The sequence below is a fragment of the Pseudomonas sp. MOIL14HWK12:I2 genome (genome assembly GCF_000510745.1).
Lineage (GTDB): Bacteria > Pseudomonadota > Gammaproteobacteria > Pseudomonadales > Pseudomonadaceae > Chryseomonas > Chryseomonas oryzihabitans.
On record NZ_AZOA01000019.1, the window covers coordinates 1 to 48,249 of the forward strand.

41 protein-coding genes, 1 tRNA gene and 1 pseudogene are annotated in these 48,249 nt (G+C 67.9%); 32 read left to right on the forward strand and 11 right to left on the reverse strand.

The features are described 5' to 3' along the window. Positions 1-442 precede the first annotated feature (442 nt). From mksF to mksB, 3 genes are read right to left on the reverse strand one after another with little or no spacing between them, the layout of a single operon-like run. Positions 443-3,244, reverse strand: a complete 2,802-nt coding sequence (mksF, locus tag PSK12I2_RS0115765) for an Mks condensin complex protein MksF (RefSeq protein WP_027599128.1) — start codon at positions 3,242-3,244, stop codon at positions 443-445. Next, positions 3,241-3,918, reverse strand: a complete 678-nt coding sequence (gene mksE / locus PSK12I2_RS0115770) for an Mks condensin complex protein MksE (protein WP_007161498.1) — start codon at positions 3,916-3,918, stop codon at positions 3,241-3,243. Before mksE ends, mksF begins: the two co-directional genes overlap by 4 nt. Beyond that, positions 3,908-5,170 carry an Mks condensin complex protein MksB gene (mksB, locus tag PSK12I2_RS0115775; RefSeq protein ID WP_027599129.1) on the reverse strand — a complete coding sequence of 421 codons (1,263 nt, stop codon included), beginning with the start codon at positions 5,168-5,170 and terminating at the stop codon, positions 3,908-3,910. Before mksB ends, mksE begins: the two co-directional genes overlap by 11 nt. A 161-nt stretch (positions 5,171-5,331) precedes the next feature. On the opposite strand from mksB, the gene PSK12I2_RS0115780 reads away from it, so the two are divergent. Further along, positions 5,332-6,162, forward strand: a complete 831-nt coding sequence (locus PSK12I2_RS0115780) for a hypothetical protein (protein WP_037007779.1) — start codon at positions 5,332-5,334, stop codon at positions 6,160-6,162. After that, the gene (rimI, locus tag PSK12I2_RS0115785) at positions 6,159-6,611 is read left to right on the forward strand and encodes a ribosomal protein S18-alanine N-acetyltransferase (protein ID WP_007161501.1); all 453 of its coding nucleotides are present in this window, start codon (positions 6,159-6,161) and stop codon (positions 6,609-6,611) included. Before PSK12I2_RS0115780 ends, rimI begins: the two co-directional genes overlap by 4 nt. A gap of 13 nt (positions 6,612-6,624) precedes the next feature. Here the strand turns inward: rimI and PSK12I2_RS0115790 are convergent, their stop codons facing one another. Further along, positions 6,625-7,158, reverse strand: a complete 534-nt coding sequence (locus PSK12I2_RS0115790) for a hypothetical protein (RefSeq protein WP_027599131.1) — start codon at positions 7,156-7,158, stop codon at positions 6,625-6,627. Between the two features lie 127 nt (positions 7,159-7,285). On the opposite strand from PSK12I2_RS0115790, the gene otsB reads away from it, so the two are divergent. Further along, positions 7,286-8,044 (forward strand): trehalose-phosphatase, encoded by a 759-nt coding sequence (gene otsB / locus PSK12I2_RS0115795; RefSeq protein WP_027599132.1) that lies wholly within the window; start codon positions 7,286-7,288, stop codon positions 8,042-8,044. 1 nt (position 8,045) lies between these two features. After that, entirely contained in the window at positions 8,046-9,497 is a 1,452-nt protein-coding gene (gene otsA / locus PSK12I2_RS0115800; protein WP_027599133.1) for an alpha,alpha-trehalose-phosphate synthase (UDP-forming), read from the forward strand. A 309-nt stretch (positions 9,498-9,806) separates the two neighbouring features. On the opposite strand, the gene PSK12I2_RS0115805 is transcribed toward otsA, so the two are convergent. Both PSK12I2_RS0115805 and PSK12I2_RS0115810 read right to left on the reverse strand, forming a co-directional pair. Next, positions 9,807-9,883 (reverse strand) — tRNA-Met (locus PSK12I2_RS0115805). Positions 9,884-10,015: 132 nt separating this feature from the next. Beyond that, positions 10,016-10,930, reverse strand: coding sequence for a MurR/RpiR family transcriptional regulator (locus tag PSK12I2_RS0115810; RefSeq protein WP_027599134.1), 915 nt, complete (start codon positions 10,928-10,930; stop codon positions 10,016-10,018). A gap of 230 nt (positions 10,931-11,160) precedes the next feature. Here PSK12I2_RS0115810 and iolC point away from each other — a divergent pair, with 230 nt between their 5' ends. The 19 genes and pseudogenes from iolC to PSK12I2_RS25580 form a co-directional block, all read left to right on the forward strand. Next, complete coding sequence (gene iolC, locus PSK12I2_RS0115815) at positions 11,161-13,098, forward strand: 5-dehydro-2-deoxygluconokinase (protein ID WP_027599135.1); 1,938 nt, start codon at positions 11,161-11,163, stop codon at positions 13,096-13,098. Positions 13,099-13,123: 25 nt separating this feature from the next. Continuing rightward, entirely contained in the window at positions 13,124-14,023 is a 900-nt protein-coding gene (gene iolE / locus PSK12I2_RS0115820; RefSeq protein ID WP_027599136.1) for a myo-inosose-2 dehydratase, read from the forward strand. 11 nt (positions 14,024-14,034) lie between these two features. Further along, a complete protein-coding gene (gene iolB, locus PSK12I2_RS0115825; protein ID WP_027599137.1) occupies positions 14,035-14,850 on the forward strand; it encodes a 5-deoxy-glucuronate isomerase in 816 nt (271 codons plus the stop codon). 52 nt (positions 14,851-14,902) lie between these two features. After that, entirely contained in the window at positions 14,903-16,402 is a 1,500-nt protein-coding gene (locus PSK12I2_RS0115830; RefSeq protein ID WP_027599138.1) for a CoA-acylating methylmalonate-semialdehyde dehydrogenase, read from the forward strand. 13 nt (positions 16,403-16,415) lie between these two features. Next, entirely contained in the window at positions 16,416-18,353 is a 1,938-nt protein-coding gene (gene iolD / locus PSK12I2_RS0115835) for a 3D-(3,5/4)-trihydroxycyclohexane-1,2-dione acylhydrolase (decyclizing) (protein WP_027599139.1), read from the forward strand. A 43-nt stretch (positions 18,354-18,396) separates the two neighbouring features. Further along, on the forward strand, positions 18,397-19,407 hold the full coding sequence (locus PSK12I2_RS0115840; protein WP_027599140.1) for a Gfo/Idh/MocA family protein: 1,011 nt from the start codon (positions 18,397-18,399) through the stop codon (positions 19,405-19,407). A gap of 42 nt (positions 19,408-19,449) precedes the next feature. Then, positions 19,450-20,544, forward strand: a complete 1,095-nt coding sequence (locus PSK12I2_RS23985; RefSeq protein WP_051398735.1) for a Gfo/Idh/MocA family protein — start codon at positions 19,450-19,452, stop codon at positions 20,542-20,544. A gap of 111 nt (positions 20,545-20,655) precedes the next feature. Next, positions 20,656-20,826 carry a hypothetical protein gene (locus tag PSK12I2_RS24890; RefSeq protein WP_156930152.1) on the forward strand — a complete coding sequence of 57 codons (171 nt, stop codon included), beginning with the start codon at positions 20,656-20,658 and terminating at the stop codon, positions 20,824-20,826. 128 nt (positions 20,827-20,954) lie between these two features. Continuing rightward, positions 20,955-21,881, forward strand: a complete 927-nt coding sequence (locus tag PSK12I2_RS0115855; protein ID WP_027599141.1) for a sugar ABC transporter substrate-binding protein — start codon at positions 20,955-20,957, stop codon at positions 21,879-21,881. 442 nt (positions 21,882-22,323) lie between these two features. Continuing rightward, entirely contained in the window at positions 22,324-23,877 is a 1,554-nt protein-coding gene (locus PSK12I2_RS0115860) for a sugar ABC transporter ATP-binding protein (RefSeq protein ID WP_027599142.1), read from the forward strand. A 61-nt stretch (positions 23,878-23,938) separates the two neighbouring features. Continuing rightward, a complete protein-coding gene (locus PSK12I2_RS0115865) occupies positions 23,939-24,964 on the forward strand; it encodes an ABC transporter permease (RefSeq protein ID WP_007161522.1) in 1,026 nt (341 codons plus the stop codon). Positions 24,965-25,199: 235 nt separating this feature from the next. Beyond that, complete coding sequence (locus tag PSK12I2_RS0115870; RefSeq protein WP_027599143.1) at positions 25,200-26,309, forward strand: Gfo/Idh/MocA family protein; 1,110 nt, start codon at positions 25,200-25,202, stop codon at positions 26,307-26,309. A gap of 49 nt (positions 26,310-26,358) precedes the next feature. Next, the gene (locus PSK12I2_RS0115875; RefSeq protein ID WP_027599144.1) at positions 26,359-27,627 is read left to right on the forward strand and encodes a DUF445 domain-containing protein; all 1,269 of its coding nucleotides are present in this window, start codon (positions 26,359-26,361) and stop codon (positions 27,625-27,627) included. 421 nt (positions 27,628-28,048) lie between these two features. Further along, positions 28,049-29,125 (forward strand): UV DNA damage repair endonuclease UvsE, encoded by a 1,077-nt coding sequence (gene uvsE, locus PSK12I2_RS0115880; RefSeq protein WP_027599145.1) that lies wholly within the window; start codon positions 28,049-28,051, stop codon positions 29,123-29,125. Positions 29,126-29,412: 287 nt separating this feature from the next. Then, positions 29,413-30,330 (forward strand): aldo/keto reductase, encoded by a 918-nt coding sequence (locus PSK12I2_RS0115885; RefSeq protein WP_027599146.1) that lies wholly within the window; start codon positions 29,413-29,415, stop codon positions 30,328-30,330. After that, positions 30,331-31,617, forward strand: coding sequence for an NTP/NDP exchange transporter (locus tag PSK12I2_RS0115890; protein WP_027599147.1), 1,287 nt, complete (start codon positions 30,331-30,333; stop codon positions 31,615-31,617). A gap of 104 nt (positions 31,618-31,721) precedes the next feature. Next, on the forward strand, positions 31,722-32,840 hold the full coding sequence (locus PSK12I2_RS0115895; protein WP_027599148.1) for a metallophosphoesterase: 1,119 nt from the start codon (positions 31,722-31,724) through the stop codon (positions 32,838-32,840). A gap of 198 nt (positions 32,841-33,038) precedes the next feature. Further along, positions 33,039-33,992 carry a GlxA family transcriptional regulator gene (locus tag PSK12I2_RS0115900; RefSeq protein WP_177324651.1) on the forward strand — a complete coding sequence of 318 codons (954 nt, stop codon included), beginning with the start codon at positions 33,039-33,041 and terminating at the stop codon, positions 33,990-33,992. Positions 33,993-34,173: 181 nt separating this feature from the next. Then, positions 34,174-34,863, forward strand: a pseudogene (locus PSK12I2_RS25580) (transcriptional regulator); the annotation flags it as partial. A gap of 621 nt (positions 34,864-35,484) precedes the next feature. Here PSK12I2_RS25580 and PSK12I2_RS24635 read toward each other — a convergent pair. From PSK12I2_RS24635 to PSK12I2_RS0115925, 4 genes are all read right to left on the reverse strand, one after another. Continuing rightward, positions 35,485-35,925 (reverse strand): helix-turn-helix domain-containing protein, encoded by a 441-nt coding sequence (locus PSK12I2_RS24635; protein ID WP_044342902.1) that lies wholly within the window; start codon positions 35,923-35,925, stop codon positions 35,485-35,487. A 115-nt stretch (positions 35,926-36,040) separates the two neighbouring features. Further along, positions 36,041-36,628 carry a DedA family protein gene (locus PSK12I2_RS0115915; RefSeq protein ID WP_007161531.1) on the reverse strand — a complete coding sequence of 196 codons (588 nt, stop codon included), beginning with the start codon at positions 36,626-36,628 and terminating at the stop codon, positions 36,041-36,043. Between the two features lie 77 nt (positions 36,629-36,705). Then, a complete protein-coding gene (locus tag PSK12I2_RS0115920; RefSeq protein ID WP_027599152.1) occupies positions 36,706-37,428 on the reverse strand; it encodes a pirin family protein in 723 nt (240 codons plus the stop codon). A 159-nt stretch (positions 37,429-37,587) separates the two neighbouring features. Then, on the reverse strand, positions 37,588-38,814 hold the full coding sequence (locus PSK12I2_RS0115925) for an MFS transporter (RefSeq protein WP_027599153.1): 1,227 nt from the start codon (positions 38,812-38,814) through the stop codon (positions 37,588-37,590). A 97-nt stretch (positions 38,815-38,911) separates the two neighbouring features. Here PSK12I2_RS0115925 and PSK12I2_RS0115930 point away from each other — a divergent pair, with 97 nt between their 5' ends. After that, on the forward strand, positions 38,912-39,832 hold the full coding sequence (locus PSK12I2_RS0115930; protein ID WP_027599154.1) for a LysR family transcriptional regulator: 921 nt from the start codon (positions 38,912-38,914) through the stop codon (positions 39,830-39,832). Between the two features lie 37 nt (positions 39,833-39,869). Here PSK12I2_RS0115930 and PSK12I2_RS0115935 read toward each other — a convergent pair whose 3' ends face one another. Then, entirely contained in the window at positions 39,870-40,280 is a 411-nt protein-coding gene (locus PSK12I2_RS0115935) for a DoxX family protein (RefSeq protein WP_027599155.1), read from the reverse strand. A 295-nt stretch (positions 40,281-40,575) separates the two neighbouring features. On the opposite strand from PSK12I2_RS0115935, the gene PSK12I2_RS0115940 reads away from it, so the two are divergent. The 8 genes from PSK12I2_RS0115940 to PSK12I2_RS0115975 all read left to right on the forward strand — a co-directional run bounded on the left by PSK12I2_RS0115940 (position 40,576) and on the right by PSK12I2_RS0115975 (position 48,047). Further along, positions 40,576-41,001, forward strand: coding sequence for a DoxX family protein (locus PSK12I2_RS0115940; protein ID WP_027599156.1), 426 nt, complete (start codon positions 40,576-40,578; stop codon positions 40,999-41,001). After that, positions 40,998-41,627 (forward strand): antibiotic biosynthesis monooxygenase, encoded by a 630-nt coding sequence (locus PSK12I2_RS0115945; RefSeq protein WP_027599157.1) that lies wholly within the window; start codon positions 40,998-41,000, stop codon positions 41,625-41,627. The genes PSK12I2_RS0115940 and PSK12I2_RS0115945 overlap by 4 nt, the downstream gene beginning before the upstream one ends. Then, positions 41,624-42,442 (forward strand): alpha/beta fold hydrolase, encoded by an 819-nt coding sequence (locus PSK12I2_RS0115950; RefSeq protein ID WP_027599158.1) that lies wholly within the window; start codon positions 41,624-41,626, stop codon positions 42,440-42,442. The genes PSK12I2_RS0115945 and PSK12I2_RS0115950 overlap by 4 nt, the downstream gene beginning before the upstream one ends. 52 nt (positions 42,443-42,494) lie before the next feature. Then, a complete protein-coding gene (locus tag PSK12I2_RS0115955) occupies positions 42,495-44,336 on the forward strand; it encodes an amidohydrolase (RefSeq protein WP_027599159.1) in 1,842 nt (613 codons plus the stop codon). An 11-nt stretch (positions 44,337-44,347) separates the two neighbouring features. Next, positions 44,348-45,943, forward strand: coding sequence for an MFS transporter (locus PSK12I2_RS0115960; RefSeq protein WP_037007782.1), 1,596 nt, complete (start codon positions 44,348-44,350; stop codon positions 45,941-45,943). A gap of 44 nt (positions 45,944-45,987) precedes the next feature. Then, positions 45,988-46,611, forward strand: a complete 624-nt coding sequence (gene ycaC, locus PSK12I2_RS0115965) for an isochorismate family cysteine hydrolase YcaC (protein WP_007161541.1) — start codon at positions 45,988-45,990, stop codon at positions 46,609-46,611. A gap of 54 nt (positions 46,612-46,665) precedes the next feature. Beyond that, positions 46,666-47,574 (forward strand): LysR family transcriptional regulator, encoded by a 909-nt coding sequence (locus tag PSK12I2_RS0115970; protein WP_027599161.1) that lies wholly within the window; start codon positions 46,666-46,668, stop codon positions 47,572-47,574. Positions 47,575-47,678: 104 nt separating this feature from the next. Beyond that, the gene (locus PSK12I2_RS0115975; protein ID WP_027599162.1) at positions 47,679-48,047 is read left to right on the forward strand and encodes a hypothetical protein; all 369 of its coding nucleotides are present in this window, start codon (positions 47,679-47,681) and stop codon (positions 48,045-48,047) included. Positions 48,048-48,249: the final 202 nt, after the last annotated feature.

The following is a 48,249-nucleotide window of genomic DNA, read 5'->3' on the forward strand; positions in this document are numbered from 1 at the left end:
CTCAGTTCATTCTGGCGGGGGTGTTGTCTTTGGGGCGGGAAAAGTTTGGCTGGGCCTCGGGGCGCCTAGGCGCTGGGGGCAGAAAATTGGCCAGCGAAGGCCTGGGGCTGCGGAGTTGAGGTTGCCCTCACCCTAGCCCTCTCCCGGGGGGAGAGGGGACCAGGAGCGGAGTGGTAAAGAGTTTGGAGTAGGGCTGCCAGATGTGTGCTGCTGGCATTCCGCAAAGAGCAAAGGAGCTACAACAGCCCGGCTGCGCCGGGCTGTTGTGGCCATGGTGGTCCGCCGATGCCGCCGCTCCTACAAGGAGGCATGCCGTAGGAGCGGCCCATGGCCGCGATCAGCTGGATGTTGGGCTTCGTTAGGCTCAACCCAACCTATCGCAGCGTTACAAAAGCAAGAAAAAGCCCGGCAGATGCCGGGCTTTTTGCGTTCTGGCAGGGGCTCACGCAGGTTCGGGCAGGGCCAGGTCGCGTTTGGCGATGTATTTCCAGTCGGCTTCGTCGATGTAGATGCCGCCGGGGCCGCTGCCGCCTTCGAGGTCGATGGCGACCTGGGCGCTGACCTGGGGTTTGACGCTGGCCAGGATGGGCACGAAGCCCAGTTGCTGGCTGGTCTCGATCAGCGCCTGCTGGTTGCGTTCGTCGATGTCGGCGGCTTCGTCCAGGTAGTAGGGCAGGCGAATCTTGGCGGCCTGCTCCCGGTCCATCAGGTGCAGCAACAGGTACATGTTGGTGAGCGCCTTGATGGTCATGGTGGTGCCGTTGGAGGCGGCGCCGTCGATGTCGGTGTGCAGGATCGGCTGGCCCCCCTGCTTGGTGATCTCGAAGGCCAGTTCGAAGAGGTCCTTGAGGCCGAGCTGGTTGCCGTTGGCGGCCACCAGGCGTGCCAGGTATTCCTTGGCATCCTCGTTCTTCTGGTCCTGGCTGCTGTCTTGGGTGAGATCGAAGACCGACAGGGTTTCGCCTTCCTCATACTGACCGGCGCTGTGGATGATCTGGTCGATGTGCTTGAGCGCCTCCTTGTTCGGCGCCAGGACGATGCGGAAGCTCTCCAGATTGGAGACCTGCTTGCGATTGATCTCGCGATTGAACAGCTGCAGCTGGTGTTCGAGGTTGTCGTAGTCGCTACGGATGTTTCTCAGGGTCCGGGCGATGTCGGTGACGGCGGCGCGGCGGGCCTTGGCCAGGGTCAGGGCTTCGTCCTGGCGATGGGCGTAGGCGTTGACCAGCAGCTGCAGGCGGCGCTCGGGATCTTCCTCGTTGTCGAACTTGGCGACGCCCTTGAGGCGGACCTGGGCATAGAGCGCCTCGATCTGGGTGTCGGCGCGCTGCAGGGCCTGCCAGGTGTCCTGGTAGTCGTTGAGCAGCGGCAGCAGGTTTTCCAGGGAATCGTCGACCGCCTCCATGAAGGGCGTGCCCTGGGGCAGGTCGGTGGGCAGCAGCTGGCGGCGGCGCAGGGCGTCGGCCAGGGTGCGGTCCTTGGCTTCCAGGTCGGCCAGCTGGCGACCGATCAGCTGCAGCTTGGCGGAGAGTTGCTGGACGCGCTCGGTGAAGGCGTCGCCGGCGCGTCTCAGTTCGTCCTGGGCGGCTTCCAGCTGGGCCAGCTGTTCGAGCTTCTCGTTTTCCTCGGCACCGAGGGTCTGGCAGCGACGGAAGTCTTCCAGGGCCTTCTGGGCATCCAGGACCTGTTGGTAGAGGGCTTCGGCCTGGGCCTTGCTGGCCTGGCGGTCGAGACTGACACCCTGCTGCGCCTTGAGCTGCTTGAGTTCGCGCTCCAGGCGGTCCTTCTGGTCACGCAGGGCGGCGCGATCGGCGAGGGCCTGCAGGGTGGGTGGCTCGATGCCCGACAGGTCGAGGGACAGGCCCGGCAATTCGAGGCGATCGCCCTGGAAACGCGCCAGGATGCTTTCGAAGGTCTTTACCCAGTTGCCGTCTTCGCTCAGTTCGACGCCCTTGGGGCCGAGTGGCAGGCTGAACAGCTGGCCATTGAACAGCCGCATCAGGCGGTCGACGTCGGCCTGGCTGAATTCCTCGCGCAGGCGGGCGTAGCTGTTGTTGTCCGCGTGGTCGAGTTGCTGGCGAATAGCCTTGAGGCGCTGCTCCAGTTCGCGGACGCGCTGGTCGAGGTCTTCGCTGCTGAACTGGCGGGCCTGGGACAGGGCGCCGGCCAGTTCGTCGTGGGCGTCCTTGGCGGCCAGCAACTGGGCTTCCAGGGGCGCGGTGGAGTCCACCAGGGCGAAGCGGTGCTTGAGCTGCGCCAGCTCGGCGAGCCAGCGCTGCAGGCCGCTGATCTCGCGCTCGCGGCGCATCAGTTCGCTGGTGCCGTCGCGCTGGCTCTGCTGCAGACCGTCCTGTTCCTGGCGGTAGTGTTCGGTCTGGGCCAGGAGTTCGTCACGGCGGTCCAGGGCGTAGTGCTGCCAGGTGCCGAGCAGACTGTCGAGCAGCGGCGAGAGGCGATGCAGCTTGCCCCTCAGGCGGTCGCGTTGCTCGACGCCATTGGCCAGGGCTTCCACCAAGGGGCCGGCGGCGACCAGCGACTGGTAGTCCTGCTCCATGCGGCGCACGTCGCGGAAGGCTTCCTCGCAGGCGGCGATGTAGTCGACGCTGCCGGATCTCAGGCTGTGCTCGAAGGCATCGAGAAACAGCTGCTTGAGCTTGGCCGCGGTGATCTCACGCATGTGCAGCAGGTTGATGAACAGGGCGCGGAAGGTCTTGAGACTCTGTTCGCTGGTGGATCGCAGCGGGATCAGGGTCAGGTCCAGCGGGATGCTGGTATGGCCGCCAACCAGCAGGCGACGCAATTCCTCGGGTTTGACCTCATAGGCCTTGAGGCCGGCGCGCTCCAGACTGGCGAAGAGTTCGCGCTGGCGCAGGCAGGCGCCGTCGCGCTGGTAGTGGGCCAGGTCCAGTTCGCCGGCATAGGCGAAGAACTGGTGGCCGAAGCCGCCCCCCGGGCCACGACCGGCCACGCCGATGACGTGGGGGCCGTGGGCCAGGCGCAATTCGATGAGGATGTAGCTGGTGTCGGTGGCGAAGTAGAACTTGCGCGACTGCTCGTTGCTGTACTTGCCGAAGCTCATGTCGGAGAGCCGCGCCAGGATGGGGAATTGCAGGGCGTTGATCGAGGCGCTCTTGCCCAGGTTGTTGGCGCCGTAGACCGACAGCGGCTGTTCCAGCGGGAAGAGGCCGAGGCTGTAGCCGGCGGTGTTGAGCAGGGCGAAGCGGCTGATGCCGTAGCGGATCATAGGTCGAACTCCCGTTCTGCGGCGATGGCGCGGGCCAGGGCGGCCTCTTCGTCATCCTCGTCGGCGCCTTCCTGCTCGCTACCGTCTTCGTCGCTGGCGAGGGTCGGGGCCGGCAGCGGCAGGTCGCTGGCATGCAGGCCGGCGGCCAGGTCGCGATCCTGCTGCACGGTCAGGCAGACATCGAGGAAGCGGTGCATGGGCGGCAGGAAGCGGTAGGTACCGTTGCTGTCCAGGGCGAAGCCGAGCTGGGTCAGGCGGCGCAGGATCTTTTCCTCCAGCTCCTCCTGGGTGGTGACCTCGGCCTGCAGGAAGAGGTCGCGGTACTTGTCCAGCAGCGCCGGCAACTCGTGCCGGCCCAGGGTGCCGCCGTCGAGCACGGCCAGGGGGTCGCGGCCCTGGTCGGCCAGGTGCTCGACCAGGATGAAGGTGAACAGCGCCAGGCGCTGGGCGGTCTTGTTGACCTGGGCGCCCATCTGCTCGGGCACGAAGTAGTAGAAGCCGCGCGGATCGCAGACCAGTTCGAAGCCGAGGGCGCGGAACAGGGCGCGGTACTGGTCCTGCTGCTGGCTGAGCTGGGCGTAGCTCTCGGGCTCGCTGCGGGACAGGTGATAGCCCTTGAACAGCTCGCGGAAGATGGGTGCGAGCTGGGTCATTTCGTTGAGATCAAGTTGCATGGGCGTCGCTCGCGAGGGATCGGGCGGTCAGGGCGTAGGAGCACAGGCTGACGCGGTGTTCGAGGGTGTCGTAGTGGCGGCGATCCAGGCGCTGGCGCTGGAAGCGCGTATCGCGGGACAGGCGCGAGAACCAGTAGAGCAACTCGTCGGTGTCGCCGGCCGGCTCCTGTTCCAGCAGCCAGGCCATGAGATCCGGCAGCGGCAGGGCGTCCTGGCAGAGATCGAGCATCTCGCGGGCGGTACGGGGCGCGGCCGGGCGTTCGCTGTCCCGCGGGCGACCGCTCTGGCTGGGAAAGCGCGCCGGTTTGGGCTCGAAGCGCGCCAGGGCGTAGACATAGCTTTCCACCTGGGCGGTGGTGCCGAGAAAGACGCTCTGCGGCCGGCTGAACAGGGGCAGGGCGGCCTGGGGCACGGCGTCGAGGCCCTTGCGGCGGATGGTGGCCAGGGCCAGGGCGGCGCCGCGGGTCACGGCATTGTGCCGACGCGCTTCCTCGCGCAGCGGCAGCAGCAATTCGCGGGCACGTCTGAGCGCCAGCTGGGCGGCGTTGTGCATCTCCAGGATGCGCGCCTGGGTGCGCAGCAGCAGGTCATCGTCGACCAGCTGGCCGAGGCGCTGCTGTTCGCCCAGCAGGTGCAGGAGCACCTGCTCGACGCGGTGGACGCCGCGCTCGAATGCGCCGTCGGCGGCCACCAGCTGGATCATCGGCTCGACGTATTCGTCCCAGGTGGCCAGTACCTCGGCATAGCGCTGGCGCAGGGGGATCTGGCGATCGCTGGTCTTGGCCCGCTCGGCGACGCCCTCCAGGGCATGGCCGTCGTTGGCCAGCTTCTTGAGGACATCGCGCACGCGCATGTCCAGCAGGCGCAGCTGGCGGACGAGGTCGGGGCCGTCGCGGTTGTCGAAGGCTTCGCGGATGTGGCCGGCAAGGCGCTCCAGGTGGCGCAGGTAGGCTTCGATCTCCAGGCACAGGCCCAGGCGGTGTTCGCGCCTGAGATAGCCGAGGAAGTCGTGGATCTGGCCATTGAGTTCGAAGCGATTGGGGCTCTTGGCCACCGGCACCAGGATGTCCAGGCGGATCCAGGTGTCGAGCAGGGCGGTGAGGTCGGCCGGCGTGCGCTCAGGCAGCTGTTCGGCCAGGCGGGCACGCAACTCGGCCAGGCCCAGGGTGCCGCTGTCGAAGTGGGCGCACAGGGGGTCGATGAGGTGCCAGTGTTCGGCGAGGGTACGCAGGACGCGTTTGGGGTCGATCATGGCGGGGACCGCACCAGACAAAAGCGCCATTGTACTCCAGACGCCAGAGCCTTCGATGTGACCGCGGTGGGACCGATGGGCAGGGCGGCCTTTCGATCCGCGGCGATCCGCGCGACAATGCCGCCCCGCATAATCCTGCCGCGTGTCCGAAGGATCCGCCCATGTCCGACCCCGCCCCCTCCATCAGCCCCTCGCTTGCCGCCGAGGCGCGTCGTCGCGCCTATCTGCAGGCGTTGCAGCTGGATGTCTGGGTGCCGCGCACGGTGTTGCCCTTCGCCGCGCCTTCGCGGCCGGAAGCCCTGTGGGTCGAGGAGCCGGAAGAGGCGCCCGTCGCCGCCCGGGTGGTCCGCCCGGAGCCGGTGGCCAAGGCCGTGCCGGTCGCTGCGGCAGTCGAGGCACCGGCGGCGAATCGGCCGCGTATCGAGATCCCGCGACCCGCGGCGCTGAAGCCCGTTGCTACTCCGGTGGCCGAGCCGGAACCGGAGCGGGTGCCGCCGCCGCCACGGGAGCCAGCGCCGCGCTTTGCCCTGCAGCTGCTCCAGGCCGGGCGTTGCCTGCTGCTGCTGGAGTTGCCCACCGGCGACACCCTGGGTTCGCGCGATCCGGCCTATCTGCTGCTGCGGGATCTGCTGCGCGCTGCCGGCCTGCCGGACACGCCGCGGATCGTCAGCGAAGAGCCCATTCGCTGGCCGCTGCTCAACAGCGGTCAACTCGACCAGGGCCCGGCGGCGGCGGCCGAATTCGTGCAGAGCTTCGTCTCGGGGCACCAGGAGCGCCTGGGCGAAGGCCTGGGCCTCTGGCTGATCGGTGTGGCCGCACGGCGCTGCAGCGGCGTCGCGGATGCGCAGCTCACGGGAGTGGAGCAGGACACCGCCCTGGGACCGGCCTGGCTGGTGCCGGGACTGGATATCTTGATGGAAGAGCCGGCCGCCAAGGCCGCGCTCTGGCAAGCCATGCGCCCGTTGCGGCGCCGCTGGATGGAACAGCAATGAACGATGCGGTGAGCTTTCGGCGGATGACCGAAGCCGATCTGAACACGGTATTGAAGATCGAATATCAGGCCTTCAGCCACCCCTGGACCCGCGGCATCTTCAGCGATGCGCTCAAGTCCTACGACTGCTGGGTGATGACGGCCGGCGAGCAGCAGGTGGGGCACGGGGTGATCAACGTCATCCTCGACGAGGCCCATCTGCTCAACATCACCATCAAGCCGGAAAGCCAGGGGCGTGGTCTCGGTCTGCGGCTGTTGGAACACCTCCTGCAGGAAGCACGCAAGGCCAAGGCCAACGAGTGCTTTCTGGAGGTGCGCGCCAGCAACCAGGCGGCCTACCGACTGTATGAACGCTATGGCTTCAACGAGATCGGCCGCCGGCGGGACTATTATCCCGCGGTCGGCGGCCGGGAAGATGCGCTGGTGATGGCCTGTACGCTGCTCGACTAGGCCTTCAGCGGTTTCAGTGATCGGCGCGCTTTTCGTCCAGGTCCAGGCTGGTGTCCCCGGCGAGGTCTTCGTCGTTCGCATCCAGATCGGCGTAGCGGGCGTCTCTCTGGGTCTCGGCTTCGTTGGGTTCGTCGGCTTCGCCGTCCCAGGCCTGGCCGTCCAGGGGATGACTGCGACCGAGTTCGGCTTCGTCCTGGCCGGAGCCGCCGCCGATGTCGCTGTCCTCGACCACGCTCAGCTCCTTGTCGTTGGGCCAGGCATCGCCGTAGTCGGTCGGCGAGCGGGCACCCGTCTCGTCCAGCAGGGTCTCCGGACTGGCGTCGTCCATGGTCGGTTGATGATCCAGGGTCTCGCCACCGGTCATACCGGCCTGGCGCACGCGCTCTTCGGGAAACTGGCCTTCGTAGTCGCGTTCATCCATCTCGTCGCCGGCACGGCCCTGACGCTCGTCCTTGCGATCGCTGAAGTCGAGTTCGCGCATGTCGCCCATGCGGTCCTGGATGTCGTCGATCTCTTCGGGGGTCTTGGTGATATCGGGCTTGTTCATGGTTGTCTCCAAAGGCAGGGCTGCTAGAGCATCTCCCTGAATCCGACTACGAGCCGGCAAGGGGAATTCCTCGGCACTGCCGGAAGGTGTGAACGAACCATACGGTGACCCGGCAGTCGTACCTTCCATGATCGACCTCGACAGCCTCACCTCATCGGGCCAGCCGCTGGCCTTCTTCTTCGATCTGGATGGCACCCTGGCAGAACTGCAGCCACGTCCGGAACAGGTTTTCATTCCCGCCGAAACTCTCGCTGCGCTCGAGCAGCTGGCGCGCCACCATGGCGTCGCCGTGGTCTCCGGGCGACCGCTGGCGGAGATCGACGGATTCACCAGGCCGCTGCAACTGCCGGCGGCTGGCGTACACGGCGCCGAATGGCGCGATCCCCAAGGCGAGATCCATCGGGTGACCCTGGACGCCGCGGTGCTGGCGCAGGTCGGCGCCCGCCTGGAAGCGGCCCTGGCCGACCATCCGGACCTGCTGCTGGAGCGCAAGAGCGTGGCCTTCGCCCTGCACTATCGCCAGGCGCCGGACAAGGAAGCCCTAGTGCGCGAACTGGCCGAAGGCATCGCCGCCGACCATCCCGAATTCAAGTTGCAACCGGGCAAGTGCGTCTTCGAACTCAAGCCCGCTGCGGCGAGCAAGGGCGAGGCCATCGCCCGTTTTCTCGAACTGGAACCCTTTGCCGGCTGCCTGCCGGTGTTTCTCGGCGACGATCGTACCGATGAAGAGGGGTTCACTGTCGTCAATGCGCGAGGCGGTCTGACCGTCAAGGTAGGAGAGGGGGAGACGGTCGCCAAGACCCGCCTGCCTTCGGTGGAAGCGGTAGCCCTCTGGCTGCAGCAGCTGAGCCGTGACCTCGCGCCACATTATAAGCAAGGAGATTAGGATGAGCCGTTTAGTGGTGGTATCGAATCGGGTGGCCCCGATCGAAGAAGGCAAGGCGACCGCGGGTGGTCTGGCAGTGGGCGTACTGGATGCCCTGCGCAAGTCGGGCGGCATCTGGTTCGGCTGGAACGGCGAGACGGTCAAGGAAAACGGGCCGGCCAAGACCCAGACCAAGGACAACATCGACTACGTGACCTTTGGCCTGACCAAGCGCGACTACGACCACTACTACCGCGGTTTCTCCAACGCCACCCTCTGGCCGATCTTCCACTACCGGATCGATCTGGCGCGCTACAACCGTGAAGAGTACGACGGCTATCGGCGCGTCAACATGGCCATGGCCGAACGCCTGAAGCCCCTGCTCAAGCCCGATGACATCATCTGGGTGCACGACTATCACCTGATTCCCTTCGCCGAAGCCTGCCGCATGCTGGGCATCCGCAACCGCATCGGCTTCTTCCTGCACATTCCCTTTCCGGCGCCGGAGATCCTCACCGCGATCCCGCCGCACAACGAATTGCTCAAGACCCTGTGCTTCTATGACCTGATCGGCTTCCAGACCGACACCGACCAGCTGGCCTTCCAGGACTACATCACCCGCGAGGTACGCGGCGTGCTGGAGAAAGACGGCAGCTTGACTGCCTACGGACATAACTTCCGCGTGGGCGTCTATCCCATCGGCGTGATGCCGGACGTCATCCAGAAGCAGGCCGAGTCCTATCGCACGCGGCGCCAGTTCATCTCGCGCAGCATCGAGGGCGTGCCCTACAAGACCATCGTCAGCGTCGACCGACTCGACTACTCGAAGGGCCTGGTGGAGCGCTTCCAGGCGTTCGAGAAGCTGCTGGAGCATTTCCCCGAGCATCACCGGGCGGTGCAGTTCGTGCAGATCGCGCCTTCGTCGCGGGCGGACGTGGTCTCCTATCAGAATATCCGCCGTCAGCTGGAGAGCCATGCCGGCCATATCAACGGGCATTTCTCCGAGCTGGACTGGACGCCGATCCGCTACCTGAACAAGAGCTATGACCGGCGCACGGTGATGGGGCTGTTCCGCTCCTCCGACGTGGGTCTGGTGACGCCGCTGCGCGATGGCATGAACCTGGTGGCCAAGGAGTACGTGGCGGCCCAGGACCCGGAAAATCCGGGCGTGCTGGTGCTGTCGCGCTTCGCCGGAGCGGCGCGCGAACTCAACTCCGCGCTGATCGTGAATCCCTATGACCATGTCGGCATGGCCGAGGCGCTGGACCGGGCGCTGCGCATGCCGCTGGAAGAGCGCAAGTCGCGCTATGAGGACATGATGCGGGTGATCCGCCAGGCCGACCTGGCCTCCTGGCGCGACAACTTCCTGCGCGACCTGCGGGCCTTCAGCTCCAAGGCGCTGGTGCAGTCCATCGACACCCAGGACGCAGCGGCTGTGGAAGAGGTGGAGAGCAAGCAGAAGGTCGCGCTGTAAGCTGCTTGCGCGGTGATCGAGCCCGGCCTAGGCCGGGCTTTTTCATGGGCGGGGCTGAGGTTGGCGTGAAGGGGGCCCTCACCCTAGCCCTCTCCCGGGGGGAGAGGGGACGAAGAGCGGTGCTGCCTGTGGCTTGGGTCTGCTTCTGCAGGACTTATCCGTGGGGCGGGCAGGCTGTTCAGGAGAGGGAGCGGCGGTGCCCTCACCCTGGCCCTCTCCCGGAGGGAGAGGGGACTAAGAGCGGTGCCACGGTGGACTTTTTCGTGGGCAATAAAAAAGGGCCAGCTTACGCTGACCCTTGAAAATAGGTGGTGGCTACGCAGGGACTTGAACCCCGGACCCCAGCATTATGAATGCTATGCTCTAACCAGCTGAGCTACGTAGCCATCCGAGGCGCGCATTATTGGCAAGGCGCCGGTGGCTGTCAAGCCTTCTGCTCAAGAAATTTCTGTTTGTCGATCAAGCGTTTGCGCAGCCCTGTCGGGACCTGGCCGGCTGCTGCGTCCGGCCGCTCCAGGCTAGTCGTCCTCGTCCAGCGGCAGCTGGATCTCGTCCATCTTCAGCTCCAGGCGATAGCCCAGGGCCAGGAACAGCGCCTGGCACAGGCAGAGGGTGGCGCTCAGGGAGCGGAAGGCGAAGGCGCTGCCCTCGTTGACCAGCAGCAGCGAATCGGCGCGCTTGGCCAGGGGCGAGAGGTTGCTGTCGGTGATGATCAGCGTCTTGGCCTTGTGGTGCTGGGCGATGCGCACGCACTGCTGACTTTCCTTGCCATAGGGGCTGAAGCTGATGGCGATCAGCAGGTCGCCCTGGGCGATGCTGCGCATCTGCTCGCGATAGCCGCCGCCCAGGCCGGTGATGAGGTGGATGCGCTTGTTGGTGTGCTGCAGGTTGTAGACCAGGTAGTCGGCCACGGCGAAGGAGCGGCGCACCCCCACCACATAGATGTTCTCGGCGTTCACCAGCAGGTCGACGGCCTTGTCGAAGGCGGCGTCGTCCAGTTCCTCGGCCAGTCGATCCAGACCCGAGCGGGTGGCGTTGATGCATTCGCGGGCCAGATCGCCGCTGCTGGCGCGCTGGCTCTTGTTGGCGATCATGCTGCGGATGCGCTGCTGGTAGTTCTGCACCGGCGTGGTCTTGTGGGTGTAGGCCTCGCGAAACAGCGCCTGCATCTCGCTGAAGCCCTTGAAGCCGAAGCGCTGGGAGAAGCGCACGATGGCCGAGGGGTGCACCTCGCACTGCCCGGCGATATCGCTGATGCGATCCACCATGACCCTGTCGCTCTGCTGGCTGACATAGGCGGCCACCCGTTTCAGCTGGCGCGGCAGGGCCTCGTAGTCACGGGCGATGCAGGCCAGCAACTGCTCGACGTTGCCGGGCGGATCGGCCAGCGGCGCGCTGCTGAGGGGGTCGTCGGCCGGGGAGTCGGAGGACATGGGCTATCTCACGGTAGGGATTCTTGTGCCGGCAACTTAACCCATTCGCCGGGCGGCGTCGAAGAGGGGCGGCAGGAGCAGTGTACGCCAGTTATGGAAATTAAATTCCATAAAATCTCATGTGGAAAATTTGTTGATTTGTCCGCGGCGTCGTTCTAGCCTGAGCTCACTCACACGTTCGGCCCCTCGGGTCCGCGCGGTTGGCCGATAACAATAAGCAGGAGCCACCCATGGGTGATCATTTCTTCGCCAGCGGGCGCCAGTTGGATGTCATCTGCCTGGGGCGACTGGGCGTCGACCTCTATGCGCAGCAGATCGGGGCGCCGCTGGAAGACGTCAGCAGCTTCGCCAAGTACCTGGGGGGATCTTCCGCCAATATCGCCTTCGGCACCGCGCGCCTGGGATTGAAGTCGGCGATGCTGACCCGGGTCGGCGACGACCACATGGGGCGCTTCCTGACCCGGACGCTGGCGCAGGAAGGCTGCGACATCCGCGGCATCCAGGTGGATCGCGAGCGCCTTACCGCCCTGGTGCTGTTGGGCATCAAGGACCGCGAGACCTTTCCCCTGGTGTTCTATCGCGAGAATTGCGCCGACATGGCGCTGGGCGCGGACGACATCGACGAGGCCTTCATCGCCAGCGCCAAGGCGCTGTTGATCACCGGTACCCACTTCTCCACCGAGGGGGTGTTCCAGGCCAGCAGCCGGGCCCTGGACTATGCCGAACGCAATGGCGTGAAGCGGGTGCTGGACATCGATTACCGTCCGGTGCTCTGGGGGCTGACCGGCAAGGCCGATGGCGAGACCCGCTTCATCGCCAGCGCCGAGGTCAGCGCCCATGTGCAGCGCATCCTGCCGCGCTTCGACCTGGTGGTGGGCACCGAGGAGGAATTCCAGATCGCCGGGGGCAGCGAAGACCTGCTCACCGCGCTGCGCCGGGTGCGCGAGGTGACCGCGGCGACCCTGGTGGTCAAGCTCGGCGCCCAGGGCTGCACGGTGCTCCACGGCGCCATCCCGGCGCGTCTCGAGGACGGCGAGATCCATCGCGGCATCCGTGTCGAGGTGCTCAATGTGCTGGGCGCGGGCGATGCCTTCATGTCCGGCTTCCTGCGCGGCTGGCTGACCGGCGGCGACGATGCCGAATGCTGCCGGCTGGCCAATGCCTGCGGCGGACTGGTGGTGTCGCGCCATGGCTGCGCCCCGGCCATGCCGACCCTGGCCGAACTGGACTACCTCCACCACAGTCCGGTGCCCATCACCCGGCCCGACCTCGATCCCGTGCTCACCCGGCTGCACCGGGTCAGCGTCCGTCGCCGCGCCTGGCAACAGCTGTTCATCTTCGCCTTCGATCACCGCTACCAGCTGGTGGAAAGCGCCCAGCAGGTGGGCGCCGATCCGGCGCGGATTCCGGCGCTCAAGCAATTGTTCGTCCAGGCCATTGCCGAGGTCGAGCAGGCGCTGGCGGGTCAAGGCGTGGCGGCGGATGTCGGGCTGCTGGCCGACGAGCGCTTCGGCCAGGACGCCCTGAATGCCGCCAGCGGCCGTGGCTGGTGGATCGCCCGGCCGGTGGAGCTGCAGAATTCGCGACCCCTGGCCTTCGAGCATGGTCGCTCGGTGGGCAGCACCCTGCTGAGCTGGCCGAACGAGCAGATCATCAAGTGCCTGGTGCAATTCCACCCCGATGACGAGCCGCTGCTGCGCCTGGAGCAGGAGGCCCAGCTGAAGGGGCTGTACCAGGCGGCCCAGGCCAGCGGTCATGAACTCCTGCTGGAGGTCATCCCGCCGAAGAACCATGCGTCCAGCCGGCCGGACGTGCTCTATCGCGCCATCAAGCGGCTGTACAATCTGGGCATCTATCCCGAGTGGTGGAAGATCGAGGCGCAGCCGGCCGCCGTCTGGAGGCAACTCGACCAGTTGATCGCCGAGCGCGATCCCCATTGCCAGGGCGTGGTGCTGCTGGGCCTCAACGCCCCGGCCGAGGAGCTGGCCGAAGGCTTTCGGCAGGCCAGTGCCAGCCAGCGCTGCCAGGGCTTCGCCGTGGGCCGGACCATCTTCGCCCAGCCGAGTCGGGCCTGGCTGGCCGGCGAGATCGACGACTGCGCGCTGATCGCGCAGATCCGCAGCAACTTCGAATTCCTGATCCAGGCCTGGCGCGACGCCCGCGCCTGATCGCCTCCTGACGAGCAAGGCTGACATGACCGCACAACAACAACTCAAGATCGGCATCAACCCCATCTCCTGGGCCAACGACGACCTGCCGGCCCTGGGCGGCGACACCCCGCTGGAAACCATCCTGCGCGAGGGCAAGGAAATCGGCTTCCAGGGCTTCGAGCTGGGTGGCAAGTTTCCCAGCGAGCCCAAGGCGCTGGGCGAGGTGCTCGGCGAGCATGACCTGGAGCTGGTGTCCGGCTGGTATTCCAGCGGCCTGGCGCACCGTGACGTCGAGGCCGAGATCGAGGCGATCCGTCCCCATTGCCGGCTGCTGGCCGAGAACGGCGCCAGGGTGCTGGTCTATGGCGAGGTGGCCGGCTCAATCCAGGGGCAGCGGATTCCCCTGGTCGAGCGGCCGCGCTTCCACAGCGACGCCGCCTGGCAGGCCTATGCCGAGAAGCTCGATCGGCTGGCCGCCTTCACCCTGAGCCAGGGCTTGCGCCTGGCCTATCACCACCACATGGGCGCCTATGTGGAAGCGCCCGAGGACATCGCCCGGCTGATGGCGCTGACCTCTCCGGACGTCGGCCTGCTGTTCGATGCCGGTCACTGCTACATGGGCGGTGGCGATCCCCTGAGCGTGCTGCAGCAACATATCGACCGGGTCTGCCATGTGCACTTCAAGGACGTGCGCAAGGCCGTGGTGCAGCTGGCGCGCAACAACCAGTGGAGCTTTCCGGATTGCATCCTCAACGGCACCTTCACCGTGCCGGGGGATGGCGACATCGACTTCTCGGCGCTGCTCAAGGTGCTAGTGGCCGCCGGCTACCAGGGCTGGCTGGTGGTGGAAGCCGAGCAGGACCCGGCCGTGGCGCCGGCCTACGAATACGCCAAGAAGGGCTACGACCATCTGCGCCAGCTGGTGGCGCAGGCCACTGCCTGAGGAGAACTGTGATGAATCTGCTCGTCAAAGCCGACCGGAGCGCCCGCGACATCGTCAGTGTCCCGGCCGGTGCCCTGGATTATGTCGGCTTCGCCGCCCATCGCCTGCAAGCGGGCGAGTCCCTGCCGGTGCTGGCGGGTGACCTGGAGGTCTGCATCGTGCTGCTCAGCGGCGGCGCCAGTATCGAAGGCGGGCATCCGCAACTGGGCGACTTCGCCTGGCGCGGGCTGGCCGGGCGCCAGAGCGTCTTCGAGGACGTCTCGCCCTATGCCGCCTACCTGCCGCCTGGTAGCGAGGCGCGGGTGACCGCCGACAGCATCGCCGAAATCGCCGTCTGCACCTCGCCGGGCAATCCGGTGGTGGCAGACCGGCTGCCGCCGCGGCTGATCGAGCCGGCGAGCATGCAGCGATCCACCCGCGGCAAGGGCGCCAATACCCGTTATGTCTGCGACATCCTGCCGGACACGGCGGCCGCCCATTCGCTGCTGGTGGTGGAGGTGCGCACCCCGTCCGGGCATTCCTCCAGCTATCCGCCCCATCGCCACGACCGCGACAACCTGCCGGCAGAGAGTCTGCTGGAGGAGTCCTACTACCACCGCATCGATCCGGGACAGGGCTTCGTCTTCCAGCGCGTCTACACCGACGAGCGCGATCTGGACCAGGCCATGGCGGTGGAGGACCACGACGTGGTGCTGGTGCCGCGCGGCTATCACCCGGTCAGCGTGCCCTATGGCTACGAGTCCTATTACCTCAACGTGATGGCCGGCCCCAAGCGGGTCTGGAAATTCCACAACGATCCGCAGCACGAGTGGCTGCTGACGCGCTAATCCCTTTCGCACGCGCCGCAGCGGCGACCCCCAGGCCACCAGGAGCCAGAACATGAGCGACACCCCCGTCATCGGGCACTACATCAACGGCGCGGTCTCGACCCAGGCCGAGCGTTTCAGCGACGTCTTCAACCCGGCCGAGGGCGTGGTCAAGGCGCGGGTCGCCCAGGCCACGGTGCAGACCGTGGACCAGGCCGTCGCCGCCGCCAAGGCGGCCTTTCCCGAGTGGTCCGAGCAATCGGCGCTGCGGCGGGCGCGCATCCTGTTCCGCTTCAAGGAGCTGCTCGACCAGCACCACAGGGAACTGGCGGCACTGATCACCCGCGAGCACGGCAAGGTGCTGTCCGACGCCATGGGCGAGGTGACCCGCGGCATCGAGGTGGTGGAATTCGCCTGCGCCGCGCCGCACCTGGCCAAGACCAGCTACAGCGACAACATCGGCGGCGGCATCGACAACTGGAACCTGCGCCAGCCGCTGGGCGTGTGCGCCGGCATTACCCCCTTCAATTTCCCGGTGATGGTGCCGCTGTGGATGATTCCCATGGCGCTGGCCACCGGCAACACCTTCATCCTCAAGCCTTCCGAACGCGATCCTTCCGCCAGCCTGTTGCTCGCTGAGCTGCTCAAGCAGGCGGGGCTGCCGGATGGCGTGTTCAACGTGGTCCAGGGTGACAAGGTGGCGGTGGACGCCCTCCTGCAGCACCCGGACGTGGAGGCCATCTCCTTCGTCGGCTCCACGCCCATCGCCGAATACATCCACCAGGAAGGTACCCGTCGTGGCAAACGTGTCCAGGCCCTCGGCGGCGCCAAGAATCACATGATCGTGATGCCCGACGCCGACCTGGACCAGGCCGCCGATGCCCTGATCGGTGCCGGTTTCGGTTCGGCCGGCGAGCGCTGCATGGCCATCTCCATCGCCGTGGCGGTGGGCGAGGTGGGCGATGCCCTGATCGAAAAACTGCTGCCGCGCATCGACGCCCTGCGGGTACGCAACGGCGTGGAAGCCGATGCCGACATGGGCCCGCTGGTGACCGGTCAGCACAAGGCCAAGGTCGAGGGCTACATCACCAAGGGGGTGGAGGAGGGCGCCAGGCTGCTGGTCGATGGTCGTAACTTCAAGGTGCCCGGCGCCGAGAATGGCTTCTTCGTTGGCGCCACCCTGTTCGACGGCGTGACCCCGGAGATGACCATCTACAAAGAGGAAATCTTCGGCCCGGTGCTGGGCATCGTGCGGGTGCCGGACTTCGCCAGTGCGGTGGCGCTGATCAACGCCCACGAATTCGGCAACGGCGTCTCCTGCTTCACCAGCGACGGCGGCATCGCCCGCGCCTTCGCCCGCACCATCAAGGTGGGCATGGTCGGCATCAACGTGCCCATCCCGGTGCCCATGGCCTGGCATTCCTTCGGCGGCTGGAAGAGGTCGCTGTTCGGCGATCACCACGCCTATGGCGAGGAAGGCTTGCGCTTCTACACCCGCTACAAGAGCGTGATGCAGCGCTGGCCCGACAGCATCGCCAAGGGCGCCGAATTCAGCATGCCCACCGCCAAGTGACCGGGGAGAAGCCATGACCACCCAACGTCTGACCATGGCCCAGGCCCTGGTGAAATTTCTCGACAACCAGTACATCAGCGTCGACGGCGTCGAGACCAAGTTCGTCGCCGGCATCTTCACCATCTTCGGCCATGGCAACGTGCTGGGCCTCGGCCAGGCGCTGGAGCAGGAGGCCGGTGACCTGGTGGTGCACCAGGGCCGCAACGAGCAGGGCATGGCCCATGCCGCCACCGGTTTCGCCAAGCAGAAGCTGCGCCGGCAGATCTATGCCTGCACCTCCTCGGTGGGCCCGGGCGCGGCCAACATGCTGACCGCCGCGGCCACCGCCACCGCCAACCGCATTCCGCTGCTGCTGTTGCCCGGCGACGTCTATGCCAGTCGCCAGCCCGATCCGGTGCTGCAGCAGATCGAGCAATTCCACGACCTGTCCATCAGCACCAACGATGCCTTTCGCGCGGTGAGCAAATACTGGGATCGCATCAACCGCCCCGAGCAGCTGATGAGCGCGGCGATCAACGCCATGCGCGTGCTGACCGATCCGGCCGAGACCGGCGCCGTGACCCTGGCGCTGCCCCAGGATGTCCAGGGCGAGGCCTACGACTATCCCGACTACTTCTTCGCCAAGCGGGTGCACCGCCTGGATCGCCGGCCGCCGGTGGCCGCCGCCATCGAAGACGCGGTGCAACTGCTCAGGCGCAAGCGCAAGCCGCTGCTGATCTGCGGCGGCGGGGTGAAGTATTCCGGCGCCGCCGAGGCCCTGCAGCGCTTCGCCGAGCGCTTCGAGATTCCCTTCGCCGAGACCCAGGCCGGCAAGAGCGCGGTCGTCTCCAGCCACGAACTCAATGTCGGCGGCATCGGCGAGACCGGCTGCCTGGCCGCCAACCTGCTGGCCAAGGAGGCCGACCTCATCATCGGCGTGGGCACCCGCTACACCGATTTCACCACCTCCTCGAAATGGCTCTACCAGCATCCCGAGGTGGAATTTCTCAACCTCAACGTGGCCGCCTTCGACGCCGGCAAGCTCGACGGCCTGGCCGTGGTGGCCGATGCCCGCGAAGCCCTCCTGGCGCTGACCGAGGCGCTGGGCGCCACCGACTATCGTGCCGGCTGGGGCGCCCAGGTGGGCGAGGCGCGTGAGCGCTATCGCCAGGAGGTGGAGCGGGTCTATGCAGTGGGCTACACCGGCGCCGACTTCGTACCGGAGATCGACGACGACCTGCCGCGCGCGGTGCTGGAGGAATTCGTCCGCCTGACCGGTTCGTCCCTGACCCAGAGCCAGGTGCTCGGCCGCCTCAACGAGCGGCTGGACGACGACGCCATCATCGTCGCCGCCGCCGGCAGCCTGCCGGGTGACCTGCAGCGCGCCTGGCAGAGCAAGGGCGTCAACACCTATCACCTGGAATACGGCTATTCCTGCATGGGCTACGAGATCAACGCCGCCCTGGGGGTGAAGCTGGCCGAGCCCGAGCGCGAGGTCTATGCGCTGGTGGGTGATGGTTCCTACCAGATGCTGCACTCGGAGCTGGCCACCTCCATCCAGGAGCGGCGCAAGATCAACGTGGTGCTGCTCGACAACATGACCTTCGGTTGCATCAACAACCTGCAGGTCGGCCATGGCATGGGCAGCTTCGGCACCGAATTCCGCTACCGCAATCCGGAGACCGGCCGGCTCGACGGCGACTTCGTGCCGGTGGACTTCGCCATGAGCGCCGCCGCCTACGGCTGCAAGACCTACAGCGTGCGCACCCTGAAAGAGCTGGAAGCGGCCCTGACCGATGCCCGGCGGCAGACGGTTTCCACCCTGATCGACATCAAGGTGCTGCCCAAGACCATGCTGCACGGCTACCTGTCCTGGTGGCGGGTCGGCGGCGCGGAGGTCTCCACCAGCGAAAAGATCGCCGCCGTCGCCCGGGTGCTCAGGGAAAAAGCCGCCCAGGCCCGCCAGTACTGAGCGCCGCTCACTCCACAACAAGTCCAAATCGGAGAATGAAGTCATGACCTTGAACATCGGTGTCATCGGGACCGGCGCCATCGGCCGCGAACACATCCGCCGCCTGAGCCACACCCTGCTGGGCAGTCGCGTGGTGGCGGTGACCGACATCAACGCCGAGCAGGCCGCCCGGGTGGTCCAGGAGCTGGGCATCGCCGCGGAGGTCTATGCCGACGGCCATGCGCTGATCGCCGCCGCGGACGTCCAGGCGGTGCTGGTCGCCTCCTGGGGCCCGACCCACGAGGAATACGTGCTGGCCGCCATCGCCGCCGGCAAGCCGGTGTTCTGCGAAAAGCCCCTGGCGACCACCGCCGAGGGCTGCCGGCGCATCGTCGAGGCCGAGCAGGCCCACGGCAAGCGGCTGGTGCAGGTGGGTTTCATGCGGCCCTACGACGCCGGCTATCGCCAGCTCAAGGCGGTGGTCGACGCCGATCGCATCGGCGCGCCGCTGATGATCCACGCCGCTCACCGCAATCCCACGGTGAGCGAGCACTACAGCACCGACATGGCCATCACCGACACCCTGATCCACGAGATCAACGTGCTGGCCTGGCTGCTGGACGATCACTACGTCTCCGCCCAGGTGGTCTTTCCGCGCAAGGCGCCGGCGGCGCGCGAGCACCTGCGCGATCCCCAGGTGGTGCTGCTGGAAACGGCCAAGGGCGTGCGCATCGACGTCGAGGTGTTCGTCAATTGCCAGTACGGCTACGACATCCAGTGTGAGATCGTCGGCGAGCGCGGCATCGCCCGCCTGCCGGAGCCGACCTCGGTGCAGTTGCGCAGCGAGGCGCGGCTGTCCAACGAGATCCTCATGGACTGGAAGGACAGATTCATCGCCGCCTACGACGTGGAGCTGCAGGCCTTTATCGACGACCTCGCCGCTGGCCAGCTGACCGGGCCATCGTCCTGGGACGGCTATATCGCCGCGGTTACCGCCGACGCCTGCATCAAGGCCCAGGACAGCGGCGCCATCGAGCCGGTGACCCTGCCCAGCCGGCCGGCCTTCTACGACTAGGTCGCCCGCGGGGATGAGCTGCCTGCAGGGGAGGCTCCGCACGTGAGAATCGGACTGGTCGGCTACGACGGCCCTGGGCGCCTGCTGCAGGCGCCGCTGATCGCCAGCATCCCGGGCGCCCAGCTGGTGGGGGTGGTGACCAGCTCGCCGGCGCCAGGCGCCGAGCTGAGCAGGGCGTATCCCGGCGTCACCTGCCATGCCGACGTGGCCGGTCTGATCGCCGCCGGGGTGGACAGCCTGGTGATCGCCACGCCCCTCGGCGAACGGGTGGCGCAGGTGCGGGAGGTGTTGCTGCGGGGCCTGCCGGTGGTCTGCGCGGCGCCGCTGGCGAGGACCCTGGCAGAGGCCGAGGAGCTGCTGGCGCTGGCCGAACGGCGTGGCGTCCCGCTCTGCATCCATCAACCGCGCCGCTGGGATTCGGATCTGCTTACCCTGGCCCGCCTGCTGCGCGAGAAGCGCCTGGGCCGGGTACGCCTCTTCGAGTCGCGCCTGCAACTGACGGACCTGACCGTGGCCGGCCTGGGCACCGAGGCGGGCCTGCTCCTCGAACTGGGCAGCCATCTGGTGGACCAGGCGCTGCTGCTGTTCGGGCCGGTCGAACGGGTCTATGCCGAGGCGCAGTTCCCCCGTGGCGATCCTGCGCGGGAGCGGGAATTCTTTCTGTCCCTGCGTCATCGCTCGGGGGTGGTCTCGCACCTTTCGGGCAGCGGCCTGCAGCGCTGTCCGCAGCGGTTGCGGGTGGTCGGCGAGCGGGGCGTCTATAGCGTCGATGGCCTGGACGGCCAGGCCGCGGCCCTGCGCCAGGGGCGTACCCCGCGCAGCGAAAAGGCCAGCTGGGGCGCCGAGGAGCATCAGCGCTGGGGCTGGTTGAGCGTGGGCGAGGAGCGCTCGCGGGTGCCGAGCGAACGGGGCCGCTGGGACCTGTTCTACGAAGGCTGGCTGGCCGCCCTGACCCAGGGCGCGCCCTTGCCGGTCACGCCGCGGGAAACCCTGGCCTGCCAGGCGATCCTGGAGGCGGCGCGGCAGAGTGCCCGAACGGGTGAAAGCCTTGCGGTAGAGAGCCTCGCAGAGACGGCGGAGCGGCCGCGGGCAGGTGCCCAGGGCCGCGCGCGGTGGTCGTCCGCGAATGTCGAATGAAATTTCTATTTTGCTCTTGTTGTGGAATTAAATTTCCAATAGAGTCGAGAGCAGTTGCACACACGAGTCACCAGGGCCGTGCGCCCCGACAACAATAATAGGTGCCGTCACATGAACCACTCCACGCATTCCTTCCGTCTCGTCCTCGCCACCGTGCACCGCCTCGAGGTGCAGCGTCCCTCCCGGCTGCTCGCCTTGCTGGGCCGGCTGTTCTGCCACGAGCGCAGCGGCGCCGTGCTCTGCGCCTCGCCCGGCGCCGCGGTGTTCTACCGCCCCCACTGATCCCCACGCTGTCCGGCGTCCGCCCAGGCTCCGCCCGGTTCAAGACCGCGTGGCGCCCGAGGTGCGCCTGGCCGTTGCGCCTGCCTGATCCCCTTGCTGATCGTCACCCCACGAATGGAGCCTGAACCATGCAGAAAAAAACTCGCTTTGCCACCCTGGCGCTGTCGCTGCTGCTGGGCAGCAGCGCGGCCCTGGCGGACCTCAAGGTCGGGGTGACCATGTCGTCGTTCGACGACAACTACCTCACCTATGTACGCGAATACATGACCAAGAAGGCCAAGACCGACGGCGTGCAACTGCAATTCGAGGACGCCCGCAACGACGTGGTCAAGCAGCTCAGCCAGGTGCAGAGCTTCATCAGCCAGAAGGTCGATGCGGTCATCGTCAATCCGGTGGACACCGCCGCCACCCGGACCCTGACCGAGGCCGCCACCAAGGCCGGCGTGCCCATCGTCTACATCAACCGCCGCCCCGACGATCCCAAGCTGCCGGCGGGCGTAGTGGCGGTGACCTCCGACGACAAGGAAGCCGGCCGCCTGCAGGCGCAGTACGTGGCGGACAAGCTCGGCGGCAAGGGCCAGGTGGCCATCCTGCTGGGCGATCTGGCCAACAACTCCACCCATAACCGCACCGCCGGGGTGAAGGAAGTCCTGGCCAAGTACCCGGACATCAAGATCGTCGAGGAGCAGACCGCGGCCTGGCAGCGCGACAAGTCCATGGACCTGACCAGCAACTGGCTGCTGGCCGGCAAGGAGCTCAACGCCATCTTCGCCAACAACGACGAGATGGCCATCGGCGCGGCCATGGCCCTGCGCCAGGCCGGCAAGAAGGATGTGCTGGTCACCGGCGTCGACGGTACGCCCGACGGCCTGGCCGCCATCAAGCGTGGCCTGGTGACGGTCTCGGTGTTCCAGGACGCCAAGGGCCAGGCCGAAGGGGCCCTCGATGCGGCGCTGAAGATGATCAACAAGACCCCGGGCGAGCAGAACGTGCTGATTCCCTTCCGCCTGATCACCCCGGAAAACGTCGCCGAATTCCAAGCCATGACCAAATGACCTCAGGCGCCGCGGCTGCCCTGGAAGGAGGGCAGGGCGCCGCGCCAGCACGGCTTTGCACACGAAACGGGCAGTCCGGCAGCGGACTGCCCGTTTCGTCTATTCGGGGTCTTTCCACCCGGCGCCGGCCGGGCCGGAGACCGGTGATCGTTATCACCTAAAAATTCCAAAAAGATATTGACTGGAATTTATTTTCCAATAGAGTCGAGAGCAAGCCAAGACGTACAGCGGCACGCTTGCCTCGGCGAGCGCGCCCTTCAACAAGAATAAAAGGTGCCGTCATGCCATCCCGCTTCCTGTCCCTGCATGGGTCTCCGATCTCCTGTCCGCCGGGCACCTGCCCGCACCTGGCGAATGCCGTCACGGCCCGCCCTGCGCCCCGCACCCCTCACTGACCAGCGGCCCGCGCCGCCCGGTCGGCGCCCGCGAGGAGATCGTGATCATGCTCAGTTCCGCCACCCCTGCCACAGCTCCCGCCCCTGCGGCCACGGCCGCACCCAGCGAATACCTGCTGGAAATCGTCGACGTCACCAAAGAGTTTCCCGGCGTCAAGGCGTTGTCCCACGTGCAGCTGCGGGTGCGTCCCGGCACCGTACTGGCGCTGATGGGCGAGAACGGCGCGGGCAAGTCGACGCTGATGAAGATCATCGCCGGCATCTACCAGCCCGATGCCGGCGAGGTGCGGCTGCGCGGCGTGCCGGTGCGCTTCGAGACGCCGCTGCAGGCGCTGCAGTCGGGGATCGCCATGATCCACCAGGAACTCAACCTGATGCCCTTCATGACCATCGCCGAGAACATCTGGCTGGGTCGCGAACCGCTCAATGCCCTGCACCTGGTGGACCACGGCAAGATGCGTCGCCAGACCCAGGCCCTGCTGGACCGGCTGCGCATCGCCCTGGATCCGGAAGACAGCGTGGGCAGCCTGTCCATCGCCGGGCGGCAGATGGTGGAGATCGCCAAGGCGGTGTCCTACGACAGCGACGTGCTGATCATGGACGAACCCACCTCGGCCATCACCGAGACCGAGGTGGCGCACCTGTTTTCCATCATTGCCGACCTCAAGGCCCAGGGTAAGGGCATCGTCTACATCACCCACAAGATGGACGAGGTGTTCCAGATCGCCGACGAGGTCGCGGTGTTCCGCGATGGCCAGTACATCGGTCTGCAGCGCGCCGACAGCATGAACGGCGACGGCCTGATCGCCATGATGGTGGGGCGCGAACTGACCCAGCTGTTCCCGGAACGCACCGCGCCGCGTTACGAAGTGCTGCTGTCGGTGCGCGACCTGGGGCTGGACGGGGTGTTTTCCGGCGTCTCCTTCGACCTGCGCGCCGGCGAGGTGCTGGGCATCGCCGGGCTGATGGGCTCGGGGCGCACCAACGTCGCCGAGACGCTGTTCGGGGTGACCCCGGCCACCGCCGGCGAGATCCGCATCGACGGCCAGCCGGTGCGCATGAACGATCCCTGCCTCGCCATCCAGAAAGGCCTGGCGCTGCTTACCGAGGATCGCAAGGACACCGGCATCTTTCCCTGCCTGTCGGTGGGGGAAAACATGGAGGTGGCGGTGCTGAACGGCTTCGCCAGCGGCGGCTTCGTGCAGCAGCAGCGCCTCGATCAGCTCTGCGAGGAGATGCGCCAGCAGCTGCGGGTGAAGACGCCCTCGTTGGACCAGTGCATCGCCAACCTCTCCGGCGGCAACCAGCAGAAGGCGCTGATCGCCCGCTGGCTGATGACCCGCCCGCGCATCCTCATCCTCGACGAGCCCACCCGCGGCATCGACGTCGGTGCCAAGGCCGAGATCTACCGGTTGATCGCCAAGCTGGCCGCCGAGGGCCTGGCGGTAATCATGATTTCTTCCGAACTGCCCGAGGTCCTGGGCATGAGCGACCGGGTGATGGTGATGCACGAAGGCACCGTCACCGGCTTTCTCGATCGCGGCGAAGCCACCCAGGAGCGGGTCATGCACCTGGCCTCGGGCAATCCCGTACTGCACTAGCGCGCGTCACGCGCGGCGGGTGCCTGCCCGCCGCCTCCGGCCTATAACGAGGTAGAACAAGATGAGTGCCCTCCTGGACAAGAAAACCGCCGAGCTACCCACCGCGCGCCCGCGGCGCCGCATCCCCACCGAACTGGGCATCCTGCTGGTGCTACTGGGCATCGGCCTGGCCTTCGAGGCCTTCGGCTGGGTGCTGCGCGACCAGAGTTTCCTGATGAATTCCCAGCGCCTGGTGCTGATGATCCTGCAGGTCTCGATCATCGGCCTGCTGGCCATCGCCGTGACCCAGGTGATCATCACCACCGGCATCGACCTTTCCTCCGGCTCGGTGCTAGCGCTGTCGGCCATGGTGGCGGCGAGTCTGGCCCAAACCTCGGACTTCGGCCGCGCGGTGTTTCCCTCGCTGACCGACCTGCCGGTCTGGGTGCCGGTCATGGCCGGCCTAGGGGTCGGGCTGCTGGCCGGTGCCATCAACGGCAGCATCATCGCCGTCACCGGCATCCCGCCCTTCATCGCCACCCTCGGCATGATGGTCTCGGCCCGCGGCCTGGCGCGCTACTACACCGAAGGCCAGCCGATCAGCATGCTATCCGACAACTACACCGCCATCGGCGCCGGGGCCATGCCGGTGATCATCTTCCTGGTGGTGGCGGTGATCTTCCACATCGCCCTGCGCTACACCAAGTACGGCAAGTACACCTATGCCATCGGCGGCAACATGCAGGCCGCGCGCATCTCCGGCATCAACGTCAAGAAGCACCTGATCATCGTCTACAGCATCGCCGGCCTGCTGGCGGGCCTGGCCGGGGTCGTGGCTTCGGCCCGCGCCGCCACCGGCCAGGCCGGCATGGGCATGTCCTACGAACTGGACGCCATCGCCGCGGCGGTGATCGGCGGCACCAGCCTGGCGGGCGGGGTAGGGCGCATCACCGGCACCGTGATCGGCGCCCTGATCCTCGGCACCATGGCCAGCGGCTTCACCTTTCTCGGAGTGGACGCCTACGTCCAGGACATCATCAAGGGCCTGATCATCGTGGTCGCCGTGGTCATCGACCAGTACCGCAACAAGCGCAAGGCCAAGCGCTAGGGCTGGCGCTTTCCCCTCTCCCCTGAGAGAGGGCTGCGCTTGCACCCGACCGCTTTTCCCCCCTCCCTCCGGGAGAGGGCCGGGGTGGGAGCCGAGCCAACACCCGACCGCTATTCCCCCTTCTCCCTCCGGGAGAGGGCCGGGGTGAGGGCGAGCCTGCACCCACCCTTCCTTTTACCCGGCCGGCTACTGGCTTGGCCGGCCGGGTCTTTCCATACCTCTGACGGAGAACGACATGCGCGACATCGGCATCGGTCTGATCGGCACCGGCTTCATGGGTCATGCCCACGCCCAGGCCTTCCATCACGCGGCGAGCAGCTTCAGCTTGCCGGTCCGTCCGCGGCTGGTGGCTCTGGCCGACGCCGATCCGGAGCGCGCCGCCCGCTGCGCCGACGCCTGGGGCTTCACCCGCAGCTGCGACTGGGAGCGGCTGATCGCTGATCCCCAGGTCGAGCTGGTGGCCATCACCACGCCCAACCTGCTGCATGCGCCCATGGCCCTGGCGGCCCTGGGGGCCGGCAAGGCGGTCTATTGCGAAAAGCCCCTGGCGGTGAGCCTGGAGGAGGCCACGCGGATGCGCGACGCCGCGCGCCAGGCCGGGGTGATCAACCGGGTCGGCTACAACTACCTGCAGAATCCCATGCTCAAGCAGGCGCGCGAATTGATCCAGAGCGGCGAGCTGGGCGAGATCGTCAGCTTCAGCGGCGAATTCAGCGAAGACTTCATGGGCGATCCCCAGGGGCCCTTCACCTGGCGTTGCGAGACCCGCCAGGCCGGCGGCGCCCTGGCCGACCTGGGCAGCCATATCCTGTCACTGGCGCGCTTTCTGCTCGGCCCGGTGGCGGCGCTGTACGCCGATCTGCACACCACCCATGGCCAGCGGCCCCACCAGGGCGGCACCCGCACGGTGGAGATCGACGACCAGGCCCATCTGCTGCTGCGCTTCGCCAATGGCGCCCGCGGCACCCTGACCACCAGCTGGCTCAAGCACGGGCGCAAGAATCGCCTGGCCTTCGAGGTCTGCGGCACCCGCGGCACCCTCAGCTTCGACCAGGAGCGCCTCAACGAACTGCGCCTCTACCAGGTCGGCGACCGTCCGGGCCTGGCCGGTTTCCGTACCCTGCTGGCCGGTCCGCACCTGCCGGACTACGCCGCCTTCTGCCCGGCCCCCGGCCACCAGCTCGGCTACAACGAACTCAAGACCCTGGAGGTCCGCTCGCTGCTGGAGGCCCTGGGCGGCAACCCCGGCCATACCGGCGTCGACTTCCAGGAAGCCTGGGAGGTGGAGCGCCTGGCCCAGGCCGCGCGGCAATCGGCGCAGGAGGAGCGCTGGGTCAGACTCTAGTCTGGGGTAGGATGCGGGGATCATCCCGCGCGAGGATTGTCCCCTTTCCATGACCACACTCTCCGGCGACGGCCTCACCCCGGTCCGGCGCATGAAGCTCATCGCGCTGCTGCTGCTGTTCCTGGCGGCGGCGCTGTACTGCCTGGCCACCGCCCTCGAAGCCCGCCATCCGGCCTGGGGCTACGCCGCCGCCTTCGCCGAGGCGGCCATGGTCGGCGCCATCGCCGACTGGTTCGCGGTGACCGCGCTGTTCCGCCATCCGCTGGGCCTGCCGATTCCCCACACCGCCATCATCCCGCGCAACAAGGCCGGGGTCGGGCGCAAGCTGTCGGACTTCATCTGCCTGCACTTCCTCGCCACGCCCCAGGTGCTGGCCAAGCTGGAGGAACTGGACGCCGCCGGGCGTCTGGCCGGCTGGTTGCGTCAGCCGGACAACGCCGCCGCGGTGGCCAGCCAGGCCACCGGCGTGGCCCGCTATTCCCTGGAGGCCCTGCGCGAGGTGCGGGTGCAGGCCTTCATCCGCCGGGTGGCGGTGGAGCGGCTGCAGCGCCTGGACGTGGCGGCGCTGTCCGGCGAACTGCTCGACATGCTGACCGCCGACGGCCGCCACCAGGCGGTGCTCGACGAGGTGCTGCAGGAGATCGATCGCCTGCTGCAGGACGAAGACACCCAGGCGCTGATCGCCCGCACCATTGGCGGCGAACTGCGCACCCTCAAATACCTGGGGCTGGACGAGCGGGTCGGGCGCTGGTCGGCGATCAAGGTGGTGCAGGCGGTGTCGCGGCTGATCGGCGAGATCAGCCATGACCGCGAGCACGAGTTGCGGCGGCATTTCGATGGCTATCTGGTCGGCTTCATCGAGCGCCTTAAGGAGGACCCGGCCTTTCGCCTGCGCGGTGAGCAGTTGCGCGACCGGCTGCTGGAGCACCCGGCGCTGGCGGGTTATCTGCAGGAACTGTGGGACGAACTGGTGAACTGGCTGCAGGCGGATCTCGCCGCGCCGGATTCGCGCATCCGCCGCCGCCTGGGCCGGCTACTGGCCGAACTGGGCGAGACGCTCAGTCGCGACGAAGCCATGAGACGCTGGATCAACGAGCAGCTGATGGCGGTGGCGCCGCCCTTCATCGACCGCAACCGCCAGCGCATCGGCGACTATATCGCCGAGCGGGTAGCCGCCTGGGATACCGATGAACTGGTCCAGCAACTGGAGCAGAGCGTCGGCAAGGACCTGCAATTCATCCGCATCAACGGCACCCTGGTGGGCGGCCTGGTGGGGCTGGTGCTGCATGCCCTGACGCAGTGGTTCGGGCCGGGGTAGGCCAGCCGGAGTCCGCGTGGAAAAGGCTGCGCCGTTTTCCACCCTACCGCTGCCTGCTTTAACGGTGTGGTTGGGTCCGGGCTAGGAGGCTTGGGCGCATCTTCATCGCGGCCATGGGCCGCTCCTACAAGAGCCTCATCCCCTCTAGGAGCGGCCGCATCGGCGGACCGCCATGGCCGCGATAGTCTCGATTCCCGTAGCGTGGAAAACCGCGCAGCGTTTTCCACTGGCTGCCGCCGCTCAAGCTGATACATCGAGAACGTCACCCCCCTTGCCATACCACCCCCTCTCCCTCCGGGAGAGGGCCGGGGTGAGGGCAAGCCCGAGCGCCAAACGCCAAGGCCCCCTCCACCCATCACCCCACCCGCACCCAAGCGGCGCCGCGCGGACTAATCCCTAGAGTCCCTGACCCGAGCGTCCCATGTATCGAATCGGCTTTGCCTGCATGTACCGTCACCCCGAGCGCAGCCTGTCGCTCAAGGAACTGGAGCAGGTCGAGCGGGCCTTCAACACCCGCACCACCACCCTGCGCTGGCTGGGCAGCGTCGAGCGCGCCGCCGCCGAGGCCAAGTTGCTGGACGTGGTCACCCACAACCTCGATGCCCAGCTGAGATTCGTCGAGCACGTCGCCGACCTGCCGGACAATCTGCGCATGCTGCGCCTGAGCAGCGACCTGCTGCCCTTCTACAGCCACGCCGAATTCGCCTACTTCTATCGCTCCCAGGAATTGCAGGCGCTGCTGGAGGATCGCTTCGGCCGGCTGGGCGAGCTGGCCCGCCGCCGCGATGTGCGGCTGTCGCTGCACCCCGGGCAATTCTGCGTGCTGGGTTCGGATCGCCCGGAGGTGGTGGAAAACAGCCTGAAGGAATTCGAATACCACGCCGACATGATCCGCCTGATGGGCTACGGCCAGAAATTCCAGGACTTCAAGTGCAACGTGCACATCGCCGGTCGCCTGGGCGTGCCGGGCATCCGCGCGGTCTGGCCGCGTCTTTCCAGCGAGGCGCGCAACTGCATCACCTTCGAGAACGATGAAAAGACCTATGGCGTCGACGACTGCCTGCAACTGGCCGACCTCGCCCCCGTGGTGCTGGACATCCACCACTGCTGGATCCACGAGGAGGCCTACATCGATCCCTGGGAGCCACGGGTGGCGCGCATCATCGACAGCTGGCGCGGGGTGCGTCCGGCCATGCACTACTCCCAGCCGCCGGAGGCGCTGATGGAAATGGGCGTCTCGCCCAGCGAGCGCATCGACATCAAGTTCCTGTTGCAGCAGATCAGCAAGCGGCTGCTCTATGCCCACAGCGACATGATGTGGAACGACTGGTGCAACCGCTACGCCTGCCAGTTCCTCGACCGTTTCGACATCATGTTCGAAGCCAAGCACAAGAACGTCACGGTGCGGGATTTCTACGACCGCTACCTGGGCGGCGACGGCAGCCTGCCACCAGCGGATCACGACATCCTTGCGGGCCAGGATGCCGCCAATCCGTAGCGTGGAAAACCGCGTAGCGTTTTCCGCTGGGCAGTCAGAGCTGACCAGTGGATAAGGCTTCGCCGTTGTCCACGCTACGGGAGCCAGTACGTACGTTGGGTTGAGACGGCTCCTCTGTCGACGTCCAACGAGGGATGTTCGACCCCGGGCACTGTCGGGCTTCGCTGCGCTCAACTCAACCTGCGAGAGCGCCGCAACATGCCGCAATGAGCCCGGTAGGCGATCGGCTGGAAGAACCGCTTAACTCAAGGGTCACCTTTCCGAATCCGATTGTCGCGAGGCCCGCCATGCCGACCCGTCGCCATTTCCTGCAGACCACCACCGCCCTGGCTGCGGCCGTGACCGCCGCGCCCTGGCTGTGGCAGAGCGCCCAGGCCGCCGAGCCGCTGCTGACCCGCAAGATCCCGCGCACCGGCGAGGCGCTGCCGGTCATCGGCCTGGGCACCTCGGGCAATCTCGATGTCGACCTGAACGACGCCGCCCTGGCGCCGCTGCAGGAGGTGCTCAAGGCGTTGCTCGACGGCGGCGGCACCCTCATCGACACCGCGCCCAGCTATGGCAACTCCGAACGGGTGGCCGGCGAGCTGGTCAGGCGGGCCCAGGCCCGCGACAAGGTCTTTCTCGCCACCAAGATTTCCTCTACCGGCCGCGAACGCGGCGCGGCGCAACTGGCCGCCAGCTTCAGGGCCCTGCAGACCGAGCGCCTGGATCTGGTCCAGGTGCACAACCTGCAGGACACCGCCAACCAGCTGGCCCTGCTGCGCGAACAGCAGCAGGCCGGCAAGGTGCGCTATGTCGGCGTCACCCACTATCGCGAAGCGGCGCTGGACGATCTGCTCGCTACCCTGAAAAAGGAAAAGGTCGACTTCGTGCAGTTCAACTATTCGGTGGGCGAGCGCGAAGCCGAAAAACGCCTGCTGCCCTATTGCCGCGACCAGGGCATCGCCGTGCTGATCAATAGACCCTTCCAGCGCGGCAACCTGCTCGCCGGCACCCGTGGCAAGCCACTGCCGCCGCTGGCGGCCGAACTGGGCGCCACCAGCTGGGCGCAACTGCTGCTCAAGTTCATCCTCGCCGACCCGGCGGTGACCGCGGTGATCCCCGCCACCAGCAATCCGCGCTACATGGTCGACAACCTCCAAGCCGGACGCGGGCGGCTGCCCGATGCGCGCCAGCGCGAGGCCATCGCCGGGCTGTTCGCCTAGATGAAGGACTGGCTCGGTCGCGTCCTCGACGCCCGCGCCGGTGAGTCGTCCGCGGCCCTGGCGGGCTTCGCGCTGTTTCTCTGCCTGTTCGCCGGCTACTTCATGCTGCGGCCGATCCGCGAGGCCATGGGCATCGCCGGCGGCGTGGAGAATCTGCAGTGGCTGTTCACCGCCACCTTTGTGGTGATGCTGCTCGCCGTGCCGCTGTTCGCCTGGCTCAATTCGCGGGTGGCGCGGATTCGCTTCGTCGACTGGGTCTATGGCTTCTTCGCGCTCAACCTCCTGGCCTTCGCCGCCTGCTTCGCCAGCCTGGGCGACAGCGTCTGGCTGGCACGCACCTTCTATGTCTGGATCTCGGTCTACAACCTCTTCGTGGTCTCGGTGGCCTGGAGTCTGATGGCCGATGTCTTCGACGGCGCCCAGGCGCGGCGGCTGTTCGCCTTCATCGCCGCCGGGGCCAGTGTCGGCGGGCTGCTCGGGCCGGTGCTGGCCGCCGCCCTGGCGCCCCTGATCGGTGAAGCGGGCCTGGCGCTGCTGGCCGCCGCGCTGCTGCTCCTGGCGCTCAGGCTCAAGGCCTATCTGATGGGCTGGCGCGAGACCCGCGGTGCCGGACGCCCGGGTGCGCCGCCGACCGAAAGTCCGCGTCGCCCGGTGGCCGGCAATCCCTTCAGCGGCCTGACCCGGGTGCTGGCCTCGCCCTATCTGCTGGCGGTGAGCGCCTTCGTCATCCTGCTGGCCACGGTCAGCACCTTTCTCTACTTCGAGCAGGCGCGACTGGTGGCCGAGCTGTTTCCCGATCGCGCTCGCCAGGTGCAGGTGTTCGGCCTGCTGGACTTCGTGGTCCAGGCCGGTGCCCTGGCCAGCCAGGTGCTGATCACCGGTCGCCTGGCCCAGCGCCTCGGGGTGCGGGTGCTGCTGGCCGGGGTGCCGCTGCTGATGTGCATCGGCTTCCTGGGCCTCGCGCTGCTGCCCACCTTCGCCATGCTGGCGGGGCTGATGATCGTCAGGCGGATCGGCGAATACGCCTTCATCCGCCCGGGCCGCGAGATGCTCTTCGCGCCGCTGGACGCCGAGACCCAGTACAAGGCCAAGAACTTCATCGACACCGTGGTCTATCGCGCCGGTGACGCCGCCAGCGGCTGGGCCAAGAGTCTGCTGGATCTGCTCGGCCACGGCGCCTGGCTGCCGGCGCTGGTGGGCGCCGGCTGCGCGGCGCTCTGGGCCTGGCTCGGCTTCTACCTGGGACGGCGGGCGGATCAGGCGGCCCAGGCCGGCGAGGCGGAGTAGCGCTGAATGCCGGCTGAATCGTTGTAGCCGGAAACACACCGGGGCTCCGAGGGGCGACCGGCGGGGTGCTAAGGTAAGACCTCTTCCTCGCCTCAGGGCCCTCCATGTTCCGCTCCCGCGCCATGATGTATCTGGTTCTCTTCGCCCTGCACCTGTTCATCGGCCTCAGCGTCATCGGTGACCTCGGGCTGACACCGGCCGCCCAGCTACCCTTCTGGGCCCTGCTGCTGCTGTCCTTCGTCCTGGTGCCCCTGGGCTTTCGTTCGCGGGACATGAATTCGCGCCTGCTGGCCTGGGCGGCGCTGATCGCCATGGGCGTGTTCTCCAGCCTGGCGGTGTTCAGCCTGCTGCGCGGTCTGGTGGTGGCCCTGGCCAGCCTCATCGGTCAGCCGCTGGACGCCGCCTGGCGCGTCGGCAGTGCCTGGGCGGTGCTGGGACTGGTGCTGCTGGTGGCCCTGCGCAGCGTCTACAACGCCCGCCGCACGGCCAGGGTCAAGGAAGTGGAAGTGGCCTTGCCCAGCCTGCCCTCCGGCCTGGACGGACTGCGCATCGTGCAACTGAGCGACCTGCACATCGGCCCGACCATCAAGGCCGGCTATCTGCAACGCATCGTCGACCGGGTCAACGGCCTGGACGCCGATCTGGTGGCCATCACCGGTGACCTGGTGGACGGCAGTGTGGCCGAACTGCAGCACGAATTCCTGCCGTTGCAGGGGCTCAAGGCGCGCCTGGGCACCTACGCCATCACCGGCAACCACGAATACTATTCCGGTGCCGAAGCCTGGGTACGCGCCTGGCGCGACCAGGGCCTGACCGTGCTGCTCGATGAGCATCGGGTGCTGCAGCATCAGGGCACGCCCTTCGTGCTGGCCGGCATCACCGACTACTCGGCGCCGCTCTATGTGCCCAGCCACCGCAGCGACGCCGCCGCCGCCTTCGCCGGCACCCCGGAAGGCCTGTTCCGCCTGCTGCTGGCCCACCAGCCGCGCTCGGCGCCCAAGGCCGAAGCCGCCGGCGCCGACCTGCAGCTCTCCGGCCACACCCACGGCGGCCAGTTCTGGCCCTGGATGCACTTCGTGCGCCTGCAGCAACCCTGGGTGGCCGGCATCCACCGCCTGGGTCGACTGACCGTCTACATCAGCCGCGGCACCGGCTACTGGGGCCCGCCGCTGCGTTTCGGCGCGCCGAGCGAGATCACCCTGATCAGGTTGCGGCGGGGGTAGCGCCAGCAGCAGGTCCACAAGAACCCTGAGCCAGAGGCCTTCCTTTCGTTGGCCCCTGATCGCGCGTGGCAAAAGGCAGATAGATGGCCTTTTGCTAGTGCTTGTCCTCGGGGGACAGATCCTTATCCTCGTCCCTACCGTCACCCGGACGCTCCAGCGTCCAAGGACAAACTGCAACACGGATAAGGATGTATCGCCATGACGAGGACAGTGGCTTTCTTGCTGGTCCCCGAGGTGCTGATGCTGGATTTCGCCGGGCCGGTGGAGGTGTTCTCCATCGCCAATCGCTATCTGCCGGCGGCCGACCACTATCGCATCGTGACCATCGCCGCGGGGCGGCGGCGGACCCTGCGTTGTTCGAATGGCATGACGATACGCACGGAGCTCACCACCCAGCAACCGCCGGGGGCCTACGACCTGCTGCTGGTGCCCGGCGGGCCGGGTGCCTATCTGGAGCCCCATCCCGACGTCGCGGCCTGGCTACGGCAGGTGCCCGCGCAGTGCGCGCGCTACGGGGCGGTCTGCACCGGGACCTTTCTGCTCGGCAGCGCCGGCCTGCTCGACGGCCGGCGGGTGACCACCCACTGGAATTATCGCGAACGCCTGGCGCGGCGTTTTCCCCGCGCCCAGGTGACCGCCGACGAGATCTACCTGAGCGACGGCCCGCTGCTCACCTCGGCCGGAGTCACCGCCGGCATCGACCTGGCGCTGGCGCTGGTGGCCGAAGACCACGGCAAGGCCATCGCCCGGGAGGTGGCCAAGGTGCTGGTGGTGGTGACCCAGCGGCAGGGCAAGCAGGCCCAGTTCAGTCCGCTGTTCGACGAGCCGGAGGCGACCACCGCCATCACCCGGGTGCAGCAGCATGTCGTGGCGAACATCGACCAGGCCTATTCGATCAGCCGGCTCGCCGAACTCGCGACCATGGGCACCCGCAACTTCGCCCGGGTGTTCAAGCGTGACACCGGCATGACGCCCCTGGAGTTCGTGCTCAAGGCGCGCATCGATCATGCGCGCGAATTGCTGGAGACCTCCGAGCTGCCGCTGAAGACCGTGGCCTTTCGCAGCGGCTTCGCCAGCGATCGCTGCATGCGCGCCGCCTTCCAGAGCCATCTGGGGCTGACCCCGGCGCAGTACCGCTACCAGTTCAGCTGAACGCAGCTGCGGATGGCGGTATCACGCCCATCGATGGCAGCTTCTGGCCGTAGATCGTCATACGCCTTGCCTGGGCAGCGGCCAGAATGGTCATACCTATCAGCAAGGAGAGGCGCCTACCGGCGAGGGGCTGCGGAGCCAGGTGCCCGCAGGACCCGCAGCGAGGGGGCGCGACATGGTCATGCAAGAGCCCAAGTCCCTGGAAGACGCCAGTGCCTTCCGCTTCTGCGGCCTGGTCCTGGATGCGCGCCGGCGCCTGCTGCTGGATGGCGAGCGGCCGCTGCCCCTGAGTGGGCGCGCACTGGATATCCTGCGGGTGCTGCTGGAGCACCCCGGTGAGCTGGTCGGCAAGCAGACCCTGATGGCCCGGGTCTGGCCCGGCGCCGTCGTCGAGGACATCAATCTGCGGGTGCACATCTCGGCCCTGCGCCGGGTGCTGCGGCCCTACAGCGATCGGGATCCCATTCTCAGCGCCCGGCAGCGCGGCTACGGCTTCGCCCTGGCGGTGGAGCGCCTGAACGAAGCGGACTTCACGCCGCTGGCCGAGACGCCGCTGCCCCTGACGCCCCTGGAAGGGCGCGACACCAGCCTGGTCGAATTGCGTCGCCTGCTCGCGCAACGTCGCCTGGTGTCGGTGGTGGGCACCGGCGGTGTCGGCAAGTCGCTGCTGGTCCAGCACCTGCTGCCCACGCTGGAAGACTTCGCTGACGGGATCCAGAGTCTCGATCTTGCGGCGCTGGGCCACATGATGGCGCTGGTGGACCGTCTCGCCAGTGACCTGGGCCTGGCCAGCGGCAGTGGCCTGCCGGCGCTGCAGGAGGCGCTGGCCACGCGGCGCCTGCTGCTGGTGCTGGACAACGCCGAGCGCCTGGTCGAACCCGCGGCCTGGCTGGTGGAAAACCTGCTGCAGGGCTGTCCGCAACTCAGGGTGCTGGTCACCAGTCGCGAAGCCCTGCGGGTGGAAGGCGAGGCCGTGTTGCGCCTGGCGCCGCTGCCGGTCGCGCAACCACCCGCGCGGCAACTGCGCGACGCCATGCGCGAGCCGGCCTTTCGCCTGTTTGTCCGGCGTGCCCGGGCGCGCCTGCCGGGGCTGCAGCTGCGGCCGGCCGACGTGCAGCTGGTGGGCGAGATCTGCCGCCGCAGCGAAGGCGTGCCCCTGGCGCTGGAGATCCTGGCCGAGCAGGTGGCGGCGCTGGGCCTGGCGGGGGTACTGGCGCAACTCGACGGCGGCTATTACCTGAGCGTGGCCGGGCGGCGCACGGCGGCGCAACGCCAGCGCAGCCTCGGCGCCATGCTCGACTGGAGTCTGCACAGCCTGAGCGAGTCGGAATTCGCCGTGCTGGCGACCCTGGCCGAGGCCGGCGAGCGCTTCAGTCGTCAGCAGGCCCTGCGCCTGGCGGCGCAGCGCGGGCTGGAGGAGGCCTTGTTCATTCCCCTGCTGGGGCAACTGGTGGACAAGTCGCTGATCCTGGTCGAAGGCAGCGGGGCGGCCCTAGGCTACCGCCTGCTGGCCATGCTGCGGCTGCACCTGCGCCAGTTCCGTCAGCAACCGCCGCTCCAGGGCCTGCTGTTGCCAGGCCAGCGGCGGGACCCCGACGGCGCGGGTGAACACCCGGCTCAGATGCGCCTGATCGAAGAAGCCGCACTCCAGGGCGATCGCCGCCAGGGGTAGTCGGTGCTCGGCGAGCAGGTGCCGGGCACGGTCGATGCGTTGCTGGCGCAACCATTCCAGGGGGGCGAGTCCGGCGCTGAGCTTGAACTGGCGGGTGAAGTGACTGCGCGACAGGCCGCAGACGGAGGCGACCTGGCTGACGCTGATGCCGCGCTCCAGATGCTGCAGCAGGACTTCCTTGGCCAGCCGTTCCTGCCAGGCTGCCAAACCGACCAGTCGGGTACTGGATAGAGCCAGGGTGCTATCGACGGTCATGGACATGGCGCTCTCCCTATCAAACCAGCCGCGTGGCGCGACCGCCTGGATGAGAATGATTCCGTGCAGTTGTCTGACGTGCGAGTTGGCTATCGTTAATTAGCGTTAAGACGGCAACCGTCTAGGCGCAATACTGTCGCGACGGACTTGGCCGAGCGTGCCGGCGGGCCAGCAGGTGCCAGCCCAGCAGGGCGAGACCGAGCAGACCGGCGAGCAGCAGGGGCGCCGGGCCATAGGCCTGGAGTCCGTCGAGCAGGGCCAGGATGTGCGCCTCGAACAGCCGACCCAGGGCCAGGCCGGAGCCGATCCACAGGGTGGCGCCGCCCAGGTCATAGGCCAGGAAGCGCCGCAGGGGCATGGCACTGGCCCCGGCGCTGAGGGTGGCGAGGGCCGCGGCGCCGGGAATGAACTTGGCCACCAGCAGCAGGCCGGGCAGGCGGGTGGCGGCCGGGACATGCCCCGGCAGATGGCGCAGCAGCCAGGCACCATGCCGCCGACCGGCCCAGTACCAGAGCAGATCGGCCACCCCGGTGACCGCCACGGTAGCCAGAAGCGCCAGGAGCAATTCGGCCTCATCGGCCGCCGCGCCCATCACCACCAGCGAGGGATAGGCCGGTACCGGCAGGCCCAGCTGTTCGCCAAAGACGTTCAGCGTCAGCCAGAGGGTGGCGTTACCGGCCACCAGGGAGGTCAGGGCTTGGGTGCTCATGGCGCGTTCTCGGCAAGGGGAGGCCGAGTGAGCGGCCTCCGGGCTTGGCGCCTGCTACTACCTAGGCGCAGACAGGGTCAGGGCATTTGCGGCAGTTCGTTGGGCCGCAGATCGAACACCAGCACCTCGGCGTCGGTGCCGTGGGCCAGTTGCAGCTCGCGTTCGCCGCGCAGCCTTGCGCCGTCACCGGCCTGCAGCAGGACGCCGTTCAGCTCCAGGCTGCCGCGGGCGACGTGCACATAGGCATGGCGCTCGGGGGCCAGTTGCAGGCGGGCGCTCTCGCTGCCGTCGAACAGCCCGGCGTAGACGCGGGCGTCCTGGCGCACTTCCAGCGAACCCTCGGCGCCGTCCGGCGAGATGATCAGGGCCAGGCGACCACGCTTGGCCGCGGTGCTGAAGTGCTGCTGCTGGTAGCGCGGTTCGGCGCGGCGCACGTTGGGCACGATCCAGATCTGCAGGAAGTGCACCCGCTCGCTTGCGGAGTGGTTGTACTCGCTGTGGCTGACGCCGCTGCCGGCGCTCATCAGCTGGACGTCGCCGGGGCGGATCACCGAGCCGGTGCCCAGGCTGTCCTGGTGCTCCAGGGCGCCTTCGAGCACATAGGAGAAGATCTCCATGTCGCGATGCGGGTGCTCGCCGAAGCCCTGGCCCCCGGTCACGGTGTCGTCGTTGATCACCAGCAGGTCGGAAAAGCCCTGTTCCGCCGGATTGCGGTAGCTGGCGAAGGAAAAGGTGTGGAAGGACTTGAGCCAGCCGTGGTTGGCGGCGCCGCGATCGGAAGCTTTACGAATGGCCAGCATGATGAGGCTCCTTGTCTGAAGGGGGCGCGGTCTGTTCCGACGCCATGGAAGTCATCCTACTGTGGCGCCGCGGTTTGATTAACGGGCTGAAAGGAGAATGGTCGTCCTATCCTGGTTGACGATGCCTCAGGCTGGGCGGCGTCAGATCCTGGTCCGCGATCACCGAACCGAGCGCGGACGGCCAGGCCAGAGCCGTACCGCCAGGGCCAGCAGGGCGGTGGCCAGCGCCAGGCCGGCGACGCCATTCCAGCCCAGCCGGGCCAGCAGCAGACTGCCCAGGGCCGCACCGCTGGCCATGCCGATGAACATGCCGGTGAAGAGCACCGCGTTGAGTCGGCTGCGCGCCTCGGGTTCCAGGCCGTAGACCTGGGCCTGGTGGGCGATCAGGGTGGCCTGGACGCCCAGGTCGAAGACCACCGTCGCCAGCGCCAGCAGCACCAGACCGGTCACGCCCGGTAGCCAGGGCAGCAGGAGCAGGCTGGCGAAGGCCAGGGCCGCCAGGCCGATGCCCAGCCGCGTTACCCACTCCGAGCCATGGCGATCCGCCAGGCGGCCGGCCCAGGGCGCGGCCAGGGCACCGGCGGCACCGGCCAGGCCGAAGGCGCCGGCGGCGGCGCTGCCCAGCTGGAAAGGCCCGGCGTGCAGATAGAGGGCGAGGGTCGACCAGAAGGCGCTGAAGCCGACCGACAGCAGGGCTTGCGCCAGGGTCGCCCGGCGCAGGGCGGCATGGCGGCGCCAGAGCGCGCCCAGGGAGCCGAGCAGGGCCGGATAGCTGAGCCGGGTGGTGGCGGCGAAGGCGGGCAGGCCGCGCCAGACCGCCACGCCGATGGCGGCAATGCTCAGGGCGGCGAACAGATAGACCGCCCGCCAGCCAAGCCACTCGCCCACCAGACCGCTGACCACCCGGGACAGCAGGATGCCCAGCAGCAGGCCGGTCATCACCGTGCCGACGATGCGCCCGCGCTCGGCCGGCGGCGCCAGGGTCGCGGCGGCGGGCACCAGGTCCTGGGCCACGGTGGCGGCCAGACCGGTTACCAGGCTGGCCAGCAGCAGCCCGTGTAGGCCCGGCGCCAGGCTGGCGCCCAGCAGCGCCAGCAGCAGTACGGCCAATTTGGCCAGGATGATGCGGCGGCGGTCGAAGCGATCTCCCAGGGGCGCCAGCAGCAGCAGACCCAGGGCATAGCCGAGCTGGGTGAGGGTGGGGATCAGCCCAACGTCGGCAGCGGGCGCGGGCAGGGCACTGGCCAGGGTGCCCAGCAGCGGTTGGCTGTAATAGAGGTTGGCCACGCTGAGGCCGGCGCCGGTGGCCAGCAGGCCGAGCAGGGCAGGGGACAGGCCGGTACGGTGCGCTGAGGTCGGGCTATGCGGGAGTGGAATATCGGTCATGGCGGTTCATCCGGTGGGAAGACGATGAGCGCATTCTCGACCAGAGCCGTCGCCACCTGTAGCCGAACGCCAGGTACAGGGGGTATACGTAGGCCGTATGAACAGTACCTTTTCCCACGACCGTCTCGACCTGCTGGAGACCTTCGTCCGCATCGTCGAGGCCGGCAGTCTGTCGGCGGCCGCGCGCCAGCTCGGCACCACCCAGCCCACCGTCAGCCGACGGCTGCAGGCACTGGAAGCGGCGCTGCAGGTGCGTCTGGTGCAGCGTTCTACCCACGCCCTGCGCCTGACCGAGGATGGCCAGCGTTGCTATCGCCAGGCCCAGCAACTGCTCGGCGACTGGCAGGCCTTCGCCGCCGCCCTGCACGGCGCCCATGCCGAGCCCGAGGGGCGGCTGCGGGTGGTGATGCCCCATGCCTTCGGCCAGGAGCAGTTGCTCGATCCGCTGGAGACCTATCTGCGCCGCTATCCGGGCATGCAGGTGGACTGGGTGCTCAGCGACCGGGCACCGAATTTCGTCGCCGATGGCATCGACTGCGCGATTCGGGTGGGGGCGGTGGAGGATCCGGACACCGTGGCGGTGCGCCTGGGCGATGTCCAGCGCATCCTGGTGGCGGCGCCGGACCTGGCAGGCACGCTGAGGGCACCCGAGGAGCTGACGGCGCTGCCCTGGATCGCCATGACCCAGTTCTACCAGACCGAATTGCGCCTGCAGCTGGGTTCTTCTGGCGAAAGCCGGCTGATCCCCTTGCGGGCGCGGCTGGCCACCGAGAGTCTCTTCGTCGCCCGCCATGCCGCGGTACGGGGACTGGGCTGCGCGGCGCTGTCGCACTGGATGGTACGCGAGGACGTCGCCGCGGGGCGCCTGGTACATCTGCTCCCCGAATGGCAGGCCGCGCCCCTGCCGATCTATCTCATCTATCCCTACGCCCGGGTCTATCCGGCGCGACTGCGTCTGTTCCTCGAGCTGGTGCGCGAGGCCTGCGCCAGCATGCTGGATGTGACAGCGCCCGCCTGAACCCAAGGATCCAGGCGGGTGCAACGAGCGAGGGCGATCAGGCCAGCCGGGCCGCCCGCAGCGGTCGCCGGCCATCCAGGCTCAGGGCCCCGGCGCCGAAGGCCGCCACCTGCAGCAGGCCCCCGGCGATGGCGATGTTCTTGAGGAAGTGGATCAACTGATTCTGGTCGGCGAAGTGGCTGTGGAACACCAGGGCGGTGACCAGGGTGAAGGCGGCCATGGCCAGGGCCACCGGCCGGGTGCGATAGCCGATCAGCAGCAGGCTGGCGAGTCCCAGCTCCACCACCAGGGCGCCCAGGTAGGCGAGGTCCGGGAAAGGCAGGCCCATGGCGGCGATATAGCCCTTGGTGGCGGCCGGGGCGAGCAGTTTGCCCACGCCACTGAACAGGAAGAGGCTGGCGAGCAGCAGGCGGCCGGTGGTGGCGGTGAGGGCTTGGGTGGTGTTCATCGTCAGCTGTCCTTTAAAGGTCTGGCATCCGGCTTGGATGCGATGGGCGCAGATTACTGTCCACCTTGAAATCGATTAAGTAGCTGGTCGGCGTTTTACCGTCACGCATGAGTTGACTGTTCAGCACGTTCAGGCCGCTGTTGTGACTTGAATCCTTTCAGCCATACGCCACAGCACAGGCGTACAAAAACCAGCACAGACGTCCAAGGCCGCCAGCCGTCGTCCGGGCGAAAGTCCCCCCATCGACGGCGCGGGGCTTTTCTCGCAGCCGACTCTCTCATCAGGAGGATGGGCCATGCGCGAGACGCGACTGGATCTGGGACTCTTGTTCCTGCGCCTGGGTGGCGCCGGACTGCTCCTGGCGGTGCACGGCCTGCCCAAGGCGCTGCATTTCCGCCAGCAGCTCGGGCTGATCGAGGACCCGCTGCACCTGGGTGCCTGGCCGACCCTGGGTTTCGCCGTCTTCGCTGAGGTGCTCTGCCCGCTGTTGATCGCCCTCGGCTGGGCGACGCGCCTGGCCTGCCTGCCGATCCTGGGGCTGCTGCTGATCGCCCTGCTGGTGGTGCATCCGCAGTGGTCGCTGGAAGAGGGTCAGTTCGGCTGGCTGCTGCTGGTGCTGTTCGGCACCCTGGCACTCACCGGACCGGGTCGCTACTCGCTGGAGGCGCGGCTGGCCAGGCGTCACGCCGCCCAGGGCGGTTTCGCCAGGGCCCTGTCATGAGCGCCGCGCTCGGGCAGGACCTGCACCAGGCGCACGGCCGCATCGTCACCCTGGTGATCCGCCACCAGCCCCTGGCCGGTCAACAGGCTGCCTATCAGCGCTGGCTGCAGCGCGCCGTCAGCGTCGCCCGCGCGGCCTGCGGTCACCTCGGTGTGGACGTCATCCCGCCGGCCGAGGAGGGCGCCGCCTTCACCACCTTGGTGCGCTTCGCCGACGTCGACCAACTGCAGGCCTGGCTGGCCTCGCCGGAGCGCCAGGCGCTGATCGCCGAGGTGGCGCCGCTGCTGCGCGAGGCCGATGCGCCCGAGGTGCATGCCGACGCCGAATTCTGGTTCAAGCCGCCACGCCCCGGCGTGCGCCCGCCACCGGCCTGGAAGCAGGCGGTGCTCACCTACCTGGTCATCGCGCCCCTGACGATGCTGATCCCGCCGCTGTGGCAGCCGCTGTTCGCGCGCTATCCGCTGCTGGCCGGCCCGGTGCCCAGCAACCTGCTGATCACCCTGTGCATCGTGCCGCTGGTGGTGTTCCTGATCATGCCGAGGGTGAGCCGCCTGTGCGCGCCCTGGCTCAACGCCCGCTCGGGCGCCTTTTCCACTCCCCCCACCGCTAGAGGCGAACAACCATGAGCACCTTTACCACCCGCGACGGCGTCGAGATCTATTTCAAGGACTGGGGCAGCGGCAAGCCCGTGCTGTTCAGCCACGGCTGGCCGCTTGACGCCGATATGTGGGACTACCAGATGCACCATCTGGCCGCCAACGGCTATCGCGCCATCGCCTTCGACCGCCGCGGTTTCGGGCGCTCCGGCCAGCCGTGGAACGGCTACGACTACGACACCTTCGCCGACGACATCAAGGAGCTGATCGAGCACCTGGACCTGCGCGACGTCACCCTGGTGGGCTTCTCCATGGGCGGTGGCGACGTCAGCCGCTACCTGGCGCGCCACGGTTCGGCGCGGGTCGCCAAGCTGGCGCTGCTCGGCGCCGTCACCCCGCTGTTCGGGCAGAAGCCGGATTTCCCCCAGGGCGTCGACCAGGGCGTCTTCGACGGTATCCGTGGTGGTCTGCTCAAGGACCGCGCCCAGTTCCTCGCCGACTTCGCCCCGGTCTTCTATGGCACCAACCAGGGCCAGGAGGTCTCCGCGGGCGTCTTCACCCAGACCCTCAACATCGCCTTGCTGGCGTCGCTGAAGGGCACCCTGGACTGCGTCACCGCCTTCTCGGAAACCGACTTCCGCCCGGACATGGCCAAGGTCGACGTACCCACCCTGGTGATCCACGGCGACGCCGACCAGGTGGTGCCCTTCGAAACCACCGGCAAGCTCGCCGCCCAGCTGATCCGCGGCGCCGAACTCAAGGTGTACGCCGGCGCGCCCCACGGCTTCGCGGTGACCCACGCCGAGCAGCTGAACCGCGACCTGCTGGCCTTCGTCGCCCGCTGAACCTTCCCGGGCGCCCTGCGCCCGGGCTTCTGATCCTGGTCCCGGAGGCCACATGCAACACGCCGATCTGATCCTGCACAACGGCAAGCTCCACACCGTCGATCCCGAGCGCCCCGAAGCGACCGCGGTCGCCATCAGGGACGGCGTCTTTATCGCCGTGGGCAGCGACAGCGACGTCATGGCCTATCGCGGCCCGGCCACCCAGGTGGTCGACCTGCGCGGGCGCCGCGCCATTCCCGGCCTCAACGACTCCCACCTGCACCTGATCCGTGGCGGTCTCAACTACAACCTGGAGCTGCGCTGGGAGGGCGTGCCCTCGCTGGCGGATGCCCTGCGCATGCTCAAGGACCAGGCCGAGCGCACCCCGGCGCCCCAGTGGGTGCGGGTGGTGGGCGGCTGGAACGAATTCCAGTTCGCCGAGCGGCGCCTGCCGACCCTGGACGAACTCAACCAGGCGGCGCCGGACACCCCGGTGTTCATACTCCACCTCTACGACCGGGCGCTGCTCAACCGCGCCGCCCTGCGGGTCGTGGGCTACACCAGGGACACCCCCAATCCCCCGGGCGGCGAGATCCAGCGCGACGCTCGCGGCGAGCCCACCGGCATGCTCATCGCCCGGCCCAACGCCATGATCCTCTACGCCACCCTGGCCAAGGGACCCAAGCTGCCGCTGGAATACCAGGTCAATTCCACCCGCCAGTTCATGCGCGAACTCAATCGCCTGGGGCTGACCAGCGCCATCGACGCCGGCGGCGGCTTCCAGAACTACCCGGATGACTATCAGGTGATCCAGGAACTGGCCGACGCCGACCAGCTCACCGTGCGCATCGCCTACAACCTCTTCACCCAGAGGCCCAAGGAAGAGCTGACCGACTTCAAGAACTGGACCAGCAGCGTCACCCTGCACCAGGGCACCGACTTCCTCCGCCACAACGGCGCCGGCGAGATGCTGGCCTTCTCGGCGGCCGACTTCGAGGACTTCCTCGAACCGCGTCCGGACCTGCCGCCCACCATGGAAGCCGATCTGGAGCCCGTGGTGCGCCACCTGGTGGAGCAGCGCTGGCCGTTCCGCCTGCACGCCACCTACGACGAATCCATCTCGCGGATGCTCGACGTCTTCGAGAGGGTCAACCGCGACGTGCCCTTCAACGGCCTGCCCTGGTTCTTCGACCACGCCGAGACCATCAGCCCGCGCAACATCGAGCGGGTCAAGGCGCTCGGCGGCGGCATCGCCATCCAGGACCGCATGGCCTTCCAGGGCGAATACTTCGTCGACCGCTACGGCGCCCAGGCCGCCGAACAGACCCCGCCGATCCAGCGCATGCTCGCCGCCGGCGTGCCGGTGGGCGCGGGAACCGACGCCACCCGCGTCTCCAGCTACAACCCCTGGACCTCGCTGTACTGGCTGGTGAGTGGCCGCACCGTCGGCGGTCTTGCGCTCTATCAGGAAGGCCTGCCACGGGCCACTGCCCTGCAACTCTTCACCCAGGGCAGTGCCTGGTTCTCCTCGGAGCAGGGCAAGAAGGGTCAGCTGCGGGTGGGCCAGTTGGCCGACGTGGCGGTGCTCTCGGCGGACTTCTTCACGGTCGAGGAAGAGGCCATCAAGCACCTGGAGTCGGTGCTCACCGTGGTTGGTGGCCGCATCGTCCATGGCGCCGAGGAATTCGATCGTCTGGGTCCGCCGCCCTTGCCGGTCACCCCGGACTGGTCGCCGGTGGTCAAGGTGCCCGGTCACTGGAAACCCGGTGCGCCCTTGCAGGCCGCCGTGCACCAGTGCGCCGGTGCCTGTGCCGTGCATGGCCACGGCCATGAGCGGGCGCGCCAGAGCCGGGTGCCGGTGAGCGACTTCAGTGGCTTCTGGGGCGCCTTCGGCTGCTCCTGCTTCAGCTTCTGAGGAGCGCCGCCATGACCGCCGCCGCCGTGACTCCCAACGCCGCCTCGCCCTGGCAGCCGCTGCGCCAGCGCACCTTTCGCTGGCTGTGGCTGGCCAGCATCGCCTCCAACATCGGTACCTGGATGCACGAGGTGGGCGCCGGCTGGCTGATGACCTCGCTGTCCGCCAGCCCCCTGGCGGTGGCCCTGGTGCAGGTGGCGGGGGCGTTGCCGATGTTCCTGCTGGCGCTGCCGGCCGGCGCCCTGGCCGACATCGTCGACCGGCGCCGCTATCTGCTCGGCGTGCAGCTGTGGATGGCCGCGGTGGCCCTGGCCCTGGCCGGCCTGACCCTGGCCGGCTGGATGACCGTACCGCTGCTGCTGGGCCTGACCCTGGCGATGGGCGTGGGCACCGCGCTGATGCTGCCGGCCTGGTCGGCGCTGACCCCCGAGCTGGTCGACAAGAGCGAGTTGCCCGCGGCCATCGCCCTGTCCAGCCTGGGCATGAACGTGGCCCGCGCCCTCGGCCCGGCCCTGGCCGGGGTGCTGGTCAGCCTGGCCGGTCCCTGGCTGACCTTCGCCCTCAACGCCGTTTCCTTTTTTGCCGTGATCGTCGCGCTCCTGACCTGGCGACGCCAACCTGCAGCCGCCGTGCTGCCCGCGGAGCGCCTGCTGGGCGCCGTCCGGGTCGGCTTCCGCTATGCCCGCAGCTCGCTCCAGCTGCAGGTGGTGCTGGCCCGGACCGCCGCGTTTTTCCTCGGCGCCAGTGCCGGCATGGCCCTGCTGCCCCTGCTGGTACGCCAGGCCCTGCAGGGCACCGCCCTGGATTTCGGCATCCTGCTCGGCTGTGTCGGCCTGGGCGCCATCGGCGGCGCCATGCTCCTGCCGCGCCTGCGTGAAAGACTCTCCAGCGACCTGCTGGTGGCCGGCGCCAGTGCCCTCTATGCGCTGGTCCTGCTCGGCCTGGCCTGGATCCGCGACTTCGCCTGGCTGTTGCCGGTGATGCTGGCCAGCGGCCTGGCCTGGATCGCCGTGCTCTCCAGCCTGCAGGTGGCCGCCCAGACCGCCGTACCCGCCTGGGTGCGCGCCCGCGCCCTGGCCGTCTATATCCTGGTGTTCTTCGGCACCAGCGCCCTGGGCGGCTTCCTCTGGGGCGCCCTGGCCAGTCATTTCTCCCTGAGCGTGGCGCTGAGCGCGGCGGCCGGGGTGCTGCTGGTTGGCATCGCGCTGACCTGGCGCCTGCGCCTGCCGGTCACCCCGGCGGCGGACATCGCGCCTTCGCTGCACTGGCCGGCGCCCATCCTCGACGACTCCCTGGACCGCGAGCGCGGCCCGGTGATGGTCACCCTGGAATACGACATCGCCCCCGAGCACGGCCCGGCCTTTCGCCAGGCCATGCAGGCGGTGGGCGCCATGCGCCGGCGCAACGGCGCCTTCTCCTGGGCGCTGCTGCAGGACAGCGCCGAGCCGCGCCGCTGGCAGGAATTCTTCTGCGACGAATCCTGGCTGGAGCACCTGCGCCACCACCACCGCGTCACCCAGGGCGAACAGCGCCTGGAAGCGGCGGCGCGGCAATACCAGACCCCCGGCGTACCCATCGCCATCCGCCATCTCCTGGGCGGCGCCTAGCACAGCCCGTTACCTCATCAACCACCACCCCCGAGGACTCCACCATGAGCAAGCCCTACAACCGTCTCGACAAGAACGATGCCGTCGTCCTGCTGATCGACCACCAGGCCGGTCTGATCTCCCTGGTGCAGGATTTCACCCCCAGCGACTTCAAGAACAACGTCCTGGCCCTGGCCAACAGCGCCAAGTTCTTTGGTCTGCCCACCATCCTCACCACCAGCTTCGAGCAGGGCCCCAACGGACCGCTGGTGCCCGAGCTGATCGAGCTGTTCCCCGAGGCGCCGTACATCGCCCGTCCCGGCCAGATCAACGCCTGGGACAACCAGGACTTCGTCGCCGCCATCAAGGCCACCGGCCGCAAGCAGCTGATCATTGCCGGTGTGGTGACCGACGTCTGCGTGGCCTTCCCGGCGCTGGCCGCCATCGCCGAAGGCTTCGACGTCTTCGTGGTGACCGATGCCTCCGGCACCTTCGACAAGACCGTACAGCAGGCCGCCTGGGCGCGTATGAGCGCCGCTGGCGTGCAGCTCATGAACTGGTTCAGCGTGGCCTGCGAACTGCACCGCGACTGGCGCAACGACATCGAGGGCCTGGGCGCCCTGCTGTCCAACCACATCCCCAACTACCGCAACCTGATGACCAGCTACGCCAAGCTGGCCGCCAAGTAAGGTAAACGAAGGTCAGGCGCCTCTCCCGGCGCCTGGCCTTCGCGGAGGGATGCCGTGAACCGCAACGACCTGCGCCGCATCGACCTGCACCTGCTGGTGGTGTTCGAAAGCCTGATGCACGAGCGCAACCTCACCCGCACCGCGGAAAAGCTCTTTCTTGGCCAGCCGGCCATCAGCGCCGCCCTGGTGCGCCTGCGACAGTTCTTCGACGATCCCCTGCTGGTGCGCAGCGGTCGCGCCATGGAGCCCACGCCGCGCGCCCTGGCCATTCTCGAACGGCTGCGCCCGGCCCTGGACGGCCTGTCCAATGCCTTGAGCGAGGTCGACGACTTCGACCCCGGCGCCAGTCGCGCGGTGTTTCGCCTGGGCATGTCCGACGACGTCGAATGCGGCCTGCTGCCGCCGCTGCTGGCCCATCTGCGCGAGGTGGCGCCGCACTGCGTGCTGGTGGTGCGCAACGCCAACTTCCTGCTCCTGCCCGGGCTGCTGGCCAGTGGCGAGGTCTCCCTGGGCATCAGCTACACCACCCAGCTGCCGGCCAACGCCAAGTGCCGTACCCTGAGGCACATCCGCGCCCTGGTGGTCCGCGCCGACCGCGATCCCGCGCCCCTGACCCTGGACGACTACTGCGCCCGGCCCCATGTGCTGGTGTCCATGTCCGGCGATCTCTGCGGCAACATCGACGACGACCTGGCGCGCCTCGGCCGCAGTCGCAAGGTGGCCCTGGGCGTACCCCACTTCAACGGCCTCGGCGCCCTGCTGGCGGGTAGCGAATTGCTCGCCACGGTGCCCGACTACGCAGCCCGGGCGCTGGCCGCCAGTGGCAGCTTGCGCATTGAGGAACCGCCGTTTCCCATCGTCCCGGCCAAGCTGTCGCTGGTCTGGCGCGCGGCCCAGGACCAGGATCCGGGCGAGCGCTGGCTGCGCGGCGAGATCATCAGATTCATGGGCGAGAACCCCTAGCGCCGCGGCCATCAGCGTCGTCGATAAGCGCTATCCGCCGGTACGATTTATGGGGGAGGGGGTTGGCTTCTTAGGATGGCTCCATATTGTTTGGAGCCACTCCCATGAACCTCGCCGCCCTTCGCAATACCCTCCGCCTGCTGGCCTGCGCCGGCTTCCTCGCCCTGCTGGCCGGCTGCGCCAGCTCCCACAACGCCTACCTCAGGGATGGCAGCACGGCCTACCTGGTGCAGTGCAACGGGGTCTTCGGCAGCTGGTCCGGCTGCGCGGGCGAAGCCGCGGCGCGCTGCGCCACCGGCAGCTATCAGGTTCTCGCCCGCAACCACCTGGACGGCGCCAGCGAAGCCCAGGCCGAAGCCAGCGTCGCCGGCCAGTCCTACCCGGTGCGCAACCTGCTGGTGCAGTGCCAGGGCGAACAACTGGCCTGGCGGGTGGGCAACTTCGTGCGCCGGCTGCCGGTCAGCGAGGGCTGAGGCTAGCTCCGTAGGCTGTCTAGCATCCTGCCGCGGCTGAACACCGGCTCGGCTAGCCCCCTCTCTCTCCGGGAGAGGGTTGGGGTGAGGGCACCCCTGCGCAACGACCTCACCCCTGGAAAAGGCTGCGCCGTTTTCCAGGCTACGTTTCCGATGGAGCTGCACGCCTGCTCGAATAACCCCCTCTCCCTCCGGGAGAGGG

What these genes read in the sequence shown, in the direction of transcription:
- PSK12I2_RS0115915 (WP_007161531.1), bottom strand. Translation starts at nt 36,628, where the DNA reads ATGAGCACCCAAGCCCTGACCTCCCTGGTGGCCGGTAACGCCACCCTC.
- PSK12I2_RS0115975 (WP_027599162.1), top strand. Translation starts at nt 47,679, where the DNA reads ATGAACCTCGCCGCCCTTCGCAATACCCTCCGCCTGCTGGCCTGCGCC.
- PSK12I2_RS0115955 (WP_027599159.1), top strand. Translation starts at nt 42,495, where the DNA reads ATGCAACACGCCGATCTGATCCTGCACAACGGCAAGCTCCACACCGTC.
- PSK12I2_RS0115935 (WP_027599155.1), bottom strand. Translation starts at nt 40,280, where the DNA reads ATGAACACCACCCAAGCCCTCACCGCCACCACCGGCCGCCTGCTGCTC.
- otsA (WP_027599133.1), top strand. Translation starts at nt 8,046, where the DNA reads ATGAGCCGTTTAGTGGTGGTATCGAATCGGGTGGCCCCGATCGAAGAA.
- PSK12I2_RS0115940 (WP_027599156.1), top strand. Translation starts at nt 40,576, where the DNA reads ATGCGCGAGACGCGACTGGATCTGGGACTCTTGTTCCTGCGCCTGGGT.
- PSK12I2_RS0115930 (WP_027599154.1), top strand. Translation starts at nt 38,912, where the DNA reads ATGAACAGTACCTTTTCCCACGACCGTCTCGACCTGCTGGAGACCTTC.
- PSK12I2_RS0115875 (WP_027599144.1), top strand. Translation starts at nt 26,359, where the DNA reads ATGACCACACTCTCCGGCGACGGCCTCACCCCGGTCCGGCGCATGAAG.
- PSK12I2_RS0115900 (WP_177324651.1), top strand. Translation starts at nt 33,039, where the DNA reads ATGACGAGGACAGTGGCTTTCTTGCTGGTCCCCGAGGTGCTGATGCTG.
- otsB (WP_027599132.1), top strand. Translation starts at nt 7,286, where the DNA reads ATGATCGACCTCGACAGCCTCACCTCATCGGGCCAGCCGCTGGCCTTC.
- mksF (WP_027599128.1), bottom strand. Translation starts at nt 3,244, where the DNA reads ATGATCCGCTACGGCATCAGCCGCTTCGCCCTGCTCAACACCGCCGGC.
- PSK12I2_RS0115950 (WP_027599158.1), top strand. Translation starts at nt 41,624, where the DNA reads ATGAGCACCTTTACCACCCGCGACGGCGTCGAGATCTATTTCAAGGAC.
- rimI (WP_007161501.1), top strand. Translation starts at nt 6,159, where the DNA reads ATGAACGATGCGGTGAGCTTTCGGCGGATGACCGAAGCCGATCTGAAC.
- PSK12I2_RS0115920 (WP_027599152.1), bottom strand. Translation starts at nt 37,428, where the DNA reads ATGCTGGCCATTCGTAAAGCTTCCGATCGCGGCGCCGCCAACCACGGC.
- PSK12I2_RS0115890 (WP_027599147.1), top strand. Translation starts at nt 30,331, where the DNA reads ATGAAGGACTGGCTCGGTCGCGTCCTCGACGCCCGCGCCGGTGAGTCG.
- PSK12I2_RS0115885 (WP_027599146.1), top strand. Translation starts at nt 29,413, where the DNA reads ATGCCGACCCGTCGCCATTTCCTGCAGACCACCACCGCCCTGGCTGCG.
- PSK12I2_RS0115865 (WP_007161522.1), top strand. Translation starts at nt 23,939, where the DNA reads ATGAGTGCCCTCCTGGACAAGAAAACCGCCGAGCTACCCACCGCGCGC.
- PSK12I2_RS0115830 (WP_027599138.1), top strand. Translation starts at nt 14,903, where the DNA reads ATGAGCGACACCCCCGTCATCGGGCACTACATCAACGGCGCGGTCTCG.
- PSK12I2_RS24890 (WP_156930152.1), top strand. Translation starts at nt 20,656, where the DNA reads ATGAACCACTCCACGCATTCCTTCCGTCTCGTCCTCGCCACCGTGCAC.
- PSK12I2_RS0115895 (WP_027599148.1), top strand. Translation starts at nt 31,722, where the DNA reads ATGTTCCGCTCCCGCGCCATGATGTATCTGGTTCTCTTCGCCCTGCAC.
- PSK12I2_RS0115925 (WP_027599153.1), bottom strand. Translation starts at nt 38,814, where the DNA reads ATGACCGATATTCCACTCCCGCATAGCCCGACCTCAGCGCACCGTACC.
- PSK12I2_RS24635 (WP_044342902.1), bottom strand. Translation starts at nt 35,925, where the DNA reads ATGTCCATGACCGTCGATAGCACCCTGGCTCTATCCAGTACCCGACTG.
- mksB (WP_027599129.1), bottom strand. Translation starts at nt 5,170, where the DNA reads ATGATCGACCCCAAACGCGTCCTGCGTACCCTCGCCGAACACTGGCAC.
- iolD (WP_027599139.1), top strand. Translation starts at nt 16,416, where the DNA reads ATGACCACCCAACGTCTGACCATGGCCCAGGCCCTGGTGAAATTTCTC.
- PSK12I2_RS0115860 (WP_027599142.1), top strand. Translation starts at nt 22,324, where the DNA reads ATGCTCAGTTCCGCCACCCCTGCCACAGCTCCCGCCCCTGCGGCCACG.
- mksE (WP_007161498.1), bottom strand. Translation starts at nt 3,918, where the DNA reads ATGCAACTTGATCTCAACGAAATGACCCAGCTCGCACCCATCTTCCGC.
- PSK12I2_RS0115855 (WP_027599141.1), top strand. Translation starts at nt 20,955, where the DNA reads ATGCAGAAAAAAACTCGCTTTGCCACCCTGGCGCTGTCGCTGCTGCTG.
- PSK12I2_RS0115810 (WP_027599134.1), bottom strand. Translation starts at nt 10,930, where the DNA reads ATGTCCTCCGACTCCCCGGCCGACGACCCCCTCAGCAGCGCGCCGCTG.
- PSK12I2_RS0115790 (WP_027599131.1), bottom strand. Translation starts at nt 7,158, where the DNA reads ATGAACAAGCCCGATATCACCAAGACCCCCGAAGAGATCGACGACATC.
- PSK12I2_RS0115945 (WP_027599157.1), top strand. Translation starts at nt 40,998, where the DNA reads ATGAGCGCCGCGCTCGGGCAGGACCTGCACCAGGCGCACGGCCGCATC.
- PSK12I2_RS0115840 (WP_027599140.1), top strand. Translation starts at nt 18,397, where the DNA reads ATGACCTTGAACATCGGTGTCATCGGGACCGGCGCCATCGGCCGCGAA.
- ycaC (WP_007161541.1), top strand. Translation starts at nt 45,988, where the DNA reads ATGAGCAAGCCCTACAACCGTCTCGACAAGAACGATGCCGTCGTCCTG.
- PSK12I2_RS0115780 (WP_037007779.1), top strand. Translation starts at nt 5,332, where the DNA reads ATGTCCGACCCCGCCCCCTCCATCAGCCCCTCGCTTGCCGCCGAGGCG.
- iolC (WP_027599135.1), top strand. Translation starts at nt 11,161, where the DNA reads ATGGGTGATCATTTCTTCGCCAGCGGGCGCCAGTTGGATGTCATCTGC.
- PSK12I2_RS0115960 (WP_037007782.1), top strand. Translation starts at nt 44,348, where the DNA reads ATGACCGCCGCCGCCGTGACTCCCAACGCCGCCTCGCCCTGGCAGCCG.
- PSK12I2_RS0115870 (WP_027599143.1), top strand. Translation starts at nt 25,200, where the DNA reads ATGCGCGACATCGGCATCGGTCTGATCGGCACCGGCTTCATGGGTCAT.
- iolB (WP_027599137.1), top strand. Translation starts at nt 14,035, where the DNA reads ATGAATCTGCTCGTCAAAGCCGACCGGAGCGCCCGCGACATCGTCAGT.
- iolE (WP_027599136.1), top strand. Translation starts at nt 13,124, where the DNA reads ATGACCGCACAACAACAACTCAAGATCGGCATCAACCCCATCTCCTGG.
- uvsE (WP_027599145.1), top strand. Translation starts at nt 28,049, where the DNA reads ATGTATCGAATCGGCTTTGCCTGCATGTACCGTCACCCCGAGCGCAGC.